At 70.1% G+C, this 57,264-nt stretch carries 48 protein-coding genes, 1 pseudogene and 1 riboswitch (2 of these 50 running past the window's edge); of the genes and pseudogenes, 27 read left to right on the top strand and 22 right to left on the bottom strand.

The features are described 5' to 3' along the window. The 3 genes in view from JG616_RS03755 to JG616_RS03745 are tightly spaced (each overlapping or abutting the next) and all read right to left on the bottom strand, a layout consistent with a single transcriptional unit that may run on beyond the window. Positions 1-406, bottom strand: the 5' portion of a protein-coding gene (locus JG616_RS03755) for an OmpA family protein (RefSeq protein WP_199391713.1). It extends 344 nt beyond the left edge of the window; 406 of the gene's 750 nt are visible here — the first part of the coding sequence; its start codon is at positions 404-406; its stop codon lies beyond the left edge, outside the window. Further along, entirely contained in the window at positions 403-2,562 is a 2,160-nt protein-coding gene (locus JG616_RS03750) for a DUF802 domain-containing protein (protein ID WP_199391712.1), read from the bottom strand. The genes JG616_RS03755 and JG616_RS03750 overlap by 4 nt, the downstream gene beginning before the upstream one ends. After that, a complete protein-coding gene (locus JG616_RS03745) occupies positions 2,559-3,344 on the bottom strand; it encodes a DUF3348 family protein (RefSeq protein ID WP_199360853.1) in 786 nt (261 codons plus the stop codon). Before JG616_RS03745 ends, JG616_RS03750 begins: the two co-directional genes overlap by 4 nt. Before the next feature lie 126 nt (positions 3,345-3,470). Continuing rightward, positions 3,471-3,705, top strand: a riboswitch (cobalamin riboswitch). Positions 3,706-4,030: 325 nt separating this feature from the next. On the opposite strand from JG616_RS03745, the pseudogene JG616_RS03740 reads away from it, so the two are divergent. From JG616_RS03740 to JG616_RS03720, 5 genes and pseudogenes are all read left to right on the top strand, one after another. Next, a pseudogene (locus JG616_RS03740) lies at positions 4,031-6,325 on the top strand (ribonucleoside-diphosphate reductase subunit alpha); the annotation flags it as partial. Between the two features lie 157 nt (positions 6,326-6,482). Beyond that, complete coding sequence (locus JG616_RS03735; protein WP_199391710.1) at positions 6,483-7,547, top strand: ribonucleotide-diphosphate reductase subunit beta; 1,065 nt, start codon at positions 6,483-6,485, stop codon at positions 7,545-7,547. Between the two features lie 2 nt (positions 7,548-7,549). Then, positions 7,550-8,071: a flavodoxin gene (locus JG616_RS03730; RefSeq protein ID WP_199391709.1), complete on the top strand. Its 522-nt coding sequence runs from the start codon at positions 7,550-7,552 to the stop codon at positions 8,069-8,071. Next, positions 8,043-8,384: a thioredoxin family protein gene (locus JG616_RS03725; protein WP_199391708.1), complete on the top strand. Its 342-nt coding sequence runs from the start codon at positions 8,043-8,045 to the stop codon at positions 8,382-8,384. The genes JG616_RS03730 and JG616_RS03725 overlap by 29 nt, the downstream gene beginning before the upstream one ends. Then, positions 8,381-8,773, top strand: a complete 393-nt coding sequence (locus tag JG616_RS03720) for an acyl-CoA thioesterase (RefSeq protein WP_199391707.1) — start codon at positions 8,381-8,383, stop codon at positions 8,771-8,773. Before JG616_RS03725 ends, JG616_RS03720 begins: the two co-directional genes overlap by 4 nt. A gap of 27 nt (positions 8,774-8,800) precedes the next feature. Here the strand turns inward: JG616_RS03720 and glmS are convergent, their stop codons facing one another. Further along, positions 8,801-10,630, bottom strand: a complete 1,830-nt coding sequence (glmS, locus tag JG616_RS03715; RefSeq protein WP_199391706.1) for a glutamine--fructose-6-phosphate transaminase (isomerizing) — start codon at positions 10,628-10,630, stop codon at positions 8,801-8,803. Positions 10,631-10,826: 196 nt separating this feature from the next. Between glmS and JG616_RS03710 the strand changes: the two genes are divergently transcribed. The 7 genes from JG616_RS03710 to JG616_RS03680 are packed head-to-tail and all read left to right on the top strand — an operon-like array spanning position 10,827 to position 18,359. Then, positions 10,827-12,128 (top strand): efflux RND transporter periplasmic adaptor subunit, encoded by a 1,302-nt coding sequence (locus JG616_RS03710; protein ID WP_199360107.1) that lies wholly within the window; start codon positions 10,827-10,829, stop codon positions 12,126-12,128. A gap of 2 nt (positions 12,129-12,130) precedes the next feature. Then, positions 12,131-12,346, top strand: coding sequence for a hypothetical protein (locus JG616_RS03705; protein ID WP_199391705.1), 216 nt, complete (start codon positions 12,131-12,133; stop codon positions 12,344-12,346). A 38-nt stretch (positions 12,347-12,384) separates the two neighbouring features. Continuing rightward, complete coding sequence (locus tag JG616_RS03700) at positions 12,385-13,131, top strand: ABC transporter ATP-binding protein (protein WP_199391956.1); 747 nt, start codon at positions 12,385-12,387, stop codon at positions 13,129-13,131. Positions 13,132-13,141: 10 nt separating this feature from the next. Next, positions 13,142-14,443 (top strand): ABC transporter permease, encoded by a 1,302-nt coding sequence (locus tag JG616_RS03695; protein WP_199391704.1) that lies wholly within the window; start codon positions 13,142-13,144, stop codon positions 14,441-14,443. A gap of 16 nt (positions 14,444-14,459) precedes the next feature. Next, positions 14,460-15,692 carry an FtsX-like permease family protein gene (locus tag JG616_RS03690; RefSeq protein WP_199360104.1) on the top strand — a complete coding sequence of 411 codons (1,233 nt, stop codon included), beginning with the start codon at positions 14,460-14,462 and terminating at the stop codon, positions 15,690-15,692. A gap of 10 nt (positions 15,693-15,702) precedes the next feature. Beyond that, on the top strand, positions 15,703-17,049 hold the full coding sequence (locus JG616_RS03685) for a sigma-54 dependent transcriptional regulator (protein WP_199391703.1): 1,347 nt from the start codon (positions 15,703-15,705) through the stop codon (positions 17,047-17,049). Continuing rightward, a complete protein-coding gene (locus JG616_RS03680) occupies positions 17,049-18,359 on the top strand; it encodes an ATP-binding protein (protein WP_199360102.1) in 1,311 nt (436 codons plus the stop codon). The genes JG616_RS03685 and JG616_RS03680 overlap by 1 nt, the downstream gene beginning before the upstream one ends. 211 nt (positions 18,360-18,570) lie before the next feature. Here the strand turns inward: JG616_RS03680 and glmU are convergent, their stop codons facing one another. Next, positions 18,571-19,986: a bifunctional UDP-N-acetylglucosamine diphosphorylase/glucosamine-1-phosphate N-acetyltransferase GlmU gene (gene glmU / locus JG616_RS03675; protein WP_199360101.1), complete on the bottom strand. Its 1,416-nt coding sequence runs from the start codon at positions 19,984-19,986 to the stop codon at positions 18,571-18,573. A gap of 87 nt (positions 19,987-20,073) precedes the next feature. On the opposite strand from glmU, the gene JG616_RS03670 reads away from it, so the two are divergent. Further along, the gene (locus JG616_RS03670) at positions 20,074-22,113 is read left to right on the top strand and encodes a hypothetical protein (protein WP_199391702.1); all 2,040 of its coding nucleotides are present in this window, start codon (positions 20,074-20,076) and stop codon (positions 22,111-22,113) included. Beyond that, entirely contained in the window at positions 22,110-22,493 is a 384-nt protein-coding gene (locus JG616_RS03665; protein WP_199360099.1) for a GtrA family protein, read from the top strand. The genes JG616_RS03670 and JG616_RS03665 overlap by 4 nt, the downstream gene beginning before the upstream one ends. 620 nt (positions 22,494-23,113) lie before the next feature. Here the strand turns inward: JG616_RS03665 and JG616_RS03660 are convergent. The 10 genes from JG616_RS03660 to JG616_RS03615 all read right to left on the bottom strand — a co-directional run bounded on the left by JG616_RS03660 (position 23,114) and on the right by JG616_RS03615 (position 32,198). Further along, positions 23,114-23,536, bottom strand: a complete 423-nt coding sequence (locus tag JG616_RS03660; RefSeq protein ID WP_199360098.1) for a F0F1 ATP synthase subunit epsilon — start codon at positions 23,534-23,536, stop codon at positions 23,114-23,116. Positions 23,537-23,548: 12 nt separating this feature from the next. Further along, complete coding sequence (atpD, locus tag JG616_RS03655) at positions 23,549-24,958, bottom strand: F0F1 ATP synthase subunit beta (protein ID WP_199360097.1); 1,410 nt, start codon at positions 24,956-24,958, stop codon at positions 23,549-23,551. Positions 24,959-25,061: 103 nt separating this feature from the next. Next, positions 25,062-25,925, bottom strand: a complete 864-nt coding sequence (atpG, locus tag JG616_RS03650) for a F0F1 ATP synthase subunit gamma (RefSeq protein WP_199360096.1) — start codon at positions 25,923-25,925, stop codon at positions 25,062-25,064. Between the two features lie 82 nt (positions 25,926-26,007). Beyond that, positions 26,008-27,558 carry a F0F1 ATP synthase subunit alpha gene (atpA, locus tag JG616_RS03645; protein ID WP_199391701.1) on the bottom strand — a complete coding sequence of 517 codons (1,551 nt, stop codon included), beginning with the start codon at positions 27,556-27,558 and terminating at the stop codon, positions 26,008-26,010. A gap of 91 nt (positions 27,559-27,649) precedes the next feature. Next, a complete protein-coding gene (locus JG616_RS03640; RefSeq protein WP_199360094.1) occupies positions 27,650-28,177 on the bottom strand; it encodes a F0F1 ATP synthase subunit delta in 528 nt (175 codons plus the stop codon). A 5-nt stretch (positions 28,178-28,182) separates the two neighbouring features. Beyond that, positions 28,183-28,653, bottom strand: coding sequence for a F0F1 ATP synthase subunit B (locus JG616_RS03635; RefSeq protein WP_132986051.1), 471 nt, complete (start codon positions 28,651-28,653; stop codon positions 28,183-28,185). Positions 28,654-28,753: 100 nt separating this feature from the next. Then, positions 28,754-29,053 carry a F0F1 ATP synthase subunit C gene (gene atpE / locus JG616_RS03630; protein ID WP_027070003.1) on the bottom strand — a complete coding sequence of 100 codons (300 nt, stop codon included), beginning with the start codon at positions 29,051-29,053 and terminating at the stop codon, positions 28,754-28,756. Positions 29,054-29,123: 70 nt separating this feature from the next. After that, complete coding sequence (gene atpB, locus JG616_RS03625; protein ID WP_199391700.1) at positions 29,124-29,921, bottom strand: F0F1 ATP synthase subunit A; 798 nt, start codon at positions 29,919-29,921, stop codon at positions 29,124-29,126. Position 29,922: 1 nt separating this feature from the next. Continuing rightward, positions 29,923-30,306 carry a hypothetical protein gene (locus JG616_RS03620; protein ID WP_199360091.1) on the bottom strand — a complete coding sequence of 128 codons (384 nt, stop codon included), beginning with the start codon at positions 30,304-30,306 and terminating at the stop codon, positions 29,923-29,925. A 326-nt stretch (positions 30,307-30,632) separates the two neighbouring features. Then, the gene (locus JG616_RS03615; RefSeq protein ID WP_199360090.1) at positions 30,633-32,198 is read right to left on the bottom strand and encodes a BCCT family transporter; all 1,566 of its coding nucleotides are present in this window, start codon (positions 32,196-32,198) and stop codon (positions 30,633-30,635) included. A gap of 109 nt (positions 32,199-32,307) precedes the next feature. Here JG616_RS03615 and JG616_RS03610 point away from each other — a divergent pair, with 109 nt between their 5' ends. Further along, the gene (locus tag JG616_RS03610) at positions 32,308-33,237 is read left to right on the top strand and encodes a hypothetical protein (RefSeq protein ID WP_199391699.1); all 930 of its coding nucleotides are present in this window, start codon (positions 32,308-32,310) and stop codon (positions 33,235-33,237) included. A gap of 43 nt (positions 33,238-33,280) precedes the next feature. Here the strand turns inward: JG616_RS03610 and JG616_RS03605 are convergent, their stop codons facing one another. From JG616_RS03605 to JG616_RS03595, 3 genes are all read right to left on the bottom strand, one after another. Then, positions 33,281-35,194, bottom strand: a complete 1,914-nt coding sequence (locus tag JG616_RS03605) for a peptidoglycan recognition family protein (protein ID WP_199391698.1) — start codon at positions 35,192-35,194, stop codon at positions 33,281-33,283. 198 nt (positions 35,195-35,392) lie between these two features. After that, complete coding sequence (lpdA, locus tag JG616_RS03600) at positions 35,393-37,240, bottom strand: dihydrolipoyl dehydrogenase (protein WP_199360087.1); 1,848 nt, start codon at positions 37,238-37,240, stop codon at positions 35,393-35,395. 10 nt (positions 37,241-37,250) lie between these two features. After that, complete coding sequence (locus JG616_RS03595) at positions 37,251-38,687, bottom strand: dihydrolipoyllysine-residue acetyltransferase (protein WP_199391697.1); 1,437 nt, start codon at positions 38,685-38,687, stop codon at positions 37,251-37,253. Between the two features lie 248 nt (positions 38,688-38,935). Here JG616_RS03595 and JG616_RS03590 point away from each other — a divergent pair, with 248 nt between their 5' ends. From JG616_RS03590 to JG616_RS03545, 10 genes are all read left to right on the top strand, one after another. Beyond that, a complete protein-coding gene (locus JG616_RS03590; protein WP_199391955.1) occupies positions 38,936-39,553 on the top strand; it encodes an OmpW family outer membrane protein in 618 nt (205 codons plus the stop codon). A gap of 688 nt (positions 39,554-40,241) precedes the next feature. Further along, positions 40,242-41,141 (top strand): dihydropteroate synthase, encoded by a 900-nt coding sequence (folP, locus tag JG616_RS03585; protein WP_199391696.1) that lies wholly within the window; start codon positions 40,242-40,244, stop codon positions 41,139-41,141. A gap of 61 nt (positions 41,142-41,202) precedes the next feature. Then, the gene (gene putP / locus JG616_RS03580; RefSeq protein WP_199391695.1) at positions 41,203-42,690 is read left to right on the top strand and encodes a sodium/proline symporter PutP; all 1,488 of its coding nucleotides are present in this window, start codon (positions 41,203-41,205) and stop codon (positions 42,688-42,690) included. After that, positions 42,680-43,705 (top strand): tRNA (adenosine(37)-N6)-dimethylallyltransferase MiaA, encoded by a 1,026-nt coding sequence (miaA, locus tag JG616_RS03575; RefSeq protein ID WP_199391694.1) that lies wholly within the window; start codon positions 42,680-42,682, stop codon positions 43,703-43,705. Before putP ends, miaA begins: the two co-directional genes overlap by 11 nt. A gap of 87 nt (positions 43,706-43,792) precedes the next feature. Then, the gene (gene hfq, locus JG616_RS03570) at positions 43,793-44,077 is read left to right on the top strand and encodes an RNA chaperone Hfq (protein ID WP_199360993.1); all 285 of its coding nucleotides are present in this window, start codon (positions 43,793-43,795) and stop codon (positions 44,075-44,077) included. 71 nt (positions 44,078-44,148) lie between these two features. Continuing rightward, positions 44,149-45,456 carry a ribosome rescue GTPase HflX gene (hflX, locus tag JG616_RS03565; protein ID WP_199361642.1) on the top strand — a complete coding sequence of 436 codons (1,308 nt, stop codon included), beginning with the start codon at positions 44,149-44,151 and terminating at the stop codon, positions 45,454-45,456. A 96-nt stretch (positions 45,457-45,552) separates the two neighbouring features. Further along, positions 45,553-46,704, top strand: coding sequence for an FtsH protease activity modulator HflK (gene hflK / locus JG616_RS03560; RefSeq protein ID WP_199391693.1), 1,152 nt, complete (start codon positions 45,553-45,555; stop codon positions 46,702-46,704). Then, complete coding sequence (gene hflC / locus JG616_RS03555; protein WP_199360998.1) at positions 46,704-47,567, top strand: protease modulator HflC; 864 nt, start codon at positions 46,704-46,706, stop codon at positions 47,565-47,567. Before hflK ends, hflC begins: the two co-directional genes overlap by 1 nt. Positions 47,568-47,583: 16 nt before the next feature. Then, a complete protein-coding gene (locus JG616_RS03550) occupies positions 47,584-47,772 on the top strand; it encodes a DUF2065 family protein (protein ID WP_199391692.1) in 189 nt (62 codons plus the stop codon). Between the two features lie 25 nt (positions 47,773-47,797). Next, complete coding sequence (locus JG616_RS03545) at positions 47,798-49,090, top strand: adenylosuccinate synthase (RefSeq protein ID WP_199391691.1); 1,293 nt, start codon at positions 47,798-47,800, stop codon at positions 49,088-49,090. Between the two features lie 11 nt (positions 49,091-49,101). On the opposite strand, the gene JG616_RS03540 is transcribed toward JG616_RS03545, so the two are convergent. Next, a complete protein-coding gene (locus tag JG616_RS03540) occupies positions 49,102-49,590 on the bottom strand; it encodes a MarR family transcriptional regulator (protein ID WP_199391690.1) in 489 nt (162 codons plus the stop codon). Between the two features lie 74 nt (positions 49,591-49,664). On the opposite strand from JG616_RS03540, the gene JG616_RS03535 reads away from it, so the two are divergent. Next, a complete protein-coding gene (locus tag JG616_RS03535) occupies positions 49,665-50,894 on the top strand; it encodes an efflux RND transporter periplasmic adaptor subunit (RefSeq protein ID WP_199391689.1) in 1,230 nt (409 codons plus the stop codon). Beyond that, positions 50,891-53,959: an efflux RND transporter permease subunit gene (locus tag JG616_RS03530; protein WP_199391688.1), complete on the top strand. Its 3,069-nt coding sequence runs from the start codon at positions 50,891-50,893 to the stop codon at positions 53,957-53,959. The genes JG616_RS03535 and JG616_RS03530 overlap by 4 nt, the downstream gene beginning before the upstream one ends. 355 nt (positions 53,960-54,314) lie before the next feature. Here JG616_RS03530 and JG616_RS03525 read toward each other — a convergent pair whose 3' ends face one another. The 3 genes from JG616_RS03525 to JG616_RS03515 form a co-directional block, all read right to left on the bottom strand. Then, positions 54,315-54,938 carry a hypothetical protein gene (locus JG616_RS03525; RefSeq protein WP_199391687.1) on the bottom strand — a complete coding sequence of 208 codons (624 nt, stop codon included), beginning with the start codon at positions 54,936-54,938 and terminating at the stop codon, positions 54,315-54,317. Positions 54,939-55,209: 271 nt separating this feature from the next. Beyond that, a complete protein-coding gene (locus JG616_RS03520) occupies positions 55,210-57,039 on the bottom strand; it encodes a DUF2075 domain-containing protein (RefSeq protein WP_199391686.1) in 1,830 nt (609 codons plus the stop codon). A 28-nt stretch (positions 57,040-57,067) separates the two neighbouring features. After that, positions 57,068-57,264, bottom strand: partial view of a nucleotide pyrophosphohydrolase gene (locus tag JG616_RS03515; protein WP_199391685.1) — the 3' portion only. It continues 154 nt past the right edge of the window; only the last 197 of its 351 coding nucleotides appear in the window; its start codon lies off the right edge, out of view — the gene reads right to left on this strand; its stop codon occupies positions 57,068-57,070.

The raw sequence follows: 57,264 nt of genomic DNA, 5'->3' as shown, positions 1-57,264 counted from the left end.
GACGGTCGTCGGTGAAGCCGCTGACCATCAGGATCTCGTCGCGCGCGGCGAGGAAGCCGGCAAGCGGACCGGCCAGCGTGTCCAGGAGCGCCTCGCCCTCCGGCTGCAGCCGGTCGGAATTGAGCGCGAACAGCACGCTGCCGCTGATGCCGATGCGCCCGTCGACCAAGGTGACGCGGCCCGCAGCCAGCGGCCCGGCCAGAGCCTGCTCCAGCGCCTCGCGGCGCTGCTGCTCGACCTCGCGCTGCGCCACCTCTTCCGCCAGCTTCGCCTCCAGGTGCAGCTGCGCGCCGATCACGCCGACGAGGATCAGCACGAACACGCCCAGAAGCACCGACATCAGGTCGCCGAACGCGGCCCAGACCGGCGCGCCGCCATCGTGTTCGACCTCGAGCTCGTGGCTCACGCGGTCGCGCCCGGGAGCTGCCGCAGCTCGCCGATGATCTGCTGCTGCGCGAGCACGCTCAGGTCGACCAGCTCGCGGGCCTGGGCGACGTAGTACGCGAGCTGTTCGTCGCCGCGGGTGCCGGCGGCCTCGAGCGCCGCGGCGATGGCGTCCAGCCGCTCCACGAGCTGAGCGTTGCGCTCGCCGAACTGCTCGACCGCGCCACCGAGTGCCTCGCCCAGGCGCGACACACCTTCGGCATTGGCGTCGACGCGGCGCACTGCGGCTTCGATGGCACCGGTGCCCGCGTCCACGCGGGCGTCGAAGCGCGCACCGGCCGTCTCCAGCAGGCCCGACGTGGTCGACACCAGGGCATCGATCGCGCCGCGCTGCTCGGTGGAGGCGTGGTTCACGGCTTCGAGCAGGGTCGCCAGCGTCTGCATCAGTTGCGTGCGCTCGGCCAGCATTTCGGTGTCGCGGACCATGCTGTCGGAGAGCTTCTGGCGCAGCTCGGCCACCACCTCGGCGGCCGCGCGCGGCGCTTCGGAGGCGGCTTCGACCAGGGTGGAGATCTCGGCGATGGTGGCGGCGGCGCGCGCCTGCGACTGCGCGCCGATGTCGGCGGCAGCCCGGGCCAGCGCATCGGCTACCGAGGCCTGCTGCAGGGCGGCGGCTTCGGCGGCCTGCACCAACTGCTCGCGCTGTGCTTCGGCCATCGCTTCAAGCTCGGCGCGCCAGGCGGCGAAGCGTTCGGCGTCCTGCCCCGCGAGTGTGGACTGCTGCAGCGCGTGCGCGGATTCCAGCGCCGACTGCTGGCGCGCATGCGCGGATTGCAGCTCGGAGAGCAAGGTGGCGGCCTGGGCCGCGATGGCTTCGCCGGCGGCATCAAGTGCGGCGCGCTGACGCTCCGCCATGGCGTCGTGCTGCAGCTGCTGGGCGGCCAGTGCCTCGCGGTGATGTCGGGCCAACGCATCGTGCTGCGCCTGCTGCGCGGCCAGGGCCTCGCTCCATCCGGTGCCGATCTGCTGCGTGGCGGCTTCCAGGCGATTGGCGACGCTGTCCACCAGCTGGCTGCTGCGGGCGGCGAAGCGGTCGCCTGTGGCATCCAGCGTGCCGCGGAGGGTCTCGCCCAGGGCCTGCTGCGAGGCCGCCTGCGCGGCCAGCGCGCGCTCCCACAGCGCACTGGCCGCGGCGGCATTGGCCGCCAGTCCTTCGCCCACGGAAGCCAGCTGGCGCTCCACGGCGTCGGCCACGCGGCCGTTGAGCTGCACCGCCTCGCGGGCCACGGTCTCCATGGCGGTGGCGACCGCCGGCTGCACCGCCTCGGCCGCTGCGCGCGCGCTGGCGGCCGCGCCCTGTTCGAGCGCCTCCGACAGGCGCGCGGCGAGCCGCTCCCACGCCTGGCTCGACGCGCCGTGGAACGCGTCCTGCTGGGCCACCTGGCGCGCATGCGCCGCCTCGGACTGGCGTTCCAGCGCCAACATCATCGCGTCCATGCGCTCGACCAGGGTCGGCACCGCCTCGGCCTGCAGGGCCATCAGCCGCAGCGACTCATCGCGCTGGTGGGCACGCGTGTGCACGCGCAGGCCGTCGGCGGCAACCGCATCGAGCACGCGCACCGTGGCGGCGCGCTCGCGACGGACCAGCGCCGCAAGCAGGCCCAGTGCCGCCGAGGCGGCCACGCCCGCGATCGACGTGCCGAACGCGACGCCCAGGCCCTCCACCGGGGCCGCCAGCGCACCGCGCACCGCCTGCAGGTCGCTGGCCGACTGCAGGGCCAGGCCCGTGCCACGCAGCGTGACCAGCATGCCCAGCAGGGTCCCGAGCATGCCCAGCAGCACCAGCATGCCGACCAGGTAGGGCGCCAGCGCGGGCGCCGGCAGCGGCGCCTGCCCGCCTTCGATGCGCTGCCGCACCGCACTGCGCAGCGACGGGTCCAGGCGTTCGAGCCATGCGACGAAGGCCTCCGGCCCGGGCGGCGCCTCGAGCGCGGCAGCCAGGCCTGCGGTGGCGCGGCCGTAGCGGTGCAGCTCGACGCCGCCGGCGGCGTACAGCCCGGCGATCAGCACGGTCACCAGCAGCGCCAGCGTGTGGCTGCCGACGTAGCCGGCGCCGATCCAGGCCACCACCAGCAGGCCGAGGGCGAAGACGGCGGGTTTCAGCAAAGGTCTGTTCATGCGCTCGGACTTGAAGTGCGAAGCGCCGCCAGCAGGGCTTCGATGGGTTGGAAGCGGAGGTCGAGCTCCGCCAAGAGCACCTGGCGCGCCTCGGCACGGAAGTGGTCGCGCCAGGGCAGCGGCGCCTGGCCGCCGGCATCTGAATCGGCGGCGGCTGCGCGTGCATGCAGTTGTTCGAACCGCACCACCAGCGATGGCACCAGCGGCGCCAGCAGCGCGTGCTCGCGCGGCGCAAGCACGCCTTCCATCACCGCATCCGCCGCCGCCAGGCGCGCCGCGCCACCGCCGCGCTGCGCGAGACGCTCGCGCAGCTCGCCGCGCAAGCGGCCGGTGGTCGCCTGCAGGTCACGCTGCAGGCCCTGGCAATGCTGCCGGATCGCGACCGCGCCGGCGTCCGCGCTGCCGTCGCCACCGGCCCGCGGGTGCAGCGGTCGGGTCCAGTCGCGGCTGTCCTCGAGGATCGCAGCCTCCAGGGCGTCACGCGCTGCGCGGCTTTCGGCCTCGAGGCCGGCATCCGTCGCCTCAGCGCACGGCAGGCTGGCCGGCGGCGCCGCGGGTTGCGGACGTGGCAGCTCCCAGGTCGCCGCGGGGGCGTCGTCCGCGGCCGGATCGTCATCGAGCGCGCGCGACAGGGCGACCGCGCGCTGCCAGTCCAGCCAGTCGCCGAGCACGTCGGCTGGCGCCGTCTTCGGCGGGGCCGGGCACGCCTGGCCCGCCAGCCGGGCGCTCAGCCTGGCGAGGGCGGCGCCGGAGATGGGCGCGCGGGTCGGGTCGGGATGCATGCGGATGGCCAAAACGCCTATTTTAACCCCTTGGCCTGGGCAGGTCGCCGCGCGAGGGACCGGCGCAAGGGCGCGCCCGGCCAGCCGGCACATCGAACATATGGCGTTGACGCGTCGGCATCACCCCGATATGTTGTGCCCGTCGGTTCCGGCAGGCGCTACCTGCCGGATGAAAAGGGAAGCCGGTGACGCCGTTCCGAACAGGATCGGCCAGTCCGGCGCTGCCCCGCAGCGGTAACTGGGAACGACCCCGCCATACAGCACTGGAGCCGCCACGGCCCCGGGAAGCGGCGGGCAAGGTGGAGGCCACGCGCCTCCGTGCCCATGAGCCCGAAGACCTGCCGACAGCCGCGCGCAATGCACGCCGCGCGGTGCCGGCTGCGGAATCTCCGGGGGGAGATGGCTGGCGACGCATGCGCGCGGGCCTCCCAATGCCGGGAGGTCCGTCGCCGCCGCTGCGACGCCGCCTGTCCACCCTGACGACTCCACCCGCCCGAGGGGGCGAGGCCGCGACGACGCCACGGCGTCGGCGCGCGCCCGTGCCCTGGATCCGCCCTGCAGGGGACAGGCGGCGTGCGCATTCCACTGGAGGCCCCATGGGCAGCGACGACAGCGCCACGACCAACGCGACCGCCATCGACCCGGAGCCCGCCGCCACCGCCGCCCATCAGGCCGCCCGCGGCGCGACGACGTGGATCACCAAGGAGGCGGGGAATCGTCGCCAGCCTTACGACCGGTCGCGCCTGCAGCGGGCCATTGCCCGCGCCCATGCCGAATTCCCGCAGCTGGACGTCGCCGGCTACACCGCGGCGGTCTGCGGTTTCGTCGAGGGCAAGCAGGCGGTCAATGCCGACGACCTGGTGGACCACCTGATCCGCGAGGCCGAAGCGCGGGTGGACGTGGACGCACCCGAGTGGGAGATGTTCGCAGCGCGCCTGTACCTGCGCAGGCTCTACAAGCAGGCCGCCCGCAACCGGTTCTACGACGCCGCCGACCAATACGGGTCCTACGTCGGCCTGCAGGAGAGCATGGCCGACCGCACCGTCTACTCCAACGACATCCTGCGCGCCTACTCCAAGGAAGAACTCGACGAGGCCGGGCGCATGATCGACCCGTCGCGCGACCGGTTGTTCACCTACAACGGGCTCTACCTGCTGGCCACGCGCTACCTGGCCACCGATACCTCGCACGGGGTGTACGAGCTGCCGCAGGAGCGCTGGCTGACGATCGCGCTGTACCTGATGCAGGCCGAAGCGCCGCGCGAGCGCCGCATGCAGCTGGTGGGCGAGGCCTACTGGGCGCTGTCGAACCTCTACATGACCGTCGCAACGCCGACGCTGCAGAACGCCGGCAAGAACGGCGGCCAGCTGTCGAGCTGCTTCATCGACACCGTGGACGACTCGCTGCAGGGCATCTACGACTCCAATACCGACGTCGCGCGCGTGTCCAAGGGCGGCGGCGGCGTGGGCGCCTACATGGGCTACGTGCGCGCGTCCGGGTCCGCGATCCGCGGCGTGCCCAATTCCTCCGGCGGCGTGGTGCCCTGGATCAAGCAGCTCAACAACACGGCGGTATCCGTCGACCAGCTGGGCCAGCGGAAAGGCGCGGTGGCCGTGTATCTCGACGCCTGGCACCGCGACATCGAGGCCTTCCTCGACCTGCGGCTGAACAACGGCGACCAGCGCCTGCGCGCGCACGACGTGTTCACCGCCGTCTGCATCCCGGACATTTTCATGGAGGCCGTCGAGCGCCGCGGCGACTGGTACCTGTTCGATCCCCACGAGGTCCATCGCATCAAGGGCTGGTACCTGCAGGACAGCTACGACGAGACGCGCGGCGACGGCACGTTCCGCCAGCGGTATGCGGAAGTGGTCGCCGACGAGCGCATCAGCCGCCGGACCGTCAAGGCCATCGACATCTTCAAGCGGCTGATGGTGAGCCAGCTGGAGACCGGCAACCCCTTCATGTTCTACCGCGACGAGGTCAATCGCAGGAATCCCAACCGGCATGCCGGGATGGTGTACTCGTCGAACCTGTGCACCGAGATCCTGCAGAACATGAGCCCGACGCGGCTGATGCAGGAGATCATCAGCGGCAACCAGATCGTGACCACCCGGCAGGCTGGCGACTTCGTGGTCTGCAACCTGTCGTCGATCAACCTCGGGCGCGCGATCGTGCCGCAGGACGAGCAGGGCGACCTGATCACCGACGTACTGGAGCGCCTGGTGCCGATCCAGGTGCGCATGCTCGACAACGTGATCGACCTCAACCGGCTGCCGGTGCCGCAGGCCACGATCACCAACCGGAAGTACCGGGCCATCGGCCTGGGGACCTTCGGCTGGCACCACCTGCTGGCGCAGAAGGGCCTCCACTGGGACTCGCGCGAGGCCGAGGACTTCAGCGACGCGGTGTACGAACGCATCAACTACCTCACCGTGCAGGCGTCGATGGCCCTGGCGCGGGAGAAGGGGGCCTACCCGGCGTTCCAGGGCAGCGACTGGCAGACCGGGCGCTACTTCCGCGACCGCGGCTACACCAGCCCGCAATGGCAGGAGCTGGCCGGCCAGGTGGCGGCATACGGGCTGCGCAACGGCTGGCTCATGGCGGTGGCGCCGAACATGTCGACGGCGCAGATCGCGGGAAGCACCGCCTCGATCGACCCGGTCTACTCCGCGTTCTACTACGAGGAAAAGAAGGACTACCGTCGGCCCGTCGCGGCGCCCGGCCTGTCACTCGACACCTGGCCCTACTACGAAAAGGGCGCCTACCGGGTCGACCAGTTCGCAAGCGTCCGCCAGAACGCGCGGCGCCAGCGCCATGTGGACCAGGCGATCAGCTTCAACTTCTACGTGCCTTCGACCATCCGTGCCTCGACCCTGCTCGAACTGCACATGACCGCCTGGCGCGAGGGCCTGAAGACCACCTATTACGTCCGCTCGAACGACATCGATATCGGGGAGTGCGAGTGGTGCAGCAGTTGAGCGGACGCGTCATCGCATGCGCGCTGCCGCTCCCACGGTCGCTTCGCGACCGCGGGCCCCTCTTACCAGCACCCACACCCCGCGCCTTCGGCGCGCCCCCTGACTCAGGGGGCTCTACTCCATGCAGCCGGTCGTGAGTGGCCGGGAAGGAAGCACCATGAATGCTGTTGCCGCACCCAGGGCGTCCACGCCGCTCGAGCGCATCCGGATCCTCGAGCCGCTTCATCCGAACCGGTCGACCGGGATCATCAACGGCCGCACCAGCGGGATCCTCAACTGGAACGACATTCCCTACCCGTCGTTCTATCGCGCCTACAAGGAGCTCTCGACCAACTTCTGGATCCCGGACGAGGTCGACATGAAGGCCGACGCGCGCCAGTACGGCGAGCTGTCGGCGCGGGAGAAGAACGCGTACGACTCGATCATCGGCCTGCTGGCCACGCTCGACTCGCCGCAGACGCGTTTCATCTACAACGTGGCCGAGTACATCACCGACCCGGCCGCGCACGCCAACGCGGCGATCATCGGCCAGCAGGAGGTCATCCACAACGAAAGCTACAGCTACGTCCTGGCGTCGATCACCGACCTCCAGAACCAGAACAGGATCTTCGAGATCGCGCGGACGCATCCGACCATCCGCAGGCGCAACGCGCCGATCATGGAGTCCTACGACGACTTCCTGCGGGAGAAGACCGCCGAGACGCTGCTGCGCTCGCTGATCCAGTCCTCGATCCTGGAAGGCATCAACTTCTATTCCGGCTTCGCCTATTTCTACAACCTGGTGCGCCAGAACCGGATGGCCGGCACCGGCAAGATCATCAGCTTCATCAACCGCGACGAGCTGGCCCATACCAAGTTCATCAGCGAGGTGATCCGCGCCATCGTCGGCGAGAACCCGGAGCTGCAGACCGACGAACTGACCGACTACGTGTACCGCGCATTCACCCATGCGATCGAACTCGAGGTGCAGTGGACCGGCGAGGTCCTGGACGGCATCGACGGCATCAACGTGGACGAGATGATCCGCTACGTGCAGTACCGCGCCAACAAGATGGCCGGGATGCTGGGCATCGAGCGCATGTATCCCGACGCCACCGACAACGTGATGCCGTGGATCCGCGCCTACGCCGACAACTTCACCGAAACCAAGACCGACTTCTTCGAGATGCGCAACGCGTCGTACAAGAAGACCAACGCCGACAACGGCTTCGACGATCTCTGAGCATGCGCATCCTCGTCGCCCATGCCTCGCTCAGCGGCAATACCCGCGACCTCGCCCAGCGCGTGCGCGCACGCTGCGAGGCCCGGGGCCACCGCGTGACATGGATCGAGACCGACCTCCAGGACTTCGCGGCCGCCGGAGCCGACGCGCGCCACGACCTGTACCTGCTCGGGTCCTGGACCGGCAACGGCGGACGCACACCGCCGGAGATGAAGCGATTCATCGCTGGACTCGTCGACGCCGTCGGAAAGCCGCCACGGGTGGCGGCGTTCGGCACCGGCGAGACCCAGTGGGGCGCCGAGTACTACTGCGGCGCCGTGCGGCGGATGGCCGCGTTCTTCGCCAGCCCGTTCCCGCGGCTGGAGATCGAGCAGATGCCCCACGGCCAGCGCGACGCCGCCCGGATCGACGCCTGGACCGACCTGGTCATCGCGATGGCCGCGACCATCGCCGCCGACAACAGACCTTTCCTCCAGACCGAAGGCCTCCCGCCCCATGAAGATCCTGCACGCCACGTCGGCTGACGACGTCGACACCGCCATCGCCGCCCATCCCCGCCTGCTGGTCGACTGGCACAAGGACGATTGCCCCGCATGCAGGATGCTCGACCGCTCCCTCGCGGTTTTCGCAACGACCCCGGAGGCCCGGGGACTGGTGCTGCTCAAGGTGCGGCTGGAGATGGTGGGCGAGGCCTGCTTCCGCACGATGGGCCTGCGGCAGACACCGACGCTGACGATCCACCGCGACGGCGCGGAAGCCGCGCGCCTGCCCGGCTTCCAGTCGCCCGCGCAGCTCGCGGCGGCGACGGCGGCGGCCTGGGCATCGCCGCCCGCATGAGCGCCCACCACCTGCCGCCACCGACCGAGGCGCGCCTGCTGGAAATGGTCTTCCCGGACCATGCCAACCACCTGGGCACCCTGTTCGGCGGCCAGGCGCTGGCCTGGATGGACAAGGCCGCCTTCATCGCGGCCTCGCGCTACGCGCGCCGGACGGTCGTGACCGCGCGCTCCGACCAGGTGGATTTCCGCCTGCCGATCCGACAGGGCCAGCTGGTGGACATCACCGCCACCGTGGTCGCGGTCGGCCGCAGTTCGATGCAGGTGGACGTGGCGCTGGTGGCGGAAGACCTGCTCACCGGCCACCGCGTGCCGTGCACGCGCGGCCGCTTCACCATGATCGCGCTGGACGCGGACGGGAGACCCGCCCCGGTGCCGCCGCTCGGCTGAGCCAGGGCGGCGCGGCGCGGTGCCCGGTTATTCGACGGTCACGCTCTTGGCGAGGTTGCGCGGCTTGTCGACGTCGGTGCCGCGTGCCAGGGCCACGTGGTAGGCCAGCATCTGCACCGGGATGGTGTGCACGATCGGGCTCAGCACGCCGACGTGGCGCTCGGTGCGGATCACGTGCACACCCTCGCTCTCGCTGAAGTTGCTGTCGGCGTCGGTGAACACGAACAGCTGGCCGCCGCGCGCGCGGACTTCCTGCATGTTCGACTTCACCTTTTCCAGCAGGCTGTCGTTGGGCGCGATCACGACGACCGGCATGTCGTCGTCGACCAGCGCCAGGGGACCGTGCTTGAGTTCGCCCGCGGGATAGGCCTCGGCGTGGATGTAGGAGATTTCCTTGAGCTTGAGCGCGCCTTCCAGCGCGATCGGGTAGTGCACGCCGCGGCCCAGGAACAGCGCGTGTTCCTTGGGCGTGAAGTGCTCGGCCCACATCGCGATCTGCGGCTCGAGGTTCAGCGCGTGCTGCACGCTGCCCGGCAGGTGGCGCAGGGCCTCGATGTATTCGGCTTCCTTCTCCTCCGACAGCCGCCCCTGCAGCTTCGCGAGCGTGGCGGCGAGCGCGAACAGGCCGACCAGCTGGGTGGTGAAGGCCTTGGTCGAGGCCACGCCGATCTCGGCGCCGGCGCGGGTGTAGAACACCAGCCGGCTGGCGCGCGGGATCGCGCTTTCGAGCACGTTGCAGATCGAGAGCGTGAGGTCGTGGCCCAGTGACTTGGCGTACTTCAGCGCCTCCATCGTGTCGAGGGTTTCGCCCGACTGCGAGATCGTCACGATCAGGTGCTTCGGGTTCGCGACCGCGGTGCGGTAGCGGTACTCGCTGGCGATCTCGACGCTGCAGGGCAGCCCGCTGATCGCCTCGATCCAGTAGCGGGCCACGGAGCCTGCGTAGAAGCTGGTGCCGCAGGCGAGGATCTGCACGCCTTCGACCTGGCCCAGCACCGCGTCGCCGTCCGCCCCGAACAGGGTCGGCTCGAAGCCGCCGGCGTCGATGATCGCTTCCATCGTGTCGCCCAGCGCGCGCGGCTGCTCGTGGATCTCCTTCTGCATGAAGTGGCGGTAGGGCCCCAGCTCCAGCGACGACAGCGAGACGTCGGACAGGTGCTCCTCGCGCAGCACCGGCTGGTCGTCGGCGCCGAAGATGCGCACCGCGCCGCGGGTGATCTCGGCGGTGTCGCCTTCTTCCAGGAAGATCACCCGGCGCGTGGCCTGCAGGATCGCCGACACGTCGGAGGCGACGAAGTTCTCGCCTTCGCCCAGACCGACCAGCAGCGGGCAGCCCATGCGCGCCACCACCATGCGGTCGGGCTCCTTGCGGCTCACCACCGCCAGCGCATAGGCGCCGTGCAGTTCCTTGACCGTGCGCTGCAGCGCGGCCAGCAGGTCGTCGCCGTCCTGCAGGTAGTGGTGGATCAGGTGCGCGATGACCTCGGTGTCAGTCTGCGACTCGAAGGCGTAGCCGAGTCCCTTCAGGCGCTCGCGCTGCTCCTCGTGGTTTTCGATGATGCCGTTGTGCACCAGCGCGACGCCGTGGCTGACGTGCGGGTGCGCGTTGGACTCGGTGACGCCGCCATGGGTCGCCCAGCGCGTGTGGCCGATGCCCAGCGTGGCCGCGAAGCCCTCGCTGCCGGCCGCGCCCTCCATCTCGGCCACGCGCCCGGTGCGGCGCACGCGGCGGATGTCCGTGCCGTCGATGACGGCGATGCCGGCGGAATCGTAGCCGCGGTATTCGAGACGCTTGAGTCCTTCGATCAGGACCGGAACCACATCGCGATCCGCGATCGCACCGACGATGCCGCACATGTCTATAGGACGCCTTGGTTGGGGACGACACAGTGTAACGGCGAAAGCCCGCGGGGCCGTCCGGGCGGACAGGCGCGGTGTCCGGGCGGACACCCGGACACTCCCACCAAAACCTTTCATTTCAATGGCTTGTGGTTGGCACGCGGCTTGCGTCCTACAGGTCGGAACCCCTGACCCGACCGCATCCGGACACCCCATGGAAACAAGCCGCGCCCGCATCCGCGACACCTCCGCCCAGGACCGCTCCCCGGCTTCGGCGCCGCCCGCGCGCCGCCGCCTGCGCGATCCGCGGATCGTGGCCGGCCTCGGTGCGGCCGTGGTGCTCGGGCTCGCGGCCTGGGTCGCGGTGGGCTGGAGCAGCGGTGGCCGGTCCTACGACGATTCGCGCATCCGCATCGCCGAAGTGGTCCGCGGCGACCTGGTCCGGGACATTTCCGCCGACGGCCGCGTGATCGCCGCCAACAGCCCGACCCTGTACGCCATCGCCGGCGGCACGGTGACCCTGAAGGTGGTGGCCGGCGACGCGGTGGAGAAGGGCCAGGAGCTGGCGGTGATCGACAGCCCCGAGCTGCGCAGCCGCCTGGTGCAGGAGGAGTCGACCCTGGCCAGCCTGCAGGGCGAGGCCAACCGCGCCATGCTCGACGCGCGCCTCACCCGCTCCGACGCGCAGAAGCTGCTCGACCAGGCGCTGATCGACGAAGTGGCCGCCGGGCGCGACGTGGAGCGCTACAAGCGCGCCTTCGAGGGCGGCGCGGTCTCGCGCAACGACTACGACCGCGCGCTCGACGGATTGAAGAAGGCCGAGATCGGCGTCGCCTCGGCGCGCCAGGATTTCGCCCTGCAGGGCCAGGGCGCCGGCATCGACGCCAGCAACAAGCGCCTCCTGGCCGAACGCCAGGCGGCGGTGGTCGAGGAGTTGCGCCGCCAGGTCGACGCGCTGACCCTGCGCGCGCCCTTCGACGGCCAGGTCGGCCAGGTGCAGATCGCCCAGGGCACCAACGTCGCGGCCAACGCGCCGGTGCTGGGCGTGGTCGACCTGTCGCAGTTCGAGGTCGAGATCAAGGTGCCCGAAAGCTTCGCCCGCGACCTCGGCATCGGCATGCCGGCCCAGGTGGCCAGCGTCGGCAAGCAGTGGCCGGCCGAGATCTCGGCGGTGTCGCCGGAAGTCGTCAACGGCGAGGTCAACGCCCGCCTGCGCTTCGCCGACGGCAACCAGCCGCCGGGACTGCGGCAGAACCAGCGGCTGTCGGCGCGCATCGTACTGGACACCCGCCAGGACGTGCTGATGGTCGAGCGTGGCCCCTTCCTCGAGCAGGAGGGCGGCAACTTCGCCTACGTCGTCGCCGGCGGCAGCGCCCAGCGGCGGCCGATCCAGGCCGGTGCCTCGAGCCTGTCGGCGGTCGAGATCGTGTCGGGACTGCAGGCCGGCGAACGCATCGTCGTGTCGGGCAGCGACCAGTTCCAGCAGGCGGACCGCGTCCGCATCTCCGGAGAATGACCATGCAAGCCACCCACGGATTCCCCCACGTCGTCCACTGGGATTCCTTCCAGCTGGCCGATGCGGTCCCGCGCCGCCTGAGCGAGCTCTACCACTTCGAGCTCGACCGCGACGACGCCTCGATCGCGTCCCCCGCCAACGGCGACGCGCACCGCGCGCGCGCGCCGCGCCCCTACCTCCCGTCCTCGTCCCTGCCCGCCCGGTTCCAGGTCGACTGATGGACGCCACCGCCACCACCGCACAGGGAAGCAACGCCATGCTGGACATGCGCCAGGTCACCAAGGTCTACCGCACCGAACTGGTCGAGACGCACGCGCTGCGTTCGCTCGACCTCCGCGTCGGCGAAGGCGAGTTCGTCGCCGTCACCGGGCCGTCGGGCTCGGGCAAGACGACCTTCCTCAACATCGCGGGCCTGCTGGAGACCTTCACCGGCGGCGAGTTCCACCTCGACGGCGAAGACGTGCGCGGGCTCAACGACAACCAGCGCAGCCGCCTGCGCAACCAGAAGATCGGCTTCATCTTCCAGGGCTTCAACCTGATCCCCGACCTCAACCTGTTCGACAACGTCGACGTGCCGCTGCGCTACCGCGGCATGCCCGCCAACGAGCGCAAGCTGCGCATCGAGGACGCGCTGGGCATGGTCGGCCTGGGCTCGCGCATGAAGCACTTCCCGGCCGAGCTCTCGGGCGGCCAGCAGCAGCGCGCCGCGATCGCGCGCGCCATCGCCGGAAGCCCGCGCCTGCTGCTCGCCGACGAACCCACCGGCAACCTCGACACGCAGATGGCGCGCAGCGTCCTCGAGCTGCTCGAGGACATCAACCAGCAGGGCACGACCATCGTGATGGTCACCCACGACCCGGAGCTTGCCGCGCGCGCGCACCGCAACGTCCACATCGTCGATGGCATGGCCACCGACCTGTCGGTCGAGCCGAGCCTGACCCGGGCGTCGCGCGCGGGCCGCATCGAGGCCGAATCCCGCACCCGCGCCGCCTCCGGCGCCTGAGGAGCATCCCATGCTCGCCTACTACTCCAGGCTCGCCCTGCGCAGCTTCCGCCGCAACAAGGTGCTGACCGCGCTGATGGTGCTGGCGATCGCGCTCGGCATCGGTGCCTGCATGACCACGCTCACCGTGTTCCGGGTGCTGTCCGGGGATCCGATCCCGGAGAAGAGCGACCGCCTGTTCTACGTGCAGCTCGACCCTGCCTCGCTGCGTGGGTTCACGCCGGGCGAGGAGCCGTCGGCGCAGGTGACGCGCTTCGACGCCGAGACCCTGCTGCAGGAGAAGCGCGGCCTGCGCCAGGCGATGATGACCGGCGGCGCGGTGTCGATCACGCCCGACAAGGCCGACCTGCCGCCGTTCTATTCGGATGCGCGCTACGCCACCGCGGACTTCTTTCCGATGTTCGCCGCGCCCTTCCTCCACGGCACCGGCTGGAGCGCGGCCGACGACGTGGCCAACGCGCGCGTGGCGGTGATCTCGAAGTCGCTCAACGACCGCGTGTTCGGCGGCGCCAACAGCGTCGGCCGCTCGCTGGTGATCGGCGGCGGAGAGTTCCGCGTCGCGGGTGTCCTCGACGAATGGCGCCCCACGCCCCGCTTCTACGACATGAACACCGACCGCTACGGTGAGCTCGAGGACGTCTTCCTGCCGTTCTCCACCTCGCGCCAGCTCGACTTCGGGCGCAGCGGCAGCATGGACTGCTGGGGTGACTCGGGCGCCGACGAGACCGCGCTCAACGCGCCCTGCGTCTGGATCCAGTACTGGGTCGAACTCGAGGACGCGTCGCAGGCCGCCGACTACAAGGCCTACCTCGACAACTACTCGGCGCAGCAGAAGGCCGCCGGCCGTTTCGAGCGCGCGCCCAACGTGCGCCTGCGCAGCGTCATGGAGTGGCTGGAGTTCAACCGCGTGGTGCCGCGCGACGTGATGATGCAGCTCTGGCTCGGCTTCGGCTTCCTGCTGGTCTGCCTGCTCAACACCGTGGGCCTGCTGCTGGCCAAGTTCCTGCGCCGCAGCGGCGAGATCGGCGTGCGCCGCGCGCTCGGCGCCTCGCGCACCGAGATCTTCAAGCAGTGCCTGGTCGAGGCCGGCGCGGTCGGCCTGGCCGGCGGCATCCTCGGCCTGGGCATGGCCCTGCTGGGGCTGTGGGCGGTGCGGCAGCAGCCGTCGAGCTATGCCGAGCTCGCGCACCTGGACCTGCCGATGCTGCTGTTGACCTTCCTGCTTGCCGTGGCCGCCAGCATCATCGCCGGCCTCCTCCCCGCGTGGCGCGCCATGGAAGTGACGCCCGCGATCCAGCTCAAGTCGCAGTGACCCCGAGGAACGACTGATGGACATCCGACCGATCCTTTCCACCCTGCTGCGGCACAAGACCGCCGCCGCGCTGATCGTCCTCGAGATCGCGCTGACCTGCGCCATTATCTGCAACGCGCTGTTCATGGTCGGCGAGCGCCTGACCCAGATGCGCCAGCCCAGCGGGATCGCGGTCGACGAACTGGTGCGCATCCAGATCATTCCCGTGGGCAACGACGCCGACGCGGCGGCCCAGACGCGCTCCGACCTGCAGATGCTGCGCAGCCTGCCCGGCGTGCAGGGCGCGACCACCACCAACCAGGTGCCGTTCGTGAACTCGTCCTGGAACTCGGGCGTGAACCTGCAGCCGGAACAGCAGCAGCCGACCGTCGTGGCGACGACCTACATGGGCGACGACCACTTCCTCGACACCTTCGGCATCGAGCTGGTGGCGGGCCGCTACTTCACCCCGGACGAACTCATCCCCAACGATGCGCTGAGCGATCCGGAGCAGGAGGTCACCATCCCCGGCGTCGTGGTCACCCGGACCCTGGCCGAACGGCTGTTCCCCGGCCAGGACCCGCTGGGCAAGCCGATCTACGTCTGGGGCGACAAGCCGGTCAGCATCATCGGCGTCGTCGCGCACCTGATCCGGCCCGGCAGCATGGGCGGCCCGGAAGGCAGCCAGTACTCGCTGGTCATGCCGGTGCGCGCCAACTACGACCTCGGCGGCCAGTACATCGTCCGCACCGCGCCCGAGCGGCGCCAGGAGATCCTCGAGAGCGCCAGCAAGGCCCTGCGCGCCAACGGCCCCAAGCGGATCATCATCGAGGACAACACCAAGACCTTCCGCGAGCTGCGCGACGCGTACTACCAGCAGCAGCGCTCGATGGTCTGGCTGCTGGGCATCGTCTGCGTGGCGCTGCTGCTGATCACCGCGCTCGGCATCGTCGGCCTGGCCAGCTTCTGGGTGCAGCAGCGCAGCAAGCAGATCGGCATCCGCCGGGCGCTGGGCGCGACCCGCGGCCAGATCCTGCGCTATTTCCAGACCGAGAACTTCATCCTGGCGACGATCGGCATCGTGATCGGCATGCTGCTGGCCTTCGGCATCAACCAGCTGCTGATGGGACGCTACGAGCTGCCCAGGCTGCCCCTGGTGTACCTGCCGGTGGGCGCGCTGGCGCTGTGGCTGCTGGGCCAGCTGGCGGTGCTGGGACCGGCGCGGCGCGCGGCCGCGGTGCCGCCGGCGGTGGCGACCCGGAGCGTATGATCCCGGACCGATGCCTACCGTCCTGATCATCGACGACAACCCCGCCGTCGCGACCGCGCTGGAGCTGCTGTTCTCGCTGCATGACATCGACGCGGTGGCCGCGCAGTCGCCGGAACAGGGACTGGCGCGGCTGCGCGGGGGCGGCATCGACCTGGTGGTACAGGACATGAACTTCCACGTCGACACCACCTCGGGCGAGGAAGGCATCGCGCTCTTCCACGCCATCCGCGCGCAGGAGCCCGACCTGCCGGTGATCCTGCTCACCGCGTGGACCCACCTCGAGTCGGCGGTGGACCTGGTCAAGGCCGGGGCCGCCGACTACCTCGGCAAGCCCTGGGACGACCGCAGGCTGCTGGCGACGGTCAACAACCTGCTGGAGCTGTCCGAGGCGCGGCGCGAACTGGCGCGGCACCGCAGCGGCGAGCGGCGGCGGCGCGACGCGCTATCGCGCGGCCACGACCTGCGCGGCGTGGTCTATGCCGATCCCGCCAGCGAACGGCTGCTGTCGCTGGCCTGCCAGGTCGCGCGCTCCGAGCTGCCGGTGCTGGTGACCGGGCCGAACGGATCGGGCAAGGAGAAGGTGGCCGAGATCGTGCACGCGAATTCGATGGCCAAGGACGGGCCGTTCGTGGCGCTCAACTGCGGCGCGCTGCCCGGTGAGCTGATCGAGGCCGAGCTGTTCGGCGCGGAGGCCGGCGCCTATACCGGCGCGGGCAAGGCGCGCGAGGGCAAGTTCGAAGCCGCCGACGGCGGAACGCTGTTCCTCGACGAGATCGGCAACCTGCCGGCGGCCGGGCAGATGAAGCTGCTGCGCGTGCTCGAGACCGGGCGCTTCGCGCGGCTGGGCGGCAACCGCGAGCGCCAGGTGCGCGTGCGCGTGGTCAGCGCGACCAATGCCGATCTCGCGGTGATGATCCGCGACGGCCGCTTCCGCGAAGACCTGTACTACCGCCTCAACGCGGTGGAGCTAAAGCTCCTGCCGCTGGCCGACCGGCCGGACGACATCCTGCCGCTGGCGCGCCACTTCCTCCCGGCCGGGAAGCAGCTCTCGGCCGACGCCGGGCGCGCCCTGCTCCGCCATGGCTGGCCCGGCAACGTGCGCGAACTGCGCAACGTCGTGCAGCGCGCGGCGCTGCTGTCGGCCGGCGACGTGATCGCAGGCGATGCGCTTGGCCTGCCGTCGTCGCCTGCGGTGCCGTCGACGACGGTGCCCGCGGCCGACGAGCCCGACCGCGCCGCGATCGAAGCCGCGCTCGCGCGCCACGGCGGCGTGCTGGCGCAGGCGGCGCAGGAGCTCGGACTGTCGCGGCAGGCGCTGTACCGGCGCCTCGACCGCCTCGGGATCCGGCGCGACTGATGCCGCGCCGGCCGAGGCTGCCGCTGAGCGTCTCGTTCACGGCGCTCGCGCTGGCCTACATGGCGATCGCCACCGCGCTGGGGCTGATGCTGGAATCCTGGCTGGCCTCGCGCTGGCTTGCGCTGCCGATCGCCATCGCCCTGCCCCTGCCACTGCTGCTGTACCACGTCAGGCGACTGCTCGCGCCGGCCCATTCGCTGTTCCGCGCGCTGGCCGGCAGCGTCGCGAGCTACCGCGACGGCGACTACAGCTTCGGCCTGTCGTGGGAAGGCGGCGGCGAGCTCGGCAACCTGGTCGCCAGCCATCGCGCCCTGGGCGACACCCTGCGCGAGCAGCGCCTGCGCCTGGTGCAGCGCGAGCTCCTGCTCGACACCATGGTGCAGAACACGCCGGTGGCGATGCTGCTGGTCGATCCCGGCGGCCACGTGGTGCTCGGCAACCTGGCGGCGCGCAAGCTGCTCGGTGATGGCCACAGGCTGGAGGGGGTCTCGTTCCCGGAACTCCTCGAGCGCGTGCCCGAGGCGATGCGCGAGGCCTTCGCCCGCGGCGGCGACGGCATGTTCACCGTCGGCAGCGACGACGACGAGGACATCTACCACCTGTCGCGCCGGCTGTTCCGGCTCAACGGCCGCCGCCACGAGCTGCTGCTGCTGCGCCAGCTCACCGCCGAACTGCGCCGCCAGGAAGTGCAGGTCTGGAAGAAGGTGATCCGGGTGATCAGCCACGAGCTCAACAACTCGCTGGCGCCGATCGCCTCGCTGGCGCATTCGGGCGGCGAACTGCTGCGGCGCGGCCAGTACGAACGGCTGCCGGCCGCGCTGGCCACGATCGAGGAGCGCGCGCGCCACCTCGAGGGCTTCATCCGCGACTACGCGCGCTTCGCCAAGCTGCCCTCGCCGCGGCTCGAGGCGCTGGAATGGCGCAGCTTCCTCGAGCGGCTGCGCAGCCAGGTCGACTTCGGAATCGAAGGCCACGTCGAGGGCCACGTGCGCGCCGATGCCGCGCAGCTGGAGCAGGCGCTGCTGAACCTGTTGAAGAACGCGCACGAGTCGGGCTCCGCCGCGGGCGACGTGCGCCTGGGCCTGCGCCGGCTGCCGGATGCCTGGCGCGTCGACGTGCTGGACCGCGGCAGCGGCATGAACGAGCCGGTGCTGGCCAACGCGCTGCTGCCGTTCTACTCCACCAAGCGCCACGGCACCGGCCTGGGGCTGGCGCTCAGCCGCGAGATCGCCGAGGCCCACGGCGGCCGCATCGCGCTGGCGAACCGCGAAGACGGCGGGCTGTGCGTGACGCTGGTGTTGCCCGCCTGACGCGCGCACTGCCCACACACGCACCGCACCAGCGGCGCTCCGGCGCTCCGGCGCTCCGGCGCTCCGCGCGCGCCGCGCGGACTGCGCGGGCTGCGCCCTGTAGGAGCGGCTATAGCCGCGATCCGGTGTCCCGCCATCGCGGCTATAGCCGCTCCTACAGTGGCCCCGGTGCCGCGGCCCCGGCCCCGGACCCGGTCCCGCGGCCCCGGGATCAGGCCGGCTGCTTCGGCTGCTTTGTCGGGCGCTGCCAGCCATCGATGCTCAGCTGACGTCCGCGGGCGATCGTCAGCCTGCCGTCCGGCGCGTCGCTGGTGATCACCGAACCTGCGCCGATCGTCGCATCGCGCCCGATGGTCACCGGCGCCACCAGCGAAGCGTTCGAGCCGATGAAGGCGCCGTCGGCGATCGTCGTGGTCGACTTGTTGGCGCCATCGTAGTTGCAGGTGATGGTGCCGGCGCCGATGTTCACCCCGGCACCGATGTCGGCGTCGCCGAGATAGCTCAGGTGGTTGGCCTTGCTGCCGACGCCGAGCGCGGCGTTCTTGGTCTCGACGAAGTTGCCGATATGCACGCCGTCGGCGAGCACCGTGCCCGGGCGCAGGCGCGCGAACGGCCCCACCTGCGCGGCGCCCTCGATGGTGGCCCCTTCGATGTCGCAGTGCGCGCGCACGACGGTCCCGGCACCCAGCTCGGCGTCGCGGATCCGGCAGAAGGGCCCGATGCGCACGCCGTCGCCCAGCACGACGCGACCTTCCAGCACGACGTCGACGTCGATCTCGACGTCGCGGCCCACCACCACCTCGCCGCGGATGTCGACCCGCGCCGGATCGGCGAAGCGCGCGCCGTCGGCGCAGAGCGCGCGCACGCGCCGCTGCTGCATCGCGCGTTCGAGCTGGGAGAGCTGCCAGGGATCGTTCGCGCCCTCGGTTTCCACCGGGTCGTCGACCAGCACCATCTCGGCCGCGCTGTACTCGGCCGCGGCCATCGAGAAGATGTCGGTCAGGTAGTACTCGCCCTGCGCGTTGTCGCTGGACAGGCGCTGCAGCCAGTTCTTCAGCGCCGTGGACTCGACCGCCAGCACGCCGGTGTTGACGATGTTGATCCGGCGCTGCTCGGCGTCGGCGTCCTTTTCCTCGACGATCGCGCCGACGTTGCCCTGCGGGTCGCGCACCACGCGCCCGTAGCCGCGCGGGTTCTCGAGTTCGGCCACCAGCACCGCGATCCGCCCGCCGGCCGCGAGCAGGCGGCGCAGCGTCGCCGCGGTGATCAGCGGCACGTCGCCGTAGAGCACCAGCACCTGCGCGCCATCGGGCACGTCGGGCATCGCCTCGCGCACCGCATGGCCGGTGCCAAGCTGGCTCGCCTGCTCGACCCAGTTGATGTCGGAGCGGTGCCGGTAGGCCTCGCGCACCTGGTCGCCGCCGTGGCCGTAGACCACGTGGATCGCCGCCGGCGAGAGCTCGCGGGCGGCGGCGAGCACGTGCGACAGCATCGGCTTGCCGGCGATCTTCTGCAGCACCTTGGGCATCGCGGACTTCATCCGCTTGCCTTCGCCGGCGGCGAGGATGACGACGTGCAGGTCGCCGGGCGCGGCGGTGGCGGAAGCGGTTTCGGGGGTCGCGGGCATGGCCTGTCCTGTTGCTTGATCGCGGCCATTCTAGTGCGACCCTCTGCTAGCATGCGCGCGATGTCGCAGGGCCCTCCTCCGCAGCCCGTGTCCGTCGCCACGCCCACGTTCAGAGCCGATGCCCGCTGGCCGGCCGTGGTGCTGTGGGCGGGCGGCGTCGCCTGTCTTGCCGGCATCCTCGGCCATGGACTGCCCGCCGAATGGGTGCCTGCGCGCAGCGTCGCCCTGCTGGTCATCGCGCTTGGCGCAGCCGGGATCGCCCGGATCCTCCACCGCGTCCGCGGACTCGCGCCCGCGCATGGGCTGGCCATCGCCTGGCTGCTGGCGCTGGCGTGGCTGGGGGGGCCGCTGCCGATGCTGGCGGTGGCACTCGTCGCCCTCGCCGCGATCGCCACGGGCAGCCTGCTGTTGCCGCGCGCGGACGCCGCCGCCCAGTGCGTGACCGGCCTGGCGCTGGTCGCAGGACTGGCGGGCTGGCTGCTGCCGCTGCCGGTGCACACGCGCTGGAGCTGGCTGGCCGTCGCGTTGGTGCTGGTCGTCTGGCGGCACCGCGCCCTGCAGGCGTCGCTGCGCACCGCGCTGGCGCAGTGGCGCGACACGGTTGCCGCGGCGCCGCGGCCCGCCACGCTGGCGGTCATGCTGCTGGGACTGGCCGCCACCGGCTGCTGGGTTCCCACCGCGCAGCAGGACGACGTCGCCTACCACCTGCTGCTGCCGTGGTCGCTGCAGCTCGACGGCCGCCTGGCCATGGATCCCGACGTCCACGTCTGGGCGCTGGCGCCCTGGGCCGCCGACGTGCTGCAGGCAATCCCGCAGCTGATCGCCGGCGCGGAAGCACGCGGCGCGCTCAACGCACTCTGGCTGCTGCTGTGCGCATGTGCGCTGTGGCGCCTGGCCGGCGCGCTTGGCGGCGACCGGCGCGCCCGCGCGTGGACGGTGGCGCTCTTCGGCAGCCTGCCGCTGACCGCGGTGCTCGCCATGGGCATGCAGACCGAGCTGCCCACCGCCGCGCTGCTGTGCTGGGCGGCGCTGCCGGGATGCACGGCCCCGTCGCGCAGGACCCTGCTGGCCGCGTGCGCGCTGACGGGAATGCTTGCGGCCACCAAGCTGGTCGCGTTCGGCTTCGCGATGCTGCTGCTGCCGTGGCTGGCCTGGCGCCATCGCAGCGTGCTCGACGCGCGCAGCGTGGCCGCGGGCCTGGGCCTGCTGCTCGCCATCGGCGGCAGCAGCTATGCGTACGCCTGGGCGATCGCGGGCAACCCGGTGCTGCCGCTGATGAACGACCTCTTCGGCTCGCCCTGGTTCGGCGGCGACTTCGTCGACGAACGCTGGCACAAGGGCTTCGGTCCGACGCTGCCGTGGCGCATGACCTTCCAGACGCCCGACTACCTCGAAGCCCATGCCGGCGGCGGCGGCTTCGTGCTGGTGGCGCTCGGCGGGGCGTGGCTGCTCGCGCTGGCGCGGCGCCGGACGCGTGCGCTGGCCGCGCTCGCGCTGCTGATGCTGGCGCTGCCGCTGCTGGCGACCCAGTACCTGCGCTACGCCTATCCCGCGATGGTGCTGGCGCTTCCGCCGCTGGTGGTCGCGGCGTTCGCGTCCGCGCCCCGCAGCGGCCATGTGGTGGTCGTCGCCACCTGCATCGCCAACCTGCTGTTCCAGGCCAATGGGCACTGGATGCTGCGCACCGGCGCGGTAAAGGAAAGCCTCGTCGCCCTGGGCCGCGACGCGCCGCTGCTGGCGGAATACGCGCCCGAGCGGCTGCTCGCCCAGGCGGTGCGCGAGCGCTGGAGTGCGGAAGGCGGACCATCGGGCAACCTGCTCGTCCTCGACCTCGACACGCCGATGCTCGCCGAGATGGCCTCGCGCGCACGCGCCCCCTCCTGGTACGACCCCTCGCTCGCCGCCGCGGCAAACATCGCCGATGCCGACGCCAGCGGCGCGGCCTGGGTGGCGCTCTGGCAGCGCGAAGGCATCGCCGAGCTTGTGCTGCACGCGGAGCGCCTGCCTGCGCCACGTCGCGCCGCCCTGCGGCTGGCGGGTGCGCGCCACGAAGCCACGGTCGAGGGCATCGAATGGTGGCGCCTGCCGCGGCCCGACGCGCCGGCGCCCGGAGCCATCGCGCCGTGAGCCTCGGCCGCCAGGGATCGAGCTACGTGCTGATCGGCTGCGTGCAGTGGCTGCTCGACTGGGGCGTCATGGTGCTGCTCAGCCACCTCGGCCTGCGCATCGGCCTGGCCAACGTCGCCGGCCGCATCTGCGGGGCGCTTCTCGGCTTCTGGGCCAACGGCAAGATCACCTTCGCCGGCGACGGGCGCGGGCTCGGGCGCCGGCAGCTGCTGCGCTTCGTGGTCATCTGGCTGGTGCTGACCCTGCTGAGCACGGTCGCGATCGAAGCCATCGACGACATCCTCGGCCGCAAGTGGGCCTGGCTCGCGAAGCCCCTCGTGGAAGTGGGTCTCGGCGTGCTCGGCTTCATCGCCTCGCGGCACTGGATCTACCGGCGCTGAGCCTCGGCCGGGCCGGGCCGGCGCCGGTTCTGGCCTGCGCCTGCACGTCGGCAGGTTGCGGAACGCCGTGCGGCGCGGCGCTTGGCGGGGCGCTTGGCGGGACGTTTGGCGGGACGTTTGGCGGTGCTGCGATGCGATGCCTGCTGCCGCTCATGTCCCCCGTCTCCGACCTGCGGCCGGAGCCTCCTCCTTGACTTCCCGTCAGCAGGCATCGCACCGCAGTCCGGATCGGTTCGGCCGCTGGCCGCTGGCCGCTGGTCGCTGGTCGCTGGGCGCTGGGCGCTGGGCGCAGGGCGCAGGGCGCAGGGCGCAGGGCGCAGGGCAGATGATCGGCGAGGCACGCGGCTTTGGCTATTGTGCGGCGCACCCGCGGCCCTGCATCGCTTTGGCTCTTCCGCGGAGCGCCCGCAGCCCTGCATCGCTTTGGCGCGTGGCCTGCTGACGGGAAGTCAAGGAGGAGATGCCGGCCCGGTGGGCCGGCATCGGGGGACATGAGCGGCAGCAGGCCATGCGTCAAAGCGCCGCAGCGCTGCACAAAGCTTTGCCCCCACGCCGGAGAAGAACCAAAAGAAAAGCCCCGCGCGATGGCGGGGCTTTCCGGAGACCGCTGGTGATGCCGCTCAGTGCTTCAGGTTCTTGCGCAGGCGCTCCAGCGCCTGCAGCTGCGCCGCGACCTCGGCCATCTTCTGCTGCGCCTCGGCGATGTCCATCGCCTCGCCGCGGCCGGCGAGCACGCGCTCGGCTTCTTCCTTGGCCTTGCGCACCTTTTCCTCGTCGATCTCGTCGGCGCGGATCGCGGTGTCGGCCAGGATCGTCACCACCTGCGGCTGCACCTCGAGGATGCCGCCGCTGATGGCGAAGTCGAGCTTCTCGCCGTTGGCCTGCGTCACGACGACCTTGCCGGGCTTGAGCCGCGTGATCAGCGGCGCGTGGCGCGGCGCGATGCCGAGTTCGCCGACTTCACCGGTGACGACCACCAGGGTGGCCTCGCCGCGGAAGATCTCGGCCTCGGCGCTGACGATGTCGCAACGGATGGTGGTCATGTCCCTGCCTTCTTAAGCCTTCTCGGCCATCTTCGCGGCCTTCTCGACCGCCTCGTCGATGCCGCCGACCATGTAGAACGCCTGCTCCGGCAGGTGGTCGTACTCGCCGTCCACGATGCCCTTGAAGCCGCGGATGGTTTCCTTCAGCGGCACGTACTTGCCCGGCGAGCCGGTGAACACCTCGGCCACGTGGAACGGCTGCGAGAAGAAGCGCTCGATCTTGCGCGCGCGCGACACGGCCTGCTTGTCCTCTTCCGACAGCTCGTCCATGCCCAGGATCGCGATGATGTCCTTGAGCTCCTTGTACTTCTGCAGCGTCGACTGGACCTTGCGCGCGGTGTCGTAGTGCTCGGCGCCGATCACGTTCGGGTCGAGCAGGCGGCTGGTGGAGTCCAGCGGATCGACCGCCGGGTAGATACCCAGCGAAGCGATGTTGCGGCTCAGCACGACGGTGGCGTCGAGGTGGGCGAAGGTGGTCGCCGGCGACGGGTCGGTCAGGTCGTCCGCGGGCACGTACACGGCCTGCACGGAGGTGATCGAGCCGGACTTCGTCGAGGTGATGCGCTCCTGCAGCACGCCCATTTCCTCGGCCAGCGTGGGCTGGTAGCCCACTGCCGACGGCATGCGGCCGAGCAGCGCCGACACTTCGGTACCGGCCAGCGTGTAGCGGTAGATGTTGTCGACGAACAGCAGCACGTCCTTGCCCTTGCCGGACGCGTCCTTCTCGTCGCGGAAGTACTCGGCCATGGTCAGGCCGGTCAGCGCCACACGGAGACGATTACCCGGCGGCTCGTTCATCTGGCCGTAGACCATCGCCACCTTGTCGAGGACGTTGGAGTCCTTCATCTCGTGGTAGAAGTCGTTGCCCTCGCGGGTCCGCTCACCGACGCCCGCGAACACCGACAGGCCTTCGTGCGCCTTGGCGATGTTGTTGATGAGTTCCATCATGTTCACGGTCTTGCCGACGCCGGCGCCGCCGAACAGGCCGACCTTGCCGCCCTTGGCGAACGGGCACATCAGGTCGATGACCTTGATGCCGGTTTCCAGCAGCTCGGCGGAGGACGACTGGTCCTCGTACGACGGCGCCGCGCGGTGGATTTCCCAGTGCGCGGAAGCGTCGACCGGACCGGCCTCGTCGATCGGGCGGCCCAGCACGTCCATGATGCGGCCGAGCGTACCGGCGCCCACAGGCACCACGATGCCGGTGCCGGTGTTGGTGGCGATCAGGTTCCGCTTCAGGCCGTCGGTCGAACCGAGCGCAATCGCGCGCACGATGCCGTCGCCGAGCTGCTGCTGCACTTCGAGGGTGATCTCGGTGCCTTCGACCTTCAGTGCGTCGTACACCTTCGGCACTTCGCTGCGCGGGAATTCCACGTCGACGACCGCGCCGATGATCTGAACGATCTTGCCCTGGTTGCTCATTGCCTGGTCCTCTGAAACTTGCTGTGTTCTTTCGTTGTGGGAGCGGCCATGGCCGCGATTCTTCGGGACCGGGCCGTCGGGCCCCTCCCACATGCTGTCTGGATCAGACCGCCGCCGCGCCGCCGACGATCTCGGAGATTTCCTGGGTGATCGCCGCCTGCCGGGCCTTGTTGTAGACCAGGTTCAGCGTGTCGATCAGCTTGTTCGCGTTGTCGCTCGCGGCCTTCATCGCGACCATGCGCGCGGCGTGCTCGGAGGCGATGTTCTCCATCACCGCCTGGTACACCAGCGACTCGATGTAGCGGGTCAGCACGTGCTCGAGCACGGTCTGCGCGTCGGGCTCGTACAGGTAGTCCCAGTCATGGGTCACCAGCTTCTCGTCCGACGGCGGCAGCGGCAGCAGCTGGTCGAAGGCCGCCCGCTGGGTCATCGTGTTCACGAAGTCGTTGTAGACCATGAACACGCGGTCCAGGCGACCCTCGGTGTAGCCGTCCAGCATCACCTTGACGATGCCGACCAGCTGGTCGACCTCGGGGGTGTCGCCCAGGTGGGTGACGCTCGCCAGCATCCCGACCTTGAGGCGGCGGAAGAACACCGTCGCCTTCTGGCCGATGGTGACCACGTCGACCTCGACGCCCTTCTCCTGCCACTGGCGGATCTCGCCCAGCAGCTTGCGGAACAGGTTGTTGTTGAGGCCGCCGGCCAGGCCGCGGTCCGAGGACACGATCACGTAGCCGACGCGCTTGACCTCGGCCCGCTCCACCAGGAACGGATGCTGGAAATCGGTGTTCGCCTGTGCGAGGTGGCCGATCATCTGCTTCATCGCGCGGGCGTAGGGGCGCGAGGCCTTCATCCGCTCCTGCGCCTTGCGGATCTTCGAGGCCGAGACCATCTCGAGCGCGCGCGTCACCTTGCGGGTGTTCTGCACGCTCTTGATCTTGGTTTTGATTTCTCTGCCGCCGGCCATGTCTTCGCTCGCTCTGCTTGCTTCGGGGTTCTGGTCAGGGGATCCGGCGACCGGGGTCAGGCGACCCCGGTGCCCGGTCCCGTCACCAGGAGCCGGTCGCCTTGAAGTCTTCGATGCCCTTGCGGAACGCGGCTTCGATCTCGTCGTTCCAGCCGCCGCTGGCGTTGATCTTCGAGACCAGCTCGCCGGCGGTGTTGTCGAAGTGCGCGTGCAGGCCATCCTCGAAGGCGCCGATCTTGTTCACCGGCACGTCGTCGAGGTAGCCCTCGTTGACCGCGTAGATCGACACGGCCTGGTGGGCGATCGACATCGGCTGGTACTGCTTCTGCTTCATCAGTTCGGTGACGCGCTGGCCGCGCTCGAGCTGCTTGCGGGTGGCGTCGTCGAGGTCCGAGGCGAACTGCGCGAACGCAGCCAGCTCACGGTACTGCGCCAGCGAGATGCGGATGCCGCCCGACAGCTTCTTGATGATCTTGGTCTGGGCCGAACCACCCACGCGCGACACCGAGATGCCGGCGTTGACGGCCGGGCGGATGCCGGCGTTGAACAGATCGGTCTCGAGGAAGATCTGGCCGTCGGTGATCGAGATCACGTTGGTCGGCACGAACGCCGACACATCGCCGGCCTGGGTCTCGATGATCGGCAGCGCGGTCAGCGAACCGGTCTTGCCGGTGACCTTGCCCTCGGTGAACTTCTCGACGTAGTCCTCGGACACGCGCGCGGCGCGCTCGAGCAGGCGGCTGTGCAGGTAGAACACGTCACCCGGATACGCCTCGCGGCCCGGCGGGCGGCGCAGCAGCAGCGAGATCTGGCGGTAGGCCACGGCCTGCTTGGACAGGTCGTCGTAGACGATCAGCGCGTCTTCGCCGCGGTCCATGAAGTACTCGCCCATGGTGCAGCCGGCGTAGGCGCTGATGTACTGCATCGCGGCCGACTCGGACGCCGTGGCGGCGACCACGATCGTGTGCGCCAGGGCGCCGTTCTCCTCGAGCTTGCGCACGATGTTGGCGACGGTCGAGGCCTTCTGGCCGATCGCCACGTACACGCACTTGATGCCCGTGCCCTTCTGGTTGATCACGGCGTCGATGGCCATCGCGGTCTTGCCGGTCTGGCGGTCGCCGATGATCAGCTCGCGCTGGCCGCGGCCGATCGGGATCATGGCGTCGACCGACTTGTAGCCGGTCTGCACCGGCTGGTCGACCGACTTGCGCCAGATGACGCCCGGGGCCACGCGCTCGACCGGCGCGGTCAGCGACGCGGTGATCGGACCCTTGCCGTCGATCGGCTCGCCGAGCGCGTTGACCACGCGGCCCAGCAGCTCGGGACCCACCGGCACTTCGAGGATGCGGCCGGTGGTCTTGGCCACGTCGCCCTCGCGCAGGTGCTCGTAGTCACCCAGGACCACGGCGCCGACGGAGTCGCGCTCGAGGTTCAGGGCGAGCGCGAACGTGTCGTTCGGCAGCTCGATCATTTCGCCCTGCATCACGTCGGCCAGGCCGTAGATGCGCACGATGCCGTCGGACACGGAGGTGACCGTGCCCTCGTTGCGCGCCTCGGCGGCCAGCTTGACCTTCTCGATGCGGCTCTTGATCAGTTCGCTGATTTCAGAGGGGTTGAGCTGGGTGCTTGCCATTTCCGGTTCCTCGGTGCGCGCCAGCGGTGGTGGTGCGCGGTAAGTGGATCTTGTGGTGGCGCCGCGGCGGGATGGCCGCGGCGCCCTGTGCTTACTGGCTCAGCGCCGACTGCAGGCGCGCGAGCTTGCCGCGCAGCGAGCCGTCGATGACGACATCCCCCGCGCTGATGATGGCGCCGCCGATGAGCGCGGGATCGACCGCGGTCTCGACCTCGACCGCGGCACCGAAGCGGCGCTCCAGCGCGGCACGGATGCCGGCCATCTCGGACTCCGACAGCTCCGCGGCGGAGGTCACCGTGGCGCGCACGACGTTCTCGGCCTCGGCGCGCAGGTCCTCGTAGAGGCCGGCGATCTCGGGCAGCTGGGCCAGGCGGCCATTGGTCGCCAGCAGCGCGAGGAAATCGCGCTGTCCAGCGTCCGCGCCGTCGATGGCCAGCAGCTCGACGGCGTCGGCATCGGCCAGCGAGGGGTGGCCCAGCAGCGGCGCGACGCGCGGATCGGCCGCGACGCGGGCGGAGAACGCCAGCGCCTTCGACCAGCCCGCGAAATCGCCGCGGTCGCGCGCGATGCCGAAGGCGGCGCGGGCGTAGGGACGGGCGAGGGTGATCTCCTGGCTCATCGGGCTCAGATCTCCGCGGCGAGTTCGTCGAGCAGCGCCTTGTGGGCGCTGGCGTCGATCTCACGCTTCAGCAGCTTCTCCGCGCCGGTGACGGCGAGCGCGGACACCTGGCGGCGCAGGTCCTCGCGGGCACGATTGGCCGAGGCCTCGATCTCCGCGTCGAACATGGCCTTCTGCCGGATGGCCTCGGTCTGCGCTTCCACGCGCGCGGCGTCGACGATCTGGTTGGCGCGCTGGTGCGCCTGGTCGATGATCTCGTTGGCCTTGGTGCGCGCGGCCTTGAGCTCCTCGTTCGCCGTGTCCTGGGCCTGCGCAAGCGCGCGCTGGCTGTTGTCGGCGGCGGCGAGGCCCTCGGCGATCTTCTGCTGGCGCTCCTCGATGGCCTTGAGCAGCGGCGGCCAGACGAAGGTGGCGATCAGCCAGATCAGCGCAGCGAACGAAAGCGCCTGGGCGATCAGGGTGAGATTGATGTTCATGGCAGTGCCTGTCGTGGTGGTCGGGGCATGCGGGGCGCATGCCGGCCTTGCTGCGGGGCCCGGGCGGCGGATGCCGCCCGTACCGTGCGCGGCGAGGCGATCAGCCGGCCAGTCGCGCCAGCTGCTCGGTCCACGGACCGATGAACGGGCTGGCGAAGGCGAACAGCAGGCCGACGGCGACCGAGATGATGAACGCGGCGTCGATCAGGCCGGCGGTGATGAACATGCGGACCTGCAGCACCGGGATCAGCTCCGGCTGGCGCGCGGCCGACTCGAGGAACTTGCCCGACATGATGGCGAGGCCGAGACCGGCGCCGAGCGCGGCGAGGCCGATCATGATGCCGATACCGAGGGCGGTCGAGGCCTGGACCTGGGCAAGCGTGGCGAGGATGGTTTCCATGGTGATCTCCGGGCGTGGTGCTTTGAGGGTTGGACGAAAGGTGAAGGGTGGAACTGGATGAAGCGGTGACTCAGTGGCTGTCTTCCGACAGGCTCAGGTAGACGATCGACAGCATCATGAAGATGAAGGCCTGCAGCGGGATCACCAGGATGTGGAAGATCATCCAGCCGAAGCCGAACAGCGCACCGCCGATGAGGCCGAGGAGGCTGGCGCCGCCGAGGACCCAGATCAGCAGGAAGACGATCTCGCCGCCGAACATGTTGCCGAACAGTCGCATCGCCAGCGAGATCGGCTTCGACAGCCACTCGACGATGTTGAGGATGAGGTTGAAGGGCATCATCCACTTGCCGAACGGCGCGGTCAGGAATTCCTTGGTGAATCCGCCGAGGCCCTTCGAGCGCAGGGCGAAGAACAGCATCAGGAAGAACACGCTGATCGACAGGCCGAGCGTGGCGTTGACGTCCGCCGTGGGCACCGGCTTCCAGTACTCGACGCCGATCCAGGACAGCGGGATGGCGAAGAAGTCGGCCGGGATGAACTTCAGCATGTTCATCATCAGGATCCAGAAGAACAGGGTGATCGCGATGGGCGTCACCAGCTTGCTGGAACCGTGGTAGGTGTCGCGGGCCTGGCGGTCGACGAACTCGAGCATGATCTCGACGAAGGCCTGCCACTTGCCGGGCACGCCGGCGGTGGCGCGGCGGGTACCGGCCCAGAACAGGAAGGTGATCAGCAGCCCCATCGCCAGCGAACTGACCAGCGTATCGACGTGCAGGGTCATGAACGACCCCTCGCCGACCGACGCGGTCAGGTTCTGCAGGTGGTGCTGGATGTAGCTGGTGGGGGTGAGATCCGCCGCAGCCGCCATGTCATGAATTCCTGTTTCGATGTCCGCTGGCCATGGCCAGCACCTGTGCCACCAGGGCGACGACCGCGCCCCCGATCACTGCCAGGGCCGGCAGCCTCGCCACGGCGATCGCGATGAACAGCGTCGCGATCACCACCAACCACTTCGCCAGCAGTCCCAGCACCAGGCGCGACAGCGCGCCGGCCGCGGGACCGATGCCGCCACCCAGCGCGAGCACGCCGTACAGCGCGCCGCCCGCGGCGATGGCCCCGCCGCCCGCCAGTGCCGCCAGGGACCACGCGGGACCCTTCGCCAGCAGCGCAAGCGAAAGCGCGGCGACCGCGACCACCTGGAAGGCGATCGTGCGCCGCACCAGCCGCGTTCCTGCGGCAAGGGGATTGAGCATGGTGTCCTGTAGCCCTGGTGCGGGAGCCGGCCCGGCTTGAATCGGCCCCGTAAAGCCCCGGAAGTATATCAGGCGATGGCGGCGCGCGGCCAACCTGGTGCAACCCGCGGCCGTGCCGGCACGCGACGCCGTCCGATGCGGCCCGTCGGCAGGCTGCGCCCCGCCGGGATTCCCGGCGATCGGGCGCATTCAGGAAATTGCCGTCGTCTGCGCGGAACCTCCGGCCGGCTGCGCTGTCCCACGTCTGCGCGACCCGTGTGCTCTCCCCTCGTCGATCCGCACGGGTCCGCAGAAGCCCCGGCACTCCGCCGGGGCTTCGACTTTTCTCACCCGCCCTCACCCTCGCCGCGCCCGGGTCCGCGCTCCTGCTGCTCGCGCGCGATCCAGTCGGCGACCGCGCGGCGGGTCCGTCGCTCCTCGGCCTTCTCGCGCAGCACTTCCAGCGCGAGCACGCGGTGCAGGCCGACCATCACGCCCACCATCAGCAGCGCGAACGGCAGCGCGGCCACGGTGATCAGTGCCTGCAGCGCCTCCAGCCCGCCGGCGACGAGCATGGCCGCGGCGATCAGCGCGATGGCGACGCCCCAGGCGAACTTCCGCGCGAGCGTCGGATCCCCCGCGTGCTCGCTCGACATCGAGCCCAGTACCAGCACCGCGGAGTCGGCCGAGGTCACGAAGAAGATCACCAGCAGCAGGATGGTCAGCGCCGAGAGCAGGCCCGGCCACGGCAACATCGCGTACATGTCGAACAGCACCGTCTCGTAGCCGTTCGCGAGCGCACCGGCCATGTCCGCGCCACCGAAGATCTGGCCCCACAGCGCGGCGCCGCCGAAGGTCGAGAACCAGGCGAAGCCCAGCAGGCTCGGCACCACGACCACGCCCAGCACGAATTCGCGCACGCTGCGCCCGTAGGAGACGCGGGCGATGAACGCCCCCACGAACGGCGACCACGAGATCCACCAGGCCCAGTAGAAGATCGTCCAGTCGGCCACCCAGGTGCTGCCGGAGAACGGCGTCATGGTCAGGCTCATCTCGACCAGGTGGTCGAGGTAGCTGCCCAGCGACGTGGTGAAGGTCTCGAAGATGAAGCCGGTCGGCCCCAGCAGCGCCACCGCCACCAGCAGCAGGCCGGCGAGCGCGAGGTTGAAGGTCGACAGCCACTTGATGCCGCGATCCACGCCGCTGGCGCTGGACGCCATGTACAGCACGAAGCACACCCCGATCACCGCCAGCTGCATGCCGAGTCCACCCGGCAGTCCGAACACACGCGTCATGCCGGCGCTGATCTGCATCGTGCCGAAGCCCAGCGTGGTGGCGACGCCGATCGCGGTCGCGACCACCGCCACCACGTTGACCACGCCGCCGATCCAGCCCAGGTGGCGGTCGCCGATCAGCGGCTGCAGCAGGTCGCTGACCAGTCCGCGCCCGCTGCGGTTGTACTGGAACCACGCGATCGCAAGGCCCATCAGCGCGTAGATCGCCCACGGATGCAGGCCCCAGTGGAAGAAGGTGTAGCGCATCGCCGCGCGCGCGGCCTGCGGCGTGCCCGGCGGCAGGCCCTCGGGCGGCTTCACCAGGTGCGAGACCGGCTCGGCCGCGCCCCAGAAGACCAGGCCGATGCCCATGCCCGCGGCGAACAGCATCGCCAGCCACACCGGGCTGGAGAACTGGGGCTCGGCGTCGCGCCCGCCGATGCGCAGGCGCCCGGTCGGCCCGAACGCCAGCCAGGCGAGGAACGCGAGCGTGAGGAACACGATCAGCAGGTACAGCCAGCCCGCGTGCGCGAGCACCGCGGCCAGCGCGGCACCGGTGACTTCGCCGAAGCGCACCGGCGCGACACCGGCGACGAGCGACAGCAGCACGACGAGTGCCAGCGAAATGCGGAAGACCATGGCAGCGATTCCTCGATTGCAACGGGCGCATCGAAGCATAGTCCTCGTTCACGGATCGGAGACCTGCGCGCCAACCACACTGTCGCCCCCACATTCCCCCGGATCTTCCATGACCCAAGGATCGAACGCCCTTGCGACGCACCGTCTCCGCCGCACCGCGCTTGCATGCGCGGTGCTTGCCCTGGCCGCCGCGCAGCCGGCGCTGGCCCAGGACGCCAATCCGCGCGACGACCGCTTCACCCTGCGCCTGAGCGCCTTCAATCCCAGCGCCGACCTGCGCCTCGGCCTGGAAGGCGACGCCACCAGCGACGGCGAGACGGCGGTGTTCTCCGACGCCGTCGACTTCGACACCGGCGACGAGTGGCGCCCGCGCGGCGCGCTGAACTTCCGCATCAGCGACCGGCAGTCGATCGGCGCCAGCTACTACGACTACGAGAACGACCAGGACTGGAGTTTCGGCGGCGGCAGCGTCGATCCGGGCCCGGGCGGCCCCGTGGGCCTGCCCGCGGTCGACGCGAGCGGCAGGATCAAGTTCGCGATGGCCTCCGCCCACTACGAGTACGCGGTGGTCGCGACGCCGGCGTTCGAGTGGGGCCTGGGCCTGGGTGCCACCCATCTCGACCTGGAAGCCATGGCCGACGTCGCCTGGTCGGCCACCGACGAGCTGGACGCCGGCAACACCGGGTTCCGCGAAGGCTTCGACGGCTGGAGCCCGGCCCTGCACACGCGCGTGACCTGGCGGCCCGCGGACCGCTGGCGCGTCGACCTGGACGGCCAGTACCTCAATGCGAACTGGGGCGACTTCATCGAAGAGGACGGCCACTTCGAGCGTGCCGGCATCGTCGTCGAGTACCTGGTCACCGAGCGCTTCGGCGTCCACGTCGGCTACGACTGGTTCCGCCTCAAGCTGCGCGACACCTATGCCGGCACCATCGTGCCGCCGGCGGACGCGGGGCTGTCCGACATCGAATGGTCGGCCGCCGCGCGCACGCAGTTCAAGGTGCACGGCCCGATGGCGGGCGTGACCTTCCGCTTCTGACCGGTTGCCGGCGGGGCGGCCAGGCCGCCCCACCGGACGCCCGTCAGTTGCGGACCTGCACGTCGTCGATATAGACGTTGATGTCGTAGCTGGTGTTGGCGTGGTACAGCCAGATCGCATCCACCTTCACGCTCGCCGCGGTGATCGCGCCGTTGCCGCCGACCCACGCGTTCCACTGGTTGGCGTCGGTGAGTGACCAGGACACATAGGTCCAGCTGTTGGCCGCGAGCGCGCGGCTGACCGAGCGCTCGGTGCCATCGCTGTCGTCGATGCCGATGCCGACGCTCATGCCGCTGCCGCCGGCATACACCCAGAAGCCGACGCTGCCGTTCGCGCGGCTGACCGCCGCGATGCTGCCGGGGTTGCCGCCGCCCGACAGCAGGCGCACCGCCCAGGCCGCGCTGGTGTTCGGGTTGTCCTTCAGCAGCACCTGCAGCGAGCAGCTGCCGTTGCGGCGCGTGCTGCAGTTGCGCGTCGCGGTGGACGCGGTCGAGATGCCGGCGGTGCTGCCGGAATACGCCGGGCTGGTGTTGAAGTGCCCCACGTTGCTCTCGAAGCGGTCCAGCCAGGTCGTGCTGCCGCCGCTGCCCGGATTGAGCAGGGTGTAGTAGCTGGCCCAGTTCCAGTTGATGCCGGGGTCGGTGTGCGTCTGGCCACTGAAGTGCTGGTGGCCCTTGATCTTGACCGAGGTGGGCAGGACGTTGATGCCGCTCGACGGCGCGCCCCGGTAGGCGCTCGAGCAGGTGACCGCGCTGTACCTGGCGCAGAAGTCGCGCACCAGCGCCGCGGAGGCGTTGTACATCGCGCTGGTGTACCAGCTGCTGTTGTTGACGTAGCCCTCGTGCTCGATGCCCAGGGTGTAGCTGTTCTGGTTGCGCACGTGCCAGGCGGTGTGCGCGTTGCGCACCATCTGGGTGACCTGGCCGTCGGAGCTGCGGATCACGTAGTGCGCGCTGACGTTGGCGGTCGAGTTCTTGAACCAGCTGATGGTGCCGGCGTAGCTGCCCTGCGCGGTATGCAGGGTGACCGCGCTGACCGCCGCGCTGCGCGAGGCGTTGTAGTTGCTCGAATGCGCCGGGTTCCAGATCGCCGGGCCATAGTCGGTGCTCTGCGCGCGCAGGCGGCCGTCGCCTTCCTTTGGCGAGGGCTTGCGCACCAGCTGCTCGCTCACCGGGTCGATCGCGTAGCCGTCGACCTCGATCCGATCACCGGCGACGTCGAGGCGCACGAACGGTGCCTGCAGGCGCACGAGGGTCTCGGGATCGAAGGCCTGTTCCCACGCCACCGCGGTCTGCGGCACCACCATGCCCTTCTCGTCGACGCCGCGGTCCTGGGCCAGCAGCACGTCGAAGGCGAAGCTGGCGCGCGCGTAGTCGTCGATCGCGCCGCCGACCGGCGACGGCGAGAAGCCGGCGTAGCTTGCGAGTTCGGGCGCCAGCGATTCGAGGTCGCGCACGTCGCGGCCACGCAGCCGGCTGCCCAGCAGCGCGGCCGCGGCCATGATGTTGGTGGCCGGATCGCGCCTGACCTGTTCCGCCGGCACGCCCAGCAGCGCGGCCGCCTCGCCCACCTGGTCGGCAAAGCCGCCGCCGGCGTAGAGGCCCATCACGCCGTGCGCCGCGGGCATGTGGCCGTGGTCGTCCATCGCGCCCGCGTCCTCCGCGCGCACATGCTGCCAGCGGCTCTGCACGTAGGCGATCGCCTCGAGCGTCCCGCGGGGGATCTGCGGATACGCCGCGTAGGCGCGCTTGAAATACGCCGGATACGCCGCGCGCTCGGCGCGCAGCCGCACCTCCTCGTTGCGCAGGCGCGCGGCCATCGCCGCCTCCTGCTTCGCGGCGGCGACATCGCCGCCAGCGTCCCACTGCGCGAACCGCGACTCGCCCGCGGACGCGCCTGCAGCGGCCAGCGCGGTGGACAGCAGCAGCGCCGCTCCATGAACCTTACGAATCTTCATCTCGACCCCTCGTTGCGCCTTGGCGCATGGCTCCCCCCGTCCCCGGAACCCGTCCAGCGGGCACGCACGTGTGCCCGCCGTTACTGGTTACGCGGCGCGGGGGACGCGGGATAGATGGGGTCGGCCCTAAGGGGGCGGACTGGCGCGACGAAGCGCGACGCGATGGCGTCTCGCTTCGTGCAGCCGGTCACATCGCGACTACTTGCGCCTGGGGATGTAGAGGTCGGTGATCGTGCCGTCGTACATCTCGGCGGCCATGGCCACCGACTCGCCCAGGGTCGGATGCGGGTGGATGGTGTGGGCGATATCGCCGACCTCGGCGCCCATCTCGATCGCCAGCGCAGCCTCCGAGATCAGCTCGCCGGCGTGCACGCCGACGATGGCCGCGCCGATGACGCGCTTCGTCGCCTCGTCGAACACCAGCCGGGTGAAGCCTTCGGTCCGCGCCAGCCCGATGGCCCGGCCGCTCGCCGCCCACGGGAACTTGCCCACGCCCACCTTCAGGCCCTTGGCCTTGGCCTCGGTCTCCGTCACGCCGACCCAGGCGATTTCCGGATCGGTATAGGCCACCGACGGGATCACCCGCGCGACCCACTCCTTCTTTTCTCCGGCGGCCACTTCGGCGGCCAGCTTGCCCTCGTGCGTCGCCTTGTGGGCCAGCATGGGCTGTCCGACGATGTCGCCGATGGCGAAGATGTGCGGCACGTTGGTGCGCATCTGAGCGTCGACCTCGATGAAGCCGCGCTCGCCCACGCGCACGCCGGCCTTGTCCGCGTCGAGCGCCCGTCCGTTGGGCACCCGGCCCACGGCCACGAGCACGCGATCGTACAGCCTGGCTTCGGGGATGCTGTCGCCCTCGAAGACCACCTCGATGCCCTTCTTCGCCGCCTTCGCCTCGACCACCCGCGTCTTCAGGTGGACCGACACGCCCTGCTTCTTCAACCGGTCGGCCAGCGGCTTGACCAGGTCGCGGTCGGCGCCGGGGATCAGCTGGTCCGCGAGTTCGACCACGGTGACGTGGCTGCCGAGGCCGCGATACACCGTCGCCATTTCCAGCCCGATGATGCCGCCGCCGACCACCAGCAGCGTCTTCGGCACCTCGGCCAGCTGCAGCGCATCGGTGGAGTCCATGATCCGCTCGTCATCCCAGGGGAAGCCCGGGAGCTTCATCGCCTGCGAACCCGCGGCGATGATGCACTGGCCGAAGCGCAGCAGCTGCGTGCCGCCGTCGTCGCCGGTGACCTCGATCTCGTTGGCCGACACGAAGCGGCCGGTGCCTTGCACGACGCGCACCTTGCGCTGCTTCGCCATGCCGGCCAGGCCCTTGGTGAGCTGGCCGACCACGTTGTCCTTGTAGCCGCGCAGCGTTCCCAGGTCGATCTTCGGCTTGCCGAAGTCGACGCCGAAGGCGCTCGCGTGCGCGGCCTGGTCGATCACGTCCGCCGCGTGCAGCAGCGCCTTCGACGGAATGCAGCCGACGTTGAGGCAGACGCCGCCCAGGCTCGGGTAACGCTCGATGAGGACCGTATCGAGACCCAGGTCGGCGGCGCGGAAGGCCGCGGTATAGCCGCCCGGACCGGCGCCGAGCACGACGACGGCGCACTCCACGTCGGCCTTGCGGCCACTCGCCGCGGCAGCCGCGGGCGCGTCGGGTGCATCCGGCTCGGCCGGCGCGCGATGCGAGCGCGCGACCGGTGGACGCCCGGGGCCGGCGTCCGCTGCGGACGGAGCCGACGCGCTGGACGCGGCCGGGGCCGCGGCAGCCGATGCCTCGGCAGGGGCCGGCGCGTCGCCACCACCCTCGCCTTCGGCTTCCAGCACCACCACCACGCTGCCCTCGGCCACCTTGTCGCCGACCTTGACCCGGACCTCGCGCACCACGCCGGCGGCCGGGGACGGCACTTCCATCGTCGCCTTGTCGGACTCCAGCGTGGCCAGGCCCTGGTCGACGGCGACGGTGTCGCCGACCGCCACCAGCACCTCGATCACCGGCACGGCGTCGAAACCGCCGATGTCGGGCACCTTCACTTCGATCGTGTTCGCCATCGCCGCGTCCTCAGAGCATCGCCCGGCGCATGTCGCCGAGCAGCTGTGCGAGATAGGCGGTGAACCGCGCCGCCGCGGCACCGTCGATCACCCGGTGGTCGTAGGACAGCGACAGCGGCAGCACCAGCCGCGGCTTGAACTTCTCGCCGTTCCACACCGGCTTCATCGCCGACTTCGACACGCCGAGGATGGCCACCTCGGGTGCGTTGACGATCGGGGTGAAGCTGGTGCCGCCGATGCCGCCGAGCGAGCTGATCGAGAAGCAGCCGCCGGACATGTCGGCCGGTCCGAGCTTGCCCTCGCGCGCCTTCTTCGCCAGCGCCGAGGTTTCCTGTGCGATCTGCATCACGCCCTTGCGGTCGCAGTCGCGCACCACCGGCACCACCAGCCCGTTGGGCGTGTCGGCCGCGAAGCCGATGTGGACGTACTTCTTCAGGATCAGGGTTTCGCCCGAGGCATCGAGCGAGGCGTTGAACTGGGGGTATTTCTGCAGCGCCGACACCGCCGCCTTCATGATGAAGGCCAGCATGGTGAGCTTGACGGCGCCCTTGTCGGCGCCGCGCTCGTTCTCGCGGTTGAGCTCGACGCGCAGCGCCTCGAGTCCGGTGATGTCGGCGTCGTCGTGCTGGGTGACGTGGGGGATCATCGCCCAGTTGCGCGCCAGGTTCGCGCCGCTGATCTTCTGGATCCGGGTCAGCGGCTGCTCCTCGACCTCGCCGAACTTCGAGAAGTCGACCTTCGGCCAGGGCAGCAGGTTGAGGCCACCGCCGCCGCCGCCGGCGACCGCGCCGCCACCGGCCGCCGCGCCGCCGGCCAGCGCCGACTTGACGAACTGCTGCACGTCCTCGCGACTGATGCGTCCTCCGCGCGCACTGCCCGTCACCTGCAGCAGGTCGACGCCCAGCTCGCGCGCGAACACGCGCACCGCCGGACTCGCATAGGGAACCTTGTCCGGCATCACCGCATCGGCATCGAGGACCCGCGGCGGTGCCGCCTGCGTCGCGCCGGCGGGCTCGCGGTCGATCGACGCCTGGGCGATGTTGTCGGGCTTCGCGGCCACCGCCACCGGTTCGACCCGGGTGCCGGTTTCCGCCGCGGGCCGCTCGCCGGTGCCCGCATCCGGCTGCGCGCGCGGCGCTTCCTCGGCGGCGGCCGGGGGCGCCTGTTCCGCTGCCGCCGGAGGCGTCGGCTGCGCGGCCGCCTCATCCGCGGGTTCGATCAGGGCCACCACGCCGCCCTCGGACAGCGTGTCGCCGACCTTCACCTTCACCTCGCGGACCACGCCCGCGAACGGGGCCGGCACTTCCATGGTCGCCTTGTCGGATTCGAGCGTGATCAGGCTCTGGTCCTTGGCCACGGACTCGCCGACCGAGACCAGCACCTCGATCACCGGGACATCGTCGAAGCCCCCGATATCGGGAACACGCGCTTCCTGGGGGCTGGCCATCGGGGATCTCCACGGGTCGGTCGGGCGGATGGCTATTGTGGCCCCGCGGGGTGCACGCGCCAACCTGGGACCGGGTCACCGGCGATTCATCGCCGTCGCGGCGACGTGTGGCCGCTTAACCGCGCGTGGAGAAGTTCCCCCGCGGCACCCGCCGCGACAAGCGCGATTCATCCGCGCATCGATAGGGTGGCGGCGCCCCACTCCCCGGGGCCCATACGCACGTAACGAGGAGATCCCCCATGTCCCGCATTTCCCCCATCACCAAGATCCTGGTTCCCGCGGCGCTGGCGCTTGCCATCGCGCCGGCGGCCTTCGCCCAGGACAACGCCCCCGACAAGCGCGTCTCGGTGACCGCCGGCTATTCGCTGGTCGAGCCCACGCGCAATCCCGAGATCGCCGGCGCCCGCACGCAGTTCGACGGCGAGGGCACGCCGACGCTGGGCGTGACCTATCACATCACCGACAACTGGGGCGTTGAAGCCTGGGCGGCCGACAGCTACGGCCAGCGCGTCAACACCGCCGCCGGCAAGGCCGGCAGCGTAGATGCCCAGCCCTACTCGCTGAGCGGCCAGTACCGCTTCGGCACGTCCGACAGCACGGTGCGCCCGTTCGTCGGCCTGGGCTATCACGAGACCAACTACGACAGCGAAACCCCGACCGCGGCCGGCCAGCGCGTGGGCGTGGAGACCGCCAAGGGCGGCGTGGCCACGGTCGGCATGGACGTCAACATCAGCCCGACCTGGTTCGCGCGCGCGGACGCGCGCTACTTCCAGGCCGACTCCGACGTGCACATCGACGGCGTGAAGGCCGGTGACGCCAAGCTCGACCCGGTGATGGTCGGCGTGGGCATCGGCGCGCGCTTCTGATCCGCCGCGCCAACGGCTGCACCAGGAGGCGGGCCCCATGCGGGCCCGCTTTTTTTCTGTTGTTTTCCCGATTTGGCAGACGGCCGGCACCGCATGCCTGTAGGAGCAGCTACAGCTGCGATCGGTGAACGCTGCCTTGGCCGCATTTTCGGAGCCGGCCTCCGTGGTGGTCCACGCGGCCCGTCCCGCGCACAGGGGGTGTGCTGCGCCGGCCGTCTCCGCGTCCTGCTGCCAGCGGCCGGGCGCCGGCCATCCATGGCCGGCTCTCCGCTCACCCCCTGTACGCGGGACGGGCCCCGGCCTCTATCGGCTTCGGACCCGACAGCAAAAGCGGTCGCGGCTGGAAGAGTCAGGAACAACAGGAGCGCACCGGGTTCCCACCAACGAAGATGCAATGGCTTGCAGCGCCTTGGCTTGTCCCGCCACAGGATCGCGAAAGAAGTCGGACCCGCCGCGGATGCAGGGGGGATGGCCAGAGCCGGCCATGGATGGCCGGCGGCCGGAACTGGGAGCAGGACAGCGAAGATTCCGGCTGGTCATCCCCCCTGCATCCGCGGCGGGCACTGTTCACCCCCATCAAGCACCTCGGAGCCGGAGCGCCGCGAATGACGCGGACAGAAGCGGATCCGCGCTGTAGAGCACCACGGCGCCTGGGCGATAATCGAGTCCCCGCCTGCAGGAGCGTGCCATGTTCGACACCGTCCCCACGCTGGACTGCGGCGGCCGCGCGCTGCGGCTGGATCGCCCGCGGGTCATGGGCATCGTCAACGTGACGCCGGATTCGTTCTCGGACGGTGGCGACCACTTCGATCTGGATGCGGCGGTCGCCCACGGGCTGCGCCTGGCGGTCGAGGGCGCGGACATCCTCGACGTGGGCGGCGAGTCGACGCGCCCGGGCTCCGAGGGCGTCGGTGCCGAGGAGGAGATCCGCCGCGTCGTGCCGGTGATCGAACGCCTGGTACGCGAGACCGCGCTGCCGGTCAGCATCGACACCTGGCGTCCCGAGGTGATGCGCGCGGCGGTGGCGGCCGGGGCCGGCATGATCAATGACATCCGCGCGCTGCGTGCCGAGGGCGCACTGGATGCGGCGGCCGAGTCGGGTGTTCCGGTCGTGCTGATGCACATGCTCGGCGAGCCGCGCTCGATGCAGGAGGCGCCGGAGTACGAGGACGTCGTCGGCGAGGTGCACCGCTTCCTGGCCGAGCGCATCTTTGCCGCCGAGATGGCCGGCATCCCGCGCAAGCGCATCGTCGCCGACCCCGGCTTCGGCTTCGGCAAGACCACGCAGCACAACGTCACCCTGCTGGCGCGGCTGGAGCGCTTCGTCGAGCTCGGCGTGCCGGTGCTGGCCGGCCTGTCGCGCAAGCGCAGCATCGGCGAGCTCACCGGGCGGGAGGAGGCCAAGGCGCGCGTGCACGGCTCGGTGGCCGCGCACCTGATCGCCGCGCAGCGCGGCGCCAAGCTGCTGCGCGTGCACGACGTCGCCGCCACGGTCGATGCGCTGCAGGTGCTGGCGGCGGTCGATGCGGTGCCGGTGCCGCGCACCACGCCCGCCGCGTCAACCGTGACCATCGACTGGCCCGCCTGACCGGGCGCTGGCGTACAGTTCCCCGCTCGTGCGCGCCCCATCCGGGGCCGGGGGACACAGGATGACCGCGAGCCTGCCGCTGCTGGCGACCTTTTCCGGCTACCTGCTGCTGATGATCGGCATCGGGCTCTGGGCCTGGTACCGCACCCGCAGCTTCGACGACTACATCCTCGGCGGCCGCTCGCTGGGCAGCCTGGTGACCGCGCTGTCGGCCGGCGCCTCGGACATGAGCGGCTGGCTGCTGATGGGCCTGCCCGGCGCCGCCTACCTGGGCGGCGTGTCCGAGGGCTGGATCGCGGTGGGCCTGGTGCTGGGCGCCTGGGCCAACTGGCACGTCGTCGCCGGGCCGCTGCGGGTCTACACCGAGCGCGCGAAGAATGCGCTCACGCTGCCCGACTACTTCACCCACCGCTTCGAGGACCGCGCCCGCGTGCTGCGCGTGGTCTCGGCGCTGGTGATCCTGGTGTTCTTCGCGGTGTACTGCGCGTCCGGCATCGTCGCCGGCGCCAAGCTGTTCCAGGAAGTGTTCGGCGTGCCCTACGCGCAGGCGCTGTGGTGGGGCGCGGCGGCCACCATCGCCTATACGTTCATCGGCGGCTTCCTCGCGGTCAGCTGGACCGACACGGTGCAGGCCACGCTGATGATCTTCGCCCTGCTGCTGGTGCCGATCATGGTGATCGTGGGCGTGGGCGGCGTGGGCGAGGGGCTGGCGCTGGTGGAGCAGGTCGATCCCGCGCGCCTGGACTGGGTCGGCGCCGGCGGCGCGATCGCGGTGGTGTCGGCGCTGGCCTGGGGCCTCGGCTACTTCGGCCAGCCGCACATCCTGGCGCGCTTCATGGCGGCCGAATCGCTGGCCGCGATCCCGAAGGCGCGGCGCATCGGCATGACCTGGATGGTGCTGTGCCTGCTGGGCTCGGTCTCGGTAGGCCTGTTCGGCATCGCCTGGTACGCCGCCCATCCCGCCGACGCCGGTCCGGTCACCGCCGACGCCGAGCGCGTCTTCATCGCGCTGTCGCAGCAGCTGTTCAATCCGTGGATCGCCGGCGTGCTGCTCTCGGCGATCCTGGCCGCGATCATGAGCACGCTGTCGTGCCAGTTGCTGGTCTGCTCCAGCGCGCTGACCGAGGACTTCTACCGCGGCTTCGTGCGCCCGCAGGCCAGCCAGCGCGAGCTGGTGTGGTTCGGCCGCACGATGGTGCTGGCGGTCGCGCTGCTGGCGATCTTCATCGCCCGTGACCCGGACAGCCGCGTGCTGGGGCTCGTGGCCTACGCCTGGGCCGGTTTCGGCGCCGCGTTCGGGCCGGTGGTGCTGCTGTCGCTCACCTGGGCACGCATGACCCGCAACGGCGCGCTCGCCGGGGTCATCGTGGGTGCCGCCACCGTGGTGCTGTGGAAGCACACCGGCAGCGCGCTGTACGAGATCGTCCCGGGCTTCCTCGCCGCCACCCTCGCGATCGTCGCGGTCAGCCTGCTCGGCCGCGCGCCGTCGGACGCGGTGCAGGCCACGCACCGCGCGGTGCGCCGCGAGCTGAAGGACCATGGCTACTGAGGACCGGCCCGGCACGGGGCGCGACGACCGCCGGCCCTGCGCCATCGCGCTGATGGGCCCGACGGCGTCGGGCAAGACCGCGCTGGCCCTGGACTGGGCGGAGCGCTTCGACGGCGAGATCGTCAGCGTCGACTCCGCCCTGGTCTACCGCGGCCTCGACATCGGGGCCGCCAAGCCCGACGCCGCCGAGCAGGCGCGCGCGCGCCACCACATGCTCGACCTGCGCGCGCCCTGGGAGACGTACTCGGCCGCCGACTTCGCCCGCGACGCGCGCACGGCCATCGACGGCATCATCGCCCGCGGCCGCCTGCCGATCCTGGCCGGCGGCACCGGCCTGTACTTCCGCGCCCTGCTCGAAGGCCTGGCCGGGATGCCGGCCGCCGACGCCGAGGTGCGCGCGGCCATCGAGGCCGAAGCGCGCGCACGTGGCTGGCCGGCCCTGCACGGCGAGCTGGCCGGCGTGGACCCCGCGGCCGCCGCGCGCATCGACCGCACCGATCCGCAGCGCATCCAGCGCGCGCTCGAGGTGTGGCGGATCAGCGGTCGACCGATCAGCGCCTGGCAGCGCGATGCCGCGGCGACGCGGGCGCGCCTGCCGCTGCGCGTGCTGAAGCTGGTCGTGGCGCCCGCCGACCGCGCCGTGCTGCATGACCGCATCGCGCGCCGCTTCGACGCGATGCTGGCGGCCGGCTTCCTCGACGAGGTGCGCGCCCTGCGCGCGCTGCCGGCACTGCAGGCACATCCCGCGCCCCTCGACCTTCCGGCGATCCGCGCCGTCGGCTATCGCCAGGCCTGGGAATACCTCGACGGGCAGGGCAGCGCCGCCGCGTTCCGCGAGCGCGGCATCGCCGCCACCCGCCAGCTCGCCAAGCGCCAGGGCACCTGGCTGCGCGGCGAGCTCGACGCGCGCCGGTTCGACCCGGCCATGCAGGCCGCGGAGCTCGAGCGGGCGATCGGCGACTTCCTTGGCCGAGCTGCGACGCAGGGCCGGCCCACGCGCGCGCGGGTCGTATAAGATCATCCGGCCGCCACGGGGAGTGGCACGGCGGCGCGGCCCGGGGTCGCTGCATCCATAACAACAACAATCAGCTGGGGAACATTGATGTCCAAGGGACAGTCCTTGCAGGATCCTTTCCTGAACGCGCTGCGCCGCGAACGCGTGCCGGTGTCGATCTATCTCGTCAACGGCATCAAGCTGCAGGGGACGATCGAGTCCTTCGACCAGTTCGTGGTGCTGCTGCGCAACACCGTCAGCCAGATGGTCTACAAGCACGCGATCTCGACCGTGGTGCCGGCGCGCAACGTGCGCGTGGGCCCGGGCGGCGGCGTCGTGCAGGCTGCGGATGAACCGCACGCCGCGGCCGAAGGGGCCGACGAGGCCGAGTGACGCTTGCGTCGGCCGCCTGCGCCCCCATCTCGGGGCCATGACCCGATGCCGACGACCGAATGCCCACCGAGCTGTTTGAACGTTCCCGCAAGGGCGAGCACGCGCTGCTGATCCAGCCGCACCGCGGCGGCCCGCCGGATGAAGGCGCGCTGGAGGAGTTCGCCGAGCTCGCCCGCTCGGCCGGCGCCACCGTTGCCCACGTCATGCCGGCGCGCATCGACCGCCCGAATCCCGCCACCCTGCTGGGCAGCGGCAAGCTCGAGGAGATCAAGGCCGCGGCCGATGCCACCGGCGCCGACCTTGTGCTGGTCAACCATCCGCTGTCGCCCGGCCAGGAGCGCAACCTCGAGAAGCTGCTCGAGCGCCGGGTGGTCGACCGCACCGGGCTGATCCTCGACATCTTCGCGCAGCGCGCCCGCAGCCACGAAGGCAAGCTGCAGGTCGAACTGGCCCAGCTCAAGCACATGGCCACGCGTCTGGTCCGCGGCTGGAGCCATCTGGACAGCCAGCGCGGCGGTGCCATCGGCCTGCGCGGCCCCGGCGAGACCCAGCTCGAGACCGACCGCCGGCTGCTGCAGAAGCGCGTCGAACAGCTGCAGGCGCGGCTGGCGAAGGTCGAGGTGCAGCGCACCCAGATGCGCCGCGCCCGCGTGCGCAGCGAGCTGCCGCGCGTGGCCCTGGTGGGCTACACCAACGCCGGCAAGTCGACTCTGTTCAATGCCCTGACCGGCGCCGACGCCTACGCCGCCGACCAGCTGTTCGCGACGCTCGACCCCACGGTGCGCAAGATCACCCTGCCGGGTGGTTACGTGGTGCTGGCCGATACCGTCGGCTTCGTGCGCGACCTGCCGCATGAGCTGGTGGCCGCGTTCCGCTCGACCCTGAGCGAGGCCCGCGAGGCCGACCTGCTGGTGCACCTGATCGACGCCTCCGACCCGCTGCGCGACGAACGCGTGGCCCAGGTCGACGAGGTGCTGACCGAGATCGGCGCCGGCGACATCCCGCAGCTGCTGGTCTACAACAAGATTGACCGCCTGGGCGTGCCCGCGCGCCACGACCGCCCGCACGATGGCGACCACGCCGACGAGACCGCCGTGCGCGAGCGGGTCTGGGTCTCGGCGCGCGACCGCGAAGGCCTCGACCTGCTGCGCGAGGCGCTGGCCAGGCGCCTGGGCCTGCGCCGGCTGCAGGCCGAGCTGCGCCTGTCGCCGGATGCCGGCCGCCTGCGCGCCCGCCTGCACGAGGTCGACGCGATCCGCGGCGAAGCCCACGACGAGGACGGCTGGACGCTCGACATCGACCTGCCGCTCAGCGATGCGAGGCGGCTCGCCGCCCAGGACGACGGCGCGCCGCTGCGCGCGCTGCTGCCCGCGGAGTAAGCGCGGGCGATGCGGCCGGACCGCGGCGCCCGCACCTTGTAGAATGCCCCTTCGTCGCCGGTCCCCCGGTGGCGGGATCCCCAGACTGGAGCCAGCATGGCCTGGAACATCCCCGGCAAGAACAACGATGACCGCGGTTCGGGCCGCGACGGCGGCAACAACGGCCGCCAGAATCCGTGGCCTCCGCGCCGCAGCAGCGGCGGTGGCCGTGGCCGCGGGCCGTTCGACGGCCTGGTCGACCAGCTCCGCGGCCTGTTCGGCGGCGCCGGCGGTGGCGGCCATCCGCTGCGCTGGATCGGCATCGCACTGGCGCTGTGGCTGGCCTTCAACTGCTTCGTGCTGGTCGGCGAGCAGGATCGCGGCGTGGTGCTGCGCTTCGGCGAGTTCTCGCGGGTCATGCAGCCCGGGCCGAACTTCAAGCTGCCGTGGCCGATCGAGCGCGTCACCAAGCTCAACACCACCGGCGTGCGGACCTTCAGCAACGCGCTGCCCGTGCTGACCCGCGACGAGAACATCGTCACCGTCTCGTTCAACGTGCAGTACCGCATCAGCGACCCGGAGATGTACCTGTTCGGCTCGCGCGACGCCGACCGCGTGCTCGAGCAGGTGGCCCAGAGCGCCGTGCGCGAGCAGATCGGCCGCGCCAACCTCGACTCCGCGCTCAACGCGCGTGGCCCGCTGTCGGCGGCCGCCGCGACCTCGCTGCAGGCCTCGCTCGAGACCTACCGCACCGGCCTGATCGTCACCGAGCTGAGCCTGCAGGACGCGCGTCCGCCGGAAGAGGTCAAGCCGGCGTTCGACGAGGTCAACAGCGCCCAGCAGATGAACGAGCGACTGGTGAACGAGGCCCGCGCCTATGCCGCGCGCATCGTCCCCGAGGCCCGGGGCCAGGCCCAGCGCGTGCGCACCACCGCCGAGGGCTACAAGACCGCCTCGGTCGCCGCTGCGAGCGGTGACGCGCAGCGCTTCAGCCTGCTGGTCGAGGAGTACAAGAAGGCCCCCGACGTCACCCGCAAGCGCCTGTGGCTGGAAACCGTCGAGGACGTGCTGGCCGAGAACCGCACCGTGATCGGCGGCGACGGTCGCCAGCTGATCTACGTGCCGATGGCCGGGCAGGGCGCCGGCGCGCAGCCGCTGCTGACCCCCGACATGGTCGCGCCCGCGGCTGACGCCCGCGAGACCGAGGCCGTCGTGCCCGCCGCCTCCAGCAACCTGCCGCGCCCGCCGCGCGAGGGAGCCTCCCGCTAATGAAGCCGCAACTGATCATCCCCGTCATCCTGGTCGTGCTGCTGGGCCTCCTGGGCTCGATGTTCGTGGTCCGCGAAGGCCAGGTCGGCCTGGTGCTGAACCTCGGCCGCGTCGCGCGCACCGACCTCGGCCCCGGCCTGCACTTCAAGATCCCGCTGGTGGAAAGCGCGCGGGTCTTCGACCGCCGCTTCACCGCCAACGAGTTCCCGCCCGAGCGTTCGCTGACCTCGGAGCGCAAGGACGTGAGCGTGGACTTCGTCGCCATCGGCTTCATCGTCGACGCCGCGGACTTCTACCGCGCCACCGGCGGCAACGAGGAGCTGGTGACCGCGCGCCTGGCGCCGATCATCAAGGAATCGCTGCGCAACGAGATCAACTCGCAGACCCTGACCGAGCTGGTCTCGGGCAACCGCGCCGAGCTGATCGACCGCCAGCTGCCGGGCATCAACGAGGGCGCCAAGACGCTGGGCATGCAGGTGGTCGACATCCGCTTCAAGCAGATCGACCTGCCCACCGACAGCGACGTGATCAGCCAGGTCTACGACCGCATGCGCGCCGAGCGCCGCCAGGTGGCCGCCGCGCTGCGCGCCGAGGGCGAGGAGCAGGCGCGGATCGTGCGCGCCGAGGCCGATCGCGAGCAGACCGTGCTGCTGGCCGAGGCCGAGCGCGACGCCCAGGTGCTGCGAGGCGAGGGCGACGCCGAGGCCGCGCGCATCTACGCCGAGGCCGCGAACCGCGATCCCGCCTTCTTCGCCTTCCAGCGCAGCCTGAACGCGTACCGCCGTTCGTTCGCGTCCGGCGACGCCGTGGTGGTGCTGGAGCGCAACGACCCGTTCCTGCAGTACCTGCGCAGCGACCGCTGAGCGGGAGTGCGCGCGGGTGGATGACCTGTGGGCCGCGCTGTGCCTGGTGGCCGTGCTCGAGGGCCTGGTGCTGTTCGCGGCACCCGGCGCCTGGAAGCGGGCGATGATGCAGATGCTGACCACGCCCGACGACCGGCTGCGCCGGATCGGCGCCATCGTGCTGGGCGCGGGCATGCTGTCGCTGTGGTGGCTGCGGCAGGGCTGAACCTTTCAATTCAGGAGTAGTGGCCATGGGCCAGTCGGTGGTGGTGCTGGGCGCCCAGTGGGGCGACGAAGGCAAGGGCAAGATCGTCGACCTGCTGACGCAGGACATCGGTGGCGTGGTGCGGTTCCAGGGCGGCCACAACGCCGGCCACACGCTCGTGATCGGCGGCAAGAAGACGGTACTGCACCTGATCCCGTCGGGCATCCTGCGCGAGGACGCGCTGTGCCTGATCGGCAACGGCGTGGTGCTGTCGCCGGCGGCGCTGATGAAGGAGATCGCCGAGCTGGAAGAGGCCGGTGTCGAAGTGCGCTCGCGGCTCAGGATCAGCCCGGCGACGCCGCTGATCATGCCGTACCACATCGCGCTGGACCAGGCGCGCGAACGCGCCGCCGGCGGCAAGGCCATCGGCACCACCGGCCGCGGCATCGGCCCGGCCTACGAGGACAAGGTGGCCCGCCGCGGGATCCGCGTGGCCGACCTGCACTACCCGAAGCAGCTGGAAGAGCTGCTGCGCACCGCGCTCGACTACCACAATTTCGTCCTGACCCGGTACCTGGGCGCCGACGCCGTCGACTTCCAGCAGACCTATGACGATGCCCTGGCCTTCGGCGACTACGTCGAGCCGATGAAGTCCGACGTCGCCGGCATCCTCCACGACCTGCGCAAGCAGGGGAAGAAGGTGCTGTTCGAAGGCGCGCAGGGCTCGTTGCTCGACATCGACCACGGCACCTATCCCTACGTCACCAGCTCCAACACCACGGTCGGCGGCGCGCTGGCCGGCACCGGCGTGGGCGCGGACGCGATCGACTACGTGCTGGGCATCTGCAAGGCCTACGCCACGCGCGTGGGCGGCGGCCCGTTCCCGACCGAGCTCGAGGACGACGTGGGCCAGCGCCTGCGCGACCGTGGCCAGGAATACGGCGCCACCACCGGGCGTCCGCGCCGCTGCGGCTGGATCGACATCGTCGCGCTCAAGCGCGCGGTGGCGATCAACGGCATCAACGGCCTGTGCATCACCAAGCTCGACGTGCTCGATGGCTTCGATACGCTGAAGATGTGCATCGGCTACCAGTACCGCGGCAAGCGCACCGAGTACGCGCCGCTGGACGCCCAGGGCTGGGCCGAGTGCGAACCGGTGTACCTCGAGTTCCCGGGCTGGACGGAAGACACCCACGGCATCACCGAGTGGGAGAAGCTGCCGCCGGCGGCACGTGCCTACCTGCGCGCGCTGGAGGAGCTGGCGGGCTGCCCGCTGTCGATCGTCAGCACCGGCCCGGACCGCCAGCACACGATGGTGCTGCAGGATCCGTTTGCCTGAGGCATCGCGGCTCAGTCCAGCTGCGGTGGCCCGGCCGCGGGCAGCAGGGCGGTGCAGCGCTCCATCAGGGCGATGAGCTGGTCCTGCTCGGCGGGGGTGAGCGGGCTCAGGGCTTCCTCGATGGCCGCGCGTGCCGCGGCGCTGCCGCGCGTGACCAGTTGCACCGCGGCGGGGGTGGCCGCCAGGGCCTGAACCCGCTTCAGGCGCGGGTGCGGGCTGCGCGTCGCCAGGCCGTCGCGCTCCAGCCGCGACAGGATCTGGTGCATGGTCTGGGGCGACACCGCGTTGCGCCGCGCGAGCTCGGCGTTCGACAGCCCCGGATGCTCGACCAGCGTCATCAGCGCAAGCGACTGCGGTCGCGTGAGGTCCAGGCCGTCCACGTGCAGCCGCCGGTCGACCAGGGCGCTCAAGCCCAGGTGCAGCCGGCGGGCCAGCACGCCTGTACGGTAGGCCCGTGATTTCCTGAACGCCTGCAGGCCGGTGGTCTTGCGGCCGGTCATTTCGTCTCCGTCGTCACCCACTGGCTATCAGTGTGCTGATACCTTGCCGCACTTTCCGGTACGAGTCCGTGACGATGCTCCTTCCTTCCCGACTGCTGGCGGCTTCCGGTGTCCTGGCGTTCGCGCTCGCGCTGGCGGGCTGCGGCAGGGACGAAACCCCTGAGCCGGTGCCGAGCCTTGCCGTGATGCTGGCGACGCCGGAGCAGCGCGAGGTCACCCGTGACGTGGTGGCCTCCGGCGCCGTCGCCGCCTGGGAAGAGGTTTCGGTGGGCGTGGAGCTCTCCGGCCTGCGCGTGGCCAGCGTCGAGGTGGAGGTCGGCAGCGTGGTGGCCGCGGGCGACGTGCTGCTGCGCGTGGACGACCGCACGCTGGCCTCGCAGCTGGCCCAGTCGGACGCGCAGGTGCGCGAGGCGCAGACGAACCTGGAGACCGCGCGGCGCAAGGCCGCGCGCATCCGCGAGCTGGCCAATTCGCAGATGGTGGCGCTGCAGGACGCCGAGGAAGCCGAAGCCGCGCGCGCGAACGCCGAGGCGCGCCTCAACACCGCCGTCGCCAGCCGCGACGCGGCGCGCGTGCAGCGCGACTTCACCGTGGTGCGCGCGCCCGTTGCCGGCGTGGTCTCGGCGCGCAGCGTGCAGCCGGGGCAGGTGGTCGGCGCGGGCGCCGAGCTGCTGCGCCTGATCCGCGACGGCCGCCTGGAGTGGCGCGCGGAGCTGGCCGAGGGCGACCTGCTGCGCGTGGACGTCGGCATGCCGGTGCGGGTGGAGACGGCGGGCGGCGGCGTGGTCGAGGGTACGGTGCGCACGGTGTCGCCCGGACTGGACGCCCAGAACCGCACCGGCACCGTCTACGTGGACCTGCCGGATCCGGGTGGCCTGCGCGCCGGCATGTTCGCGCAGGGCCGGCTGGCGCTGGGCCGGGCGCAGGCGCTGCTGATCCCGGGCGAAGCGGTGGTGCGGCGCGACGGGCGCGCCTATGTCTTCACCGTGGACGACGAGGGTCGGGTGCGCGAGCGCAGCGTGGTGACGGGCGGCGCGCACGGCGATCTGGTCGAGATCCGTGACGGCCTGGCACAGGGCGACCGCGTCGTCGCACGCGGCGCGGGTTTCCTGGGCGATGGCGACCTGGTGCGCGTGGTCGAAAGCGCCGAGGCGGCCGACGCGGAAAACGCCGCAAACGCCGCAAACGCCGCCGATGCCGCCAACGGTCCGGCTGCGCCGGCCACCGCCGACAGTGCGCCTTCCGGCGCAGGCACGACTCGCGAGCCCACCGCAGAGGCCGCGACCGGGACCGTCGCCGAATGAATTTCTCCGCCTTCTCGATCCACCGGCCGCTGCCGGCGATCCTGGTCTTCATCCTGCTGACCGCGGCGGGCCTGCTGGCCTTCAACCGGCTCGCCGTCTCCCAGTTCCCCGACCTCACCGTGCCGGTGGTCAATGTCACGGTGATGCTCCCGGGCGCCAGCCCCAGCACGCTGGAAACCCAGGTCACGCGCAAGGTCGAGGACGCGACCGCCAGCATCCCGAACCTCCGCAACACCGCATCGATCGTCAACGAGGGCGTGTCGACCACCGTCCTGACCTTCGAGATCGAGAAGGACGGTACGCTGGCCAAGGACGAGGTGCGCGACGCCATCGACCGCGTGCGCATCGACCTGCCGGCGGATGTGGAGCCGCCGATCGTCTCGCTGGTCAACGTCACCGGCGGCGACATGCTCACCTATGCCGTCACCGCCGACGGCTGGAGCGACGAGGAACTCAGCTGGTTCATTGACGACACCGTGTCCAAGCGCCTGTTCGCGGTGCCCGGCGTGGGCACGGTGCGGCGCATCGGCGGCGTGGACCGCGAGATCCGCGTCGCCCTGCGGCCCGAGGCCGTGCAGGGCTTCGGCGTGAGTCCGGCGCTGATCAGCCAGCAGCTCGCGCGCATCCAGCAGGAGCAGCCGGGTGGCCGCACCACCGTGGGCGGCAGCGAGCAGGCGGTGCGCACGCTCGGCACCGTGGAGAACGCCGCCGATCTTGCCAACTTCCCGATCTCGATGCCCGACGGCCGCAGCGTGCGCCTGTCGACGCTGGCCACCGTGAGCGACGGCAACGCCACCGTCAGCCAGCGCACCACGCTCGACGGCCGCCCGGTGATCGGCTTCGCCGTGCAGCGCACCACCGGCACCAGCGAGGTCGACGTCGGCAACGCCGTGCGAGACAGCGTTGCGAAGCTGCAGCAGGAGCAGCCGCGCGTGCGCGTGGTGGAGGTGGCCTCCACCACCCAGGTGGCCGAGAACTCGTTCGAATCCTCGATGCACATGCTCTACGAGGGCGCCGCGCTCGCCGTGCTGGTGGTGTTCCTGTTCCTGCGCGACTTCCGCGCCACCTTCATCAGCGCCATCGCGCTGCCGCTGTCGATCATCCCGACCTTCGCGGTGATGTATTGGCTCGGCTTCAGCCTCAACATGATCACCCTGCTGGCGCTGGCCGTGGTGGTGGGCATCCTGGTGGACGATGCGATCGTGGAGGTGGAGAACATCGACCGTCACCTGCGCATGGGGAAATCCCCGAAACAGGCCGCGCTCGAGGCCGCCGACGAGATCGGCCTGGCGGTGATCGCGACCTCGTGCACCCTGGCGGCCGTGTTCATCCCCGTGGCTTTCATGCCCGGCATCCCCGGCAAGTTCTTCCGCGAGTTCGGCTGGACCGCCGCCGCCGCGGTGATGTTCTCGCTGCTGGTCGCGCGCCTGATCACGCCGATGATGGCGGCGTACATGCTGAAGCCCATGCCCGAGCACAAGGGCGACTCGAAGCTGATGCAGTGGTACCTGGGCTTCGTCGACAACTCGCTGAAGCACCGCAACCGCACGCTGCTGATCGCGCTGGCGATCTTCATCGGCTCGCTGGCCCTGCTGCCGCTGCTGAAGGTCACCTTCATCCCGCCCACCGACGGCATCCAGAGCAACGTGCTGATCGAGCTGCCGCCCGGCACCGCGCTCACCACCACCGAGGAAGTGGCCGAGACCGCGCGCCAGCGCATCGCCGACATCCCCGAGATCGAGCACGTGTTCGTGACCGCCGGCAGCAACTCCGGCGCCAATGGCCCGGCCGGCGACCTCACCAGCGCCGAGCTGCGCAAGGCCACGCTCACCATCCGCTGGACCGACGGCCGCGACCTCACCCAGTACGAACTGGAATCGGTGGTGCGTGAGCGCCTCGCCGATCTTCCCGGCGTGCGCCTGAGCTTCCAGGGCGGCGAGCCCGGCCGCGCGCTGCAGCTGGTGCTGGCCGGCGACGACCCGGTGAAGCTGGCCACCGCCGCCCGCGACGTGGAGCGCGAGATCCGCCAGCTGCCCGGGCTCGGCACCGTCGGCTCATCGGCCTCGCTGGTGCGCCCTGAAGTGATCGTGCGCCCGGACCCAGCGCGCGCCGCGGACCTGGGCGTCTCCACCGCCGACATTGCAGCCGCCACCCGCGTCGCCACCCGCGGCGACTACGAACAGTTCCTCGCCAAGCTCAACCTGCCCGAACGCCAGGTGCCGATCCGCGTGCAGCTGGACGAACGCGCGCTGTCGGACCCGTCACTGCTCGGCCAGCTGCGCGTGCCCACCGCCACCGGCGGCAGCGTGCCGCTGTCGTCCGTGGCCGAGATCACCACCGCCAGCGGCCCCTCGCAGATCGACCGCTTCGACCGCCGCCGCAACGTCACGATCACCGTGGACCTCAACGGCATGGCCATGGGCGAAGTGGAAGGGCAGATCAACGCGCTGCCTTCGATCAACAGCCTGCCCCCCGGCGTCGAACGCCAGGCCGCCGGCGACAGTGAGATCTTCGCCGAGATGTTCGGCGGCTTCGCCATGGCCATGGTGGCCGGCATCTTCTGCGTCTACGGCGTGCTGCTGCTGCTGTTCAACCACGCCAGCCAGCCGATCACCATCCTGGTGGCCGTGCCGCTGGCCGCGGGCGGCGCGTTCGGCGCGCTGCTGATCACCGGCCTGGATATCTCGCTGTCGGTGCTGATCGGCCTGATCCTGCTGATCGGCATCGCGGTGAAGAACTCGATCCTCCTGGTGGACTACGCGGTCATGGCCGAAGAGAAGGGCATGAGCCGGCACGAGGCGTTGATGGATGCGTGCCACAAGCGCGCGCGCCCGGTGATCATGACCACGATGGCGATGGGCGCGGGCATGATGCCGATCGCGCTGGGGCTGACGGCGGATGCGAGCTTCAGGATGCCGATGGCGGTGGCGGTGATCGGCGGGTTGATCACGTCGACGGTGCTGAGCCTGGTTGTGGTGCCGGCGGCGTTTACGCTCGTCGATGATGCCGAGGCGTGGGTGGTTTCGAAGCTGCGACGGGGGGCAGGGAGCGCCGCCGCAGGCTAGGCTCATGAGGTCCTCTTTCGGCCAAGAGCGGACACCGTTGCGCTAGTACTTATCGCAACTTCCGAATAACAGATCGAACATCCCAGCAGTTTCAGGTGAGTCAACTTCGACGGTCACCACAGTAAAGAAAAGGTCGCGTTCAACATTCGCCCACAAGCCACGCGCCTCTGCGAAGCCCAATATGGCTTCAACTAAATTATTGGCTGAATGGTCTTCTAGAACTTCGTAAAAGTGGAACTTTGGGTAGACCGTTGCCAAAAGCTCACCTGATCACACCTCGTGCACGATCTAGCGCCAGTGCAAAACTCTTCGCGTTGCTAGCCGATTCGTGCGACATAGTGAAAGAGACCAGTCGTTATGTGTACGCAAGCCCCCAGTCAAGCTGGAAGAAGACATCGAAAACTCTGTCTTTGGGCGTCTTGTCTGGACTGATCGTGTCCCCGAACTTGGGCTTGAAGCCTTCCGGCGCACTCTGCGCGAAGAAACTTTGGGGATAGATAGAGTAGCGCGTCTCTGCCAAGGCTATGGCTAGTCGCTTGTAGGTCAGCTTCCTGCTGAGCGCCGAGCTGTCCACCAGTTCTTCCAACTTTGGCGAGGAATAGCTGCGTGAGTAAACGCGATCCCAATCGGGACGAGTTGTTTCGCTATAGGTCGCCGGGGCCAGTGCGGCAACTGGTGCAAAGAGGGAAAAAAGAAAAACCAACCCGGAGTAGGTTGTAGTAGTCTCCTCGCTCTTGAAGCCAGGCCCTACCACCCCCTCTGCTGGACAGTAAGTATAGACCTCGACGAAGCTTGCCCCGGGCTTGCCACTACCTTCATCAACGCCTAGCCCGAGCACAGAGCCTCCTGCGATCGACTTTGCACGTTTAGCAAAAGAAGCGGTGTACTGATATGCCAAGTCCTCGTTGAAGCCATCGATTGGTTGCCAGTCAGCGATTAGCGATAGGTCTTTCGGGACAAGCGTTGTGGGATCAGACATTTCGAATTCGAGGTGCCGGTTGCCGGTTGCTGTCAACCTACCAAGCGCGCACGTCTACGGACAAGTGGGCGTTTAACGGGTGGCTAGCGCTAGAACCTAAAACAGCGGTTGCCCGCTGTCATCCTGCGCGTCGGCCCTGATTTTGGTATTCAGACCTGAATTCCTGCCCCGCCCAAGGCGCAAGTGCTTCCTATTGGTAGTCGCTGAACTCGGTGACCCGAACCCTAGGGCGGTGGATGTCCGCTTTGGGTCGAAAGCCGACGGGAAAGACCTAGCTTGCAACGTGGATGTAGCAGCCTTTCATTCCCCGGCTCATCAGCGTCTTGTAGGTGTTGCGGACAATGAGATCCAATCGGGAGCGAGTGGCATCGGGGTCATTCTTCAGCGCCTTCTTGAACCCGCGAACCGTGCGGTCCATCGACGAGCGCGCCTCAGGAAAGACGCTTTGCACACCATCGACCCACTGCAGGTCTGGCCCGATGATCACGCCGACATAGTCCAGCTCCAGCCCTTGGCAGGTATGGATGCAGCCAACCTCTTCCACGGAATCCGGTGCCACGATCCAGAGACTTCCGTCCTTGTCGAGGTTCCACCGCGCCCGATAGCCGAACTCCGGGATCTCGATATCCCACGCGTCCGGATTCTTCCTGCTCTTCCAGTCCCAGCAATATCCGGCGACCACGCGCGCCTTGTTGTTGAGCTTGTTTTTCTCCCGGATCAGGTCATGGAGCTCGACGGGTGAATCAACAATGCAGAAATCGAACGCGTCACGGTCGAAGTCGGTGTTGGCGCTCTCGCGGATGCCCAGGAAGTTGTCCAGCCAAGCGATGTAGCCGTCCGAGCCCCCGCAGCGGAACTGCGATGCCAGCTCCAGCCGGGTGACTTCCGCGCCCATCTCCTGCGCCCAGCGTTCGAGTTCTGCGATGCGGCCAATATCGGACAGCGTCACGATCTGGTCGTCGTCGGCGAAGAACACCGTGCAGCGGGCGCTGCGGATCAGCTCCATGATCTGGTTCTGGCCCAGGTTACCGTACAGGCCGCTCTTCTCGTTGAGGCGGTGTGCCTCATCCACGACGAGCGTGTGGAAGGTGTCGGGTGATGCTTCGTGGAAAGTGCCCGAGCCACCGAACAGGTTGCCGATCTCCACGCGGCGTAGCGTTCCAGCCAGCTTCTGTGCGTAGACCGCTCGGGGCGCAGCGTTCTTGGACACGTATTTCGTCAGCTGGCCGCGCTTGGTCAGTTCGACCAGCAGGTTCACCGCGACCACGGACTTGCCGGTCCCGGGGCCGCCCCGCACGATCACCACCTGCTTGCGCGCCTCGCTGGCCTGCTCGGCCTTGGCGAGGCAGGTCTCGTAGACCACCTTCTGGTCATCGACCAGCACGAACTCTCGGTTGCCCTTGAGCATCTTGGCGAGGCTGTCGGCCAGCATCTTCGACGGCCGGATGCGACCTTCGGCGATCTCGTACAGCAGCTTGCCGCGATCGCCCTTGCGCACGTGCTGCTTGATGAAGGCGCGCAGCTTGTCCAGCTCGCCCGCGCCATCAAGAAAGACCGGCGCTTTCTCAAGGTAAGCCGCGTAGTGCGGATGGCGGATGACGCCGTCATCCCGGTAGTTGTGCAGATAGGCGCAGGGCTTGAGCTCGGTTCCGGATTCGTACACGGCCTCGTTGAAGCCGTTGAGCAGCGCGGCGTACGACCACGCCTGGTAGCTGGGGTGCGGACCTTCGATCTCGGCCTTGCCACCGCGGTTGGCGACGATGATCCCGTCCTTCTCGCTGATGCGCGAGTTGGACCACTGCTTCAGCTCGACGATGACCAGGTGCGGCGTGTCGTCATTGGCGGCGCCGGAGATCACGAAATCGATGCGCTTGGCGGTCTGGCCGATGCCGAACTCGATGCCCACGCCGATATCGTCGGGAATGTCGCGGTCGCGCAGTACGCGGGCCATGGCCGCCAGCGAATGGCGCCACGATTCGAACTCGCCCTGCGAGACGTAACGCCCGACCTTCGCGACGAACGCGCGCTGCACCTCGTCCTCGATCTGCGCGTGATCGTTGTCGTGCAGGAATCGTTCTTTGGTTGCCTGGTAGACGATCACGACAGCCTCCCTCCGTCGTTCGCGGGGTTCAGAGTTCGGTGTATTTCCGACTCGTGCCCCTGGCCTTGTCGGCGGGATAGCGCTCGGCGTTCAACGCCAGTTTCTCGCGGGCGGCTTGCATCGGGTCGATGCCAAGCCGGTCGGAGAGCTGCAGCAGGTAGAGCAGCACGTCGGCTATTTCGTGGGCAACGGCCTGGCGGCGCGCATCGTCGAGGGTTCGGCTCT

This window comes from Luteimonas sp. MC1895, assembly GCF_016457215.1.
Lineage (GTDB): Bacteria > Pseudomonadota > Gammaproteobacteria > Xanthomonadales > Xanthomonadaceae > Luteimonas.
The sequence above is the reverse complement of the archived record's forward strand: the minus strand, read 5'-3'. Positions and strand labels throughout refer to the sequence as shown.

Excerpts from the sequence above, each read along its gene's own strand:
- JG616_RS03720 (WP_199391707.1), top strand. The coding sequence starts at position 8,381 with ATGAGCGCCCACCACCTGCCGCCACCGACCGAGGCGCGCCTGCTGGAA.
- JG616_RS03595 (WP_199391697.1), bottom strand. The coding sequence starts at position 38,687 with ATGGCCAGCCCCCAGGAAGCGCGTGTTCCCGATATCGGGGGCTTCGAC.
- JG616_RS03610 (WP_199391699.1), top strand. The coding sequence starts at position 32,308 with ATGACCCAAGGATCGAACGCCCTTGCGACGCACCGTCTCCGCCGCACC.
- glmU (WP_199360101.1), bottom strand. The coding sequence starts at position 19,986 with ATGCCCGCGACCCCCGAAACCGCTTCCGCCACCGCCGCGCCCGGCGAC.
- lpdA (WP_199360087.1), bottom strand. The coding sequence starts at position 37,240 with ATGGCGAACACGATCGAAGTGAAGGTGCCCGACATCGGCGGTTTCGAC.
- atpG (WP_199360096.1), bottom strand. The coding sequence starts at position 25,925 with ATGGCCGGCGGCAGAGAAATCAAAACCAAGATCAAGAGCGTGCAGAAC.
- JG616_RS03730 (WP_199391709.1), top strand. The coding sequence starts at position 7,550 with ATGCGCATCCTCGTCGCCCATGCCTCGCTCAGCGGCAATACCCGCGAC.
- JG616_RS03705 (WP_199391705.1), top strand. The coding sequence starts at position 12,131 with ATGCAAGCCACCCACGGATTCCCCCACGTCGTCCACTGGGATTCCTTC.
- JG616_RS03530 (WP_199391688.1), top strand. The coding sequence starts at position 50,891 with ATGAATTTCTCCGCCTTCTCGATCCACCGGCCGCTGCCGGCGATCCTG.
- hfq (WP_199360993.1), top strand. The coding sequence starts at position 43,793 with ATGTCCAAGGGACAGTCCTTGCAGGATCCTTTCCTGAACGCGCTGCGC.
- putP (WP_199391695.1), top strand. The coding sequence starts at position 41,203 with ATGACCGCGAGCCTGCCGCTGCTGGCGACCTTTTCCGGCTACCTGCTG.
- JG616_RS03735 (WP_199391710.1), top strand. The coding sequence starts at position 6,483 with ATGAATGCTGTTGCCGCACCCAGGGCGTCCACGCCGCTCGAGCGCATC.
- atpD (WP_199360097.1), bottom strand. The coding sequence starts at position 24,958 with ATGAGCAACCAGGGCAAGATCGTTCAGATCATCGGCGCGGTCGTCGAC.
- atpA (WP_199391701.1), bottom strand. The coding sequence starts at position 27,558 with ATGGCAAGCACCCAGCTCAACCCCTCTGAAATCAGCGAACTGATCAAG.
- hflK (WP_199391693.1), top strand. The coding sequence starts at position 45,553 with ATGGCCTGGAACATCCCCGGCAAGAACAACGATGACCGCGGTTCGGGC.
- glmS (WP_199391706.1), bottom strand. The coding sequence starts at position 10,630 with ATGTGCGGCATCGTCGGTGCGATCGCGGATCGCGATGTGGTTCCGGTC.
- JG616_RS03525 (WP_199391687.1), bottom strand. The coding sequence starts at position 54,938 with ATGTCTGATCCCACAACGCTTGTCCCGAAAGACCTATCGCTAATCGCT.
- JG616_RS03710 (WP_199360107.1), top strand. The coding sequence starts at position 10,827 with ATGGAAACAAGCCGCGCCCGCATCCGCGACACCTCCGCCCAGGACCGC.
- JG616_RS03660 (WP_199360098.1), bottom strand. The coding sequence starts at position 23,536 with ATGACCACCATCCGTTGCGACATCGTCAGCGCCGAGGCCGAGATCTTC.
- folP (WP_199391696.1), top strand. The coding sequence starts at position 40,242 with ATGTTCGACACCGTCCCCACGCTGGACTGCGGCGGCCGCGCGCTGCGG.
- JG616_RS03640 (WP_199360094.1), bottom strand. The coding sequence starts at position 28,177 with ATGAGCCAGGAGATCACCCTCGCCCGTCCCTACGCCCGCGCCGCCTTC.
- miaA (WP_199391694.1), top strand. The coding sequence starts at position 42,680 with ATGGCTACTGAGGACCGGCCCGGCACGGGGCGCGACGACCGCCGGCCC.
- atpB (WP_199391700.1), bottom strand. The coding sequence starts at position 29,921 with ATGGCGGCTGCGGCGGATCTCACCCCCACCAGCTACATCCAGCACCAC.
- JG616_RS03605 (WP_199391698.1), bottom strand. The coding sequence starts at position 35,194 with ATGAAGATTCGTAAGGTTCATGGAGCGGCGCTGCTGCTGTCCACCGCG.
- JG616_RS03745 (WP_199360853.1), bottom strand. The coding sequence starts at position 3,344 with ATGCATCCCGACCCGACCCGCGCGCCCATCTCCGGCGCCGCCCTCGCC.
- JG616_RS03685 (WP_199391703.1), top strand. The coding sequence starts at position 15,703 with ATGCCTACCGTCCTGATCATCGACGACAACCCCGCCGTCGCGACCGCG.
- hflC (WP_199360998.1), top strand. The coding sequence starts at position 46,704 with ATGAAGCCGCAACTGATCATCCCCGTCATCCTGGTCGTGCTGCTGGGC.
- JG616_RS03540 (WP_199391690.1), bottom strand. The coding sequence starts at position 49,590 with ATGACCGGCCGCAAGACCACCGGCCTGCAGGCGTTCAGGAAATCACGG.
- JG616_RS03615 (WP_199360090.1), bottom strand. The coding sequence starts at position 32,198 with ATGGTCTTCCGCATTTCGCTGGCACTCGTCGTGCTGCTGTCGCTCGTC.
- JG616_RS03750 (WP_199391712.1), bottom strand. The coding sequence starts at position 2,562 with ATGAACAGACCTTTGCTGAAACCCGCCGTCTTCGCCCTCGGCCTGCTG.
- JG616_RS03635 (WP_132986051.1), bottom strand. The coding sequence starts at position 28,653 with ATGAACATCAATCTCACCCTGATCGCCCAGGCGCTTTCGTTCGCTGCG.
- JG616_RS03725 (WP_199391708.1), top strand. The coding sequence starts at position 8,043 with ATGAAGATCCTGCACGCCACGTCGGCTGACGACGTCGACACCGCCATC.
- atpE (WP_027070003.1), bottom strand. The coding sequence starts at position 29,053 with ATGGAAACCATCCTCGCCACGCTTGCCCAGGTCCAGGCCTCGACCGCC.
- JG616_RS03695 (WP_199391704.1), top strand. The coding sequence starts at position 13,142 with ATGCTCGCCTACTACTCCAGGCTCGCCCTGCGCAGCTTCCGCCGCAAC.
- JG616_RS03700 (WP_199391956.1), top strand. The coding sequence starts at position 12,385 with ATGCTGGACATGCGCCAGGTCACCAAGGTCTACCGCACCGAACTGGTC.
- JG616_RS03680 (WP_199360102.1), top strand. The coding sequence starts at position 17,049 with ATGCCGCGCCGGCCGAGGCTGCCGCTGAGCGTCTCGTTCACGGCGCTC.
- JG616_RS03690 (WP_199360104.1), top strand. The coding sequence starts at position 14,460 with ATGGACATCCGACCGATCCTTTCCACCCTGCTGCGGCACAAGACCGCC.
- JG616_RS03620 (WP_199360091.1), bottom strand. The coding sequence starts at position 30,306 with ATGCTCAATCCCCTTGCCGCAGGAACGCGGCTGGTGCGGCGCACGATC.
- JG616_RS03535 (WP_199391689.1), top strand. The coding sequence starts at position 49,665 with ATGCTCCTTCCTTCCCGACTGCTGGCGGCTTCCGGTGTCCTGGCGTTC.
- JG616_RS03545 (WP_199391691.1), top strand. The coding sequence starts at position 47,798 with ATGGGCCAGTCGGTGGTGGTGCTGGGCGCCCAGTGGGGCGACGAAGGC.